The sequence below is a fragment of the Lacinutrix undariae genome, from assembly GCF_052934785.1.
In genome coordinates this window covers 765,172-822,842 of record NZ_CM128809.1, presented here as the reverse complement: position 1 = coordinate 822,842, position 57,671 = coordinate 765,172, and the positions used below count along the sequence as shown (strand labels likewise).

Sequence of the window (57,671 nt, the reverse complement as noted above, 5' to 3'; positions counted from 1 at the left end):
CTCAATCTGAAGAATATACAAAACGGAAAAGTATCAATTTTATAGGTGTTAAAAAACAACGTACAGGTGAAGCAAAACCTAAAGTTTATGATGTTGAGAATTTAACATTCAATTATTCATATAACAAAGTTGAATACAGAGATTACGAAATTGAGAGTTCATTAGATCAAAATATAAAAGCAGGTGTTAACTATGCGTATAGTTTTCAGCCATTAATTATTGAGCCTTTTAAAAATAACGATTCACTGTTTACCGGAAAATATTGGAAAATATTAAAAGATTTTAATCTTAATTTATTACCAACTAATTTTTCTGTAAATACAAATATTGTAAGACAATTCAATAAACAAAAATTTAGAGAAGTAGGATTAACTTCTGCAGATATTGGTGTTGAAGAGTTATTCCGAAGAAATTATACTTTCGATTTTCAATATGCAATTAACTATAATATTACAAAAGCGTTAAGTTTCAATTTTAATGCGGCAAACAATAATATTGTAAGAAACTATTTTGTTGATGATGTGCTTAATGGTGAGCAAGATGCATCATTAGATGTTTGGGACGGATTCTTTGATCTAGGAGATCCTAATATTCAGAATCAACAATTTCAATTAAACTATGAAATACCATTATATAAAATTCCAACATTAAGTTTTATGAGAGCATCATATTCTTATACTGGAGATTTTCAATGGACAAAAGGTTCTGATTTAAATACTAATTTTGAATATACCGATCCAACAACAGGTGCGGTTTCAACTTACGATTTAGGAAACTCCATACAAAATGCAAACACGCATAATTTAAACACAACGTTTAATATGGAGACGTTATATAAGCATTTAGGTTTAGTAAAAAAGAAGGCTCAAAAATCAAGAATATCTTCTCGTAAAAGAGGTATTCCGGGACGATCTTTAAATGCAAATGCTACTCCAGAACCTGTTGAGAAATCTAAAAAAGGTGTCGGTTCAAAATTATTAAACGGTGCTATTGATTTGGTGACGAGTGTAAAACGTGTGCAGATTAATTATTCTGAAAACAACGGATCTTACTTACCAGGATATTTAAGAACTCCAGGTTTTATTGGAACATTAAAACCAACACTAGGCTATACTTTTGGTAGCCAAAGTGATATTAGAAGCCAAGTAGCAAGTAATGGATGGTTAACCGTTTTTCCAGAATTTAATCAACAATATACCGAGACTACAAACCGTATTTTAGATATTTCGGCAAATGTAGAATTGATTAAAGATTTAAAAATAGATCTTACTGGAGGACGTGTATATGCCGAAAGTATTACAGAAAACTTTAACGCTACCGATCTTAATGGCGACGGGTTTAGTGATACATACAACACATTAATTACTAATGCCTACGGAAACTTTAATATCTCTACCTCATTAATAAAAACAGCATTTAGCCCAAGTAACGAAACCGAATCTAAAGCTTTTGATGATTTTAGAGCCAACCGAAAAGTAATTGCTAATCGTTTGGCACGTAAATTTTACGGGAATTCAACATACGCAGTAGATGCCGAAGGTTACCCATTAGGATTTGGTAAAACAAGTCAGGCAGTATTATTACCATCATTTTTATCGGCTTACCAAGGTGTTAATCCAGAAAAAGTAAAATTAGGTGCGTTTAGAGATATTCCAATCCCTAACTGGCAATTAAAATATACTGGATTTATGAAAATGAAATGGTTTAAAAAACGCTTTAAACGTTTCTCTCTTACACATGGTTACCGCTCTAGCTATACCGTAAATCAATTTATTACTAATTTAGATTATAGTGCAGCAGATCCAACAGTAGGTTATGCATCTCAAGATGACGACGTATTAGATCAGTCTGGAAATTATAAAAATCAAACACTATTTAGTAATATCAATTTAGAAGAACAATTTAGCCCATTATTCCGTATTGATTTCGAAATGAAAAACTCTATTAAAGTATTAATAGAAATGCAAAAAGATAGAGTGTTATCATTAAGTTTTGATAATAATTTACTAACAGAAATTCAAGGAAAAGAATACACATTAGGATTAGGTTACCGTATAAAAGATGTAAAAATCAATGCAAAAATGGCAGGTCCAAAACAAATTATAAAAAGTGATCTTAATATGAAAGCAGATATTTCGGTAAGAAATAATAAAACTATTATTAGATATCTAGATATTGAAAACAATCAAGTAACATCAGGGCAAACTGTATGGGCACTTAAGTATAATGCAGATTATGCTTTTAGTAAAAACTTAACAGGAATTTTTTACTTTGATTATAATTTTTCAGAATACGCTATTTCAACCTCATTTCCACAAACAACAATACGTTCAGGAATTACATTAAGATATAATTTTGGAAACTAAATAGGAAGTCTTTAATTTCTGAAGAAAAAAAATAAAAAAACAACTAAAATTGAGCATTTAAAAAATTACATTTGCTCAAACAAAAAATAACACAATGAATATACCAGCAGAATTAAAGTACACAAAAGACCACGAATGGGTAAAAATTGAAGGCGATACAGTAACTATCGGTATTACAGATTTTGCACAAAGTGAATTAGGAGATATCGTTTATGTTGAAGTTGAAACTTTAGATGAAACTTTAGATGCCGAAGAAATTTTTGGAACCGTTGAAGCTGTAAAAACAGTATCAGATTTATTTTTACCAGTATCTGGTGAAATTATTGCTTTTAACGATACTCTAGAAGATGCTCCAGAAAATGTAAATACCGATCCTTACGGTGATGGTTGGATGATTAAAGTAAAAGTTTCAGATGCCTCTCAATTAGATGAGTTAATGTCTGCAGACGATTATAAAGCATTAATAGGTGCCTAATAAACAATTAGCTCTAGTAGCATTGCTAAGCTTTGTAGCGGCTTTAACCGTGCTTAGTCTTATTTCTATTACGAGTATGCCAGAGATAGGAACTAATAATGATGATAAAATTTATCATGCAACAGCCTATTTTATATTTACCATTTTAACCTATAATTATTTTTATAGCATTAAGATAAAGTATAAAATGCTTTTGTCATTTTGCATTCCTGTTATTTATGGCATTATAATTGAGTTTTTACAAAGCGTAGTATCAAGTACAAGAATTTCAGATTTTTATGATGCTGTAGCTAACTTTATAGGAGTAGTAATTGCGCTAATCCTTATTAAGTTTATTGTAAACCTAAAGTTAAATAAAAATAATCACTTGCATTTTTAATAATTAATTGGTTATTTTAGCAATCCTTAAAACATTTTAAGCACTATGGAACCGAAAAAAAATCCTAAAGCAGACGTCAGCAGAAATAGTTCAATCTATTTTGCAGTAGGTCTTGCCTTAATGTTATTAATAACAAACCTAACAATCAACTTTAAAACTTACGACAAAGAAGCTATTGATATAGGAGAAGTAAGTATGGATGAATTTCAAGATGAAGAAATTCCTATTACTCAACAAGAGTTGTTACCACCGCCACCACCGCCACCACCAGCTGCTCCCGAAGTAATCGAGATTGTTGAAGATGAGGTTGAGGTTGAAGAAACAGTTATTGAATCTACAGAAACAAGTCAAGAAGAAGAAATTGTTGAAGTAGAAGATGTACAAGTTGAAGAAGTTGAAGAAGATATTGAAGTCCCTTTTTCAGTAATTGAAAACGTACCAGTTTTCCCTGGATGTGAAAACAAAAAAGGAAACAATGCTAAAAAAGCATGTATGTCTGAAAAAATTAGCCGATTTGTAAATAAGAAATTTAATACAGATTTAGCTAGTGAATTAGGATTATCAGGAAGACAACGTATTAACGTTATATTTAAGATTGACAAGAGCGGAAACATAACAAACATTATGGCTAGAGCTCCTCACCCAGGATTAGAAAAAGAAGCTAAACGTGTTATTGGATTACTTCCAAAAATGCAACCAGGAAAACAAAGAGGGAAATCTGTAACAGTTCCATATTCGTTACCAATCTTATTCCAAGTACAAGACTAAAAACAACAGTTTTTACATATAATTAAAAAACCCGTCTAAATTAATAGGCGGGTTTTTTGTTTTTGGTATGCTTATTGCAATTTTATCATAATATTAACATTTTAAATTTAAATATTATGAAAGAAACGAACAAAACACACACAGTTGCTGGTCAGAGCAATGGTGAAGTTTCAAAATCGCAAAAGCATGATGCAAATTTACAAAAAAACTCCACCTTGTTCTTTCAAGTGGGACTTATTCTTTGTTTACTTGGTACCTACGCGCTTTTAGAGATGAATTTTGAAAAAAAAATTCCCATTCAAGAAACTGCAATATTAATGGATGATGGTCCTACAGAGTTTGTAGTAGAAAAATTTCAAATCTACGATGCCCAAGCTCCTAAGAAGACAGAGCAACAACAAAAACTTCCGGTACTAACAGAAGATCCTATTATTGTTGATAATGATACTCCAGAGCATAAAATTACAGATGTTATTGACGTTGCACCAGAAGTTACCAGTGATCCCGTAGATGCAGATGATATAATTGTTGACGTGATTGATGTTGTGATTGCTCCAGTGCCTTTTTACAAAATTGAAAAAGCACCTGTATATCCAGGTTGTGAAGACGAAAAAACGAATGCCGATCGCAAAAAATGTATGTCTGAAAAGATTACACGTTTGGTGAGTAAAAAATTCTCTACAGATATTGCTTCAGATTTAGGATTATCAGGATACCAACGTATTTATGTTGAATTTAAAATCAATAAAATAGGTGAGGTAACAGATATTAAAGCAAGAGCACCACATACAGGATTAGAAGAAGAAGCAAAACGTGTAGTGAACAGAATACCAAAAATGTCTCCAGGGATGCAAAGAGGTAATGCAGTTGATGTAATTTATGCACTTCCAATTGTATTTGAAGTAAGAAATTAATCACTAATAATTAAATTTTTTAAATACTTAAAACCGCTATCTTTAATTGATAGCGGTTTTTTAATATTCCAATTTTGAAAAAAACAGTATCTTTCCACCTTAAAAGTTAGCTAGCATTTATATGAAGAAATTCGCCTTTATCTTTTTGGTTTTAATTCAATCTTATGGATTTTCTCAACAGATAGAAACATATCAAAAATCACCAGTTTTTCCTGAATGTGATTCAGAATCTATTGCAGACTTAAAGCTGTGTTTCAATAATAAGTTGAATCAATATATTTTTAATAATTTTAAAGTGCCACAAAAAGTAACCAATGATAATTATCAAGGTGAAATGAAGTTATTATTTGAAGTTGATAAAGAAGGTGTTGTAGATATCTTATACATAGATGCCGTTTATACGGAATTAAAAACTGAAGCAGAACGTCTCTTTGATAGTTTACCAAAATTACAGCCTGGTACCTATAATGGGCGACCTACTTTTTTTCAATATTCAATAGCGATAAAAATTCCTTTAGAAGACCCAGCTGTACTTAAAGCAAAAGCTGAAGAAACTATGGTTGATGTAAAAGCAACCACAAATTTAAATGCTACAATCTCTAAAGAATATGATAGTATCAATTCTCATATCGTAAAATATCAAGATTTAGAATATAAAAGTCAGTTAAATATTCCTTTTACACATACCTCTTATGCACGTTTTGATGCTGAAATGAATGCCTTAGGAACTAATAGTCATACGGCATCTAAACCATTTATGTATAATGATGTTGCACCATATTATGATTTTGAAGCTGAAAAAAAAGAACTTCTTAAAGATTCAGAAGGTTGGTGGGCAAGAAAATTATGGAACGAACATTTAGTGCAAATTCAAGGTGAAGATTATTGGTTTACTGCAGATCCTGTTTTCGATTTACAAGTAGGAAAAGATACTGAAGCCGAATTTAGTACTACATACAATAACACAAGAGGCGTTTATATTCAAGGAGGCTTGGGGGATAAATTTAGTTTCTCGGCTTCTGTATTTGAAAGTCAAGGGCGTTTTGCGCAATATTTTAATGATTATGCCGAAAGTTTAAAAGCCTTTGGTCCTGATCCAGCAATTGTTCCTGGTCGAGGAATAGGTAAAGAATTTAAAGAGAATGGTTATGATTATCCTGTAGCCGAAGCTTATTTATCATATTCACCTGCTAAATTTATTAATGTACAGTTTGGTCATGGAAAGAATTTTATAGGTGATGGTTACCGTTCATTATTGCAAAGTGATGTAGCAAGTCCGTATCCATTTTTAAAATTAAATACCAAATTCTGGAAAATTAAATACACCAATACCTGGATGTGGTTAAAAGATGTACGCCCCGAAGTTACAGAAGATGGCGCATTCTTAACCAAATATATGGCAAATCATTATTTAAGTTGGAATGTTTCAAAGCGTCTTAATATAGGATTATTTGAATCTGTGGTTTGGACAGATAGTAATGATCGTGGTTTTGATGTAAATTATCTTAATCCAATTATTTTCTATAGAGCTATTGAATTTGAAACCGGCCAAGATGCAGGAAATGCGATTGTTGGTGCTTCAGCAAAATATAAATGGAATAATAAAGTAAATTTTTACGGGCAATTTATCTTAGATGAGTTTTCATTAAATGATATAAGAGGAGGTAATAAAAGTTGGAAAAATAAATTTGGTTATCAAATAGGAGCCAAGTATTTTAATGCTTTTAAGGTTGATAATTTATTACTTCAAGCCGAATATAATCGTGTGAGACCTTATACGTATTCTCATAATACAGTAGCACTTAATTACGGACATAATAATCAGCCCATGGCACACCTTTGGGGAGCTAATTTTAGTGAGTTAATACTTATTGGTCGTTATAATTACAAACGCTGGTTTGCTGATGGAAAATTAATTTTTGGAGTGCGAGGATTCGATTTTAATAATGAAACAGATAGTTTTAGCTACGGAAGTGATATCTATCGTACTTATAACGATCGTCCATTTGATACAGGAGTAGAAGTTGGCCAAGGAATTAAAACCAAAACTTTTAATGCCGAGTTACAAGCTGGGTATATTGTTAACCCTGCAAGTAACTTAAGACTATTCACCAATATAAGTTTTAGAGATTTTAATCCTAATGCTACTACAGCTTCAGTTGTAAAAAGCAATACAACTTGGGTGAGTTTTGGTGTAAGAACTGATTTGTTTAATTGGTATAATGATTTCTAATTCTTACAAGTCTAAAAATATTTTAAAGACGTTATAATTTTCATATATTTTATTAAAAAGCTAACATCCATCGTAATTAATAGGTTGACAACTTTCTTTTTTATAAGAATATTGAATAAAACAGACAATTTTATTTATTATTTACGAATTACTTTTATTTAGCGTTGGTGGTATTCAATTTTCAAAGTATCTTTGCAATCGCAATTTAAAGCGACAAATAATACAAATTTGAGCACTACAACCCCTTCTAATTTAACCCCAGCAACTATGATTTCTGATTTTAAAGAAATCACAAAGGTGAGACTTTCCGTTAGTGTCGTGTTCTCATCGATCGCGGGATACTTATTAGGAACTGATGTTGTTGAAATTTACACCTTAATACTTTTATCTTTTGGTGGTTATTTTATGGTTGGAGCATCAAATGCATTTAATCAAATTATAGAAAAAGATTTAGATGCGTTAATGGATCGTACTAAAAACCGACCAATTCCAGCAGGAAGAATGAGCGTAAACACCGCTTTTATAATTGCTGTTGTTTTTACAATATTAGGTCTTGCCTCGTTATACATTATTAATCCTCGCACCGCAATGTATGGTGCAATCTCAATATTTTTATATACCTGTGTGTATACACCGTTAAAAACAAAAACACCAATTTCTGTTTTTGTAGGTGCTATTCCTGGTGCAATCCCTTTTATGTTAGGTTGGGTTGCCGCAAGTAACGATTTTGGTATTGAACCAGGAACTTTATTTGCATTACAATTTTTCTGGCAATTCCCTCACTTTTGGGCGATTGGGTGGTTTTTATTTGAAGATTATGAAAAAGGAGGTTTCTTTATGTTACCTACCCGGAAAAAAGATAAAGGTACAGCGGCACAAATTATTATGTATACCGTTTGGACTATATTAGTATCAATAATTCCTGTGTTTGGTTTTACAGGAGATTTACAACTATCTATTGTTGCTGCAATTTTAGTGTTTGTTTTAGGATTAGTAATGTTGCGTTATGCTATTATTCTTTTTAAAGTTAGAACTGCTAAAGCTGCAAAACAATTAATGTTAGCTAGTGTAACTTACATTACATTACTTCAAATTATATACGTTGTAGATAAATTTTTAAGATAAGATGGATTTAACAGAAGGAACATTAGAAGAGAAAACTGGAAGAGCAAAAAAAATGATGTTATGGTTTGGTATCATTTCATTAGTGATGTCTTTTGGAGGACTCACAAGTGCTGTAATAGTTAGTAGTACAAGACCAGATTGGCTAAATGACTTTCAATTACCATCGGCATTTTTAATTAGCACAATTATTATATTAATAAGTAGTGCTACTTATTATCTTGCAAAACGCGCTTTAAAAGTAGATAACCGCCAAGGTGTTACCTTATGGCTATTAGTTACCTTAGGATTGGGTATTGCATTTATTGTAAGTCAATTTTTAGGATTCTCACAAATTATAGATTTAGGATATAATTTTACGGGGCCAACTAGTAATGTGACCATGTCTTTTGTGTATGTTATTGCAGTATTTCATATATTGCACGTCATTGCAGGACTAATCTCGTTGTTAGTTGTAATTTATAATCATTTTAAACAAAAATATAGTGCGACAAAAACGCTTGGTTTTGAACTCTCAGCTACGTTTTGGCACTTTATTGATGTGTTATGGTTATTCCTCTTTTTATTTTTAAATTTCATTAGATAAATAAATTGATTATTTTTGTTCAACATTTTAAAAACTAAACGCTTTATATGAATACTACAGTTGCAAATACTGGTACAGATGGCAAAACTTGGGGTGGAGGTAATGATCCTCTAAAAGCAAGTTATGGTAAAATGATGATGTGGTTTTTCATCGTTTCCGATGCTTTAACATTTTCAGGTTTCCTCGCTGCCTACGGATTTTCGAGATTTAAATTTATTGGGTCTTGGCCTATAGCTGATGAGGTATTTACTCACGTTCCATTTTTACATGGGCAAGAGTTACCTATGATATACGTAGCGTTTATGACGTTTGTATTAATCATGTCTTCAGTTACAATGGTGCTTGCTGTAGATGCAGGTCATCACATGAAAAAATCCAAAGTGACTATTTATATGTTCCTTACCATTATTGGAGGAATTATATTTGTAGGATCTCAAGCTTGGGAATGGAAAACATTTATTCAAGGTGAATTTGGTGCAGTACAAACTAAAGGAGGAAATATTCTTCAATTTGGTGAGTATAAAACTATAGACGGAGAAGAAGTGTTTAAACGCGTTGCTGTTGAAGGATTTGCAATTGCAGATACACATAACGAAAGAATTCCTCATGAAAGTAAAGACGGTTTATGGTTTGTTGACGAAGCAACCTTACCAATTTTTACTGTTAATGAAGTCATTAAAGGACTAGAAGCTAATGAGAATATCTTAATAAGAACTCAAATTCTTAACGAAGAAGGTCATAAAACAGTATTATCTAGAGAAGCATCTCTAACTGAACTTAAAAAGAATGGAAAACTTGTAGTGAAAGGTGCAAACCTTCATGTTAATGAGTATGGATCTTCTTTATTCGCAGATTTCTTTTTCTTTATTACAGGATTCCACGGTTTCCACGTACTTTCGGGTATCATTCTTAATATCATTGTGTTTTTCAATGTTGTTATTGGAACTTACGAAAGAAGAAAAAGCTACGAAATGGTTGAGAAAGTTGGTTTATACTGGCACTTTGTAGATTTAGTTTGGGTATTTGTATTCACATTCTTTTACCTAGTTTAATTAGAATAAATTAAGAACATGGCACACGCAGAACATAAATTAGAAATATTTAGAGGTCTTTGGAAATTTAAATCCAATACCCAAAAAATTTGGGGAGTATTAATCCTTTTATCAGTTATTACAGCTGTAGAAGTTGTTTTAGGGATATACAAGCCAGAATCTTTAATGGGTAAAGTGTTAGGGATGAAATTACTTAACTGGATTTTCATTATACTAACCGTAGTAAAAGCCTATTATATTACTTGGGATTTTATGCACATGAGAGACGAAGTAAAAGGGTTAAGACGCGCCGTTGTATGGGTAGGTATATTTTTAATTTGCTACTTAGTATTTATCTTATTAACAGAAGGTAATTATATTGAAGGTGTTTACTCTAACGGTTTTATTAAAACAGATTTTTAAATAAAAACTTTTTAGTTAAATAGATAAAAAAAGGCGGTTTTTAAACCGCCTTTTTTTAATTTTGCCCCACTATGAAAAAAACTAAACAGTATATCATTTTAGGGGTTTTATTCTTTCTTCCAGTTACGTTTTTGTTGTTTTTAATACCTGCAGATCATAACTACACTCCTTTAGAAATCATCAACTCAAATGTTGATGAAATTATCTATACATCTACCGATGCTTCTAAAGACATTCAACTTAAAGATCACATTACTGTATTAGGCTTTTTAGGAAATACACCTATGGATAATGCCGTAGCAACTTTAAACCTAAAAGAACTTGTTTACGATAAATTTAAAGGCTTTAAAACGTTTCAAATCGTATTAGTTGCACCAAATGGTACTCAAGAAAGTGTAAAAGCTCTTAAAAGCGAAATCAATACCTACGAAGAACTTAAATTTTGGCATTATGTATTTGCTTCTCCAAGTGAAATTTTATCTTTATACAATAGTTTAGATGCTAGTAACTCACTAAATTTAAGTACAGGATCTAAATCTGTGTTTATTATTGACAAAGAATTAAATCAACGTGGTAGAGTAGATGATAGAGAGACTAAAGAGAAAGACGCAGAAAAACCTGTTTATGGTCTTACCGATTATAACTGTATTGAAGTTGCAGTGATCAAAAATAAAATGAACGACGATCTTCGTGTATTATTCACAGAATATAGAGAGAAACGAGAAGGTAAATTTAAATCCTCTCAAAAACGCCGTGAGCAAGAGATAAAAACCCAATCAAATGAGTAAAAAAAATAACTATTCGTACATAGGAATTGCATTTGTAATTTTAATTTTTGGAATATACTTTGTTCCCAAAATTGTAGACCGTATATCTAATGATGATGTTTCTAGAAACGAAAGCAGAAGTGATCAAAAAAATGAAAACTATGTGGCAGATTTAGAGTTTATAAAAAATGCTGAAGGTGAAGCTAAAAAAGTTCCTGACTTTAGTTTTACAGATCAAAATGGTAATATTATTACCAATAAAGATTTTGAAGGAAAAGTATATGTTATCGATTTCTTCTTTACAAGCTGCCCAACTATCTGCCCGCGTATGACTAGTAATCTGGTTGATATTCAAAATACATTTAAGGATAAAGATGATTTTGGGATTGCATCATTCAGTATTAACCCAGAAAATGATTCACCTGAAGTACTCAAAGCTTACGCTGATAAATATGGAGTAAACAACCCAGATTGGCACCTAATGACTGGCGAAAAAGATGCTATTTATAACTTAGCCAACAAAGGGTTTTTTATTTTTACTGCTGAAAATAGCGAAGTGGAAGGTGGTTTTGAACACTCAGGAAACTTTGCGCTTATTGATAAAAATGGATTTATTAGATCACGTGCCGTAGGTGGAAATCCATTAATTTATTACAATGGGATTATTTCTGAAACTGAAAAAGTTGATGATGATGGACAAGCTGAGCAAATATCGATGTTAAAAGCAGATATTACCAAGCTTCTTAAAGAGAACTAATAGTGTATTAAATAAGAAAATATGCCTAATCAAATAAAAGAACAGCAAAAAAAATATAATAAATGGATTGCTGTATTATCTATCGTAATACCAATTGTTGTTGCTGTACTATTTAGTGTGAAAATCCCTAACGTTAAGCCGTTAACATTTTTACCACCTATTTACGCATCTGTAAACGCTTTAACTGCAGTAATATTAATTATAGCATTTATTGCTGTGAAAAATAAAAAGATAGTGCTTCATGAAAAATTAATGACCACAGCAATATTTTGTTCGTTATTGTTTTTAATTATGTATGTTGCGTATCATATGACTAGTGATTCTACAGTTTTTGGAGGTGAGGGTATCATTAAATATGTTTATTATTTTATATTAATTACACATATTATACTATCTATCATCATTATTCCTTTTGTATTAATTACTTATTTAAGAGCATTGACCGATGATATTGATCGTCACAGAAAAATTGCTCGTATTACATTTCCTTTGTGGTTATATGTTACCATAACAGGAGTTATTGTTTATGTTATGATTTCACCTTATTACGCTTAAATATGACACGTAAAATTATAGTTTTTTTAGTTTTAGCCATGTATTCACTTCAAGCAAGTTCTCAATGCGCAATGTGTAGAGCTGTTTTAGAGAGTGAAGAAGGTTTATCTACTGCCAAAGGAATTAACGATGGGATTGTTTATTTAATGGCAATTCCTTACATCTTAGCTGCTGGTTTAGGATGTATCATTTATTTTAAGTATTTTAGAACAGATTCACATAAAAACTAGTGTTTTTTTAGTACAACTGTAACAACTTCTGGTTTTGTGAGTCTTATTAATAACAATATGAAAGAATGTCTTTAACATTTTTTTGGTATAAAGCCCTAAGGGTTTTATGTAATATTGTGAGAAATTAACCAACAAGCCATGATAGAAATTAAAGATTTACATAAATCTTACCACATGGGCAATAATTCGCTACATGTACTAAAAGGTATAAATTTTAGTGTAAAAGAAGGCGAATTAGTCTCTATAATGGGCTCTTCTGGCTCAGGAAAATCTACCTTACTTAATATTTTAGGGATGCTAGATGAAGCAGATACAGGACAGTATTTGCTAGATGATTTTCCTATTAAAAATCTTAACGAAAAAGTAGCTGCAAAATATCGAAACGAATTTTTAGGCTTTATTTTTCAATCCTTTAATCTTATTAACTATAAAACAGCGTTAGATAACGTAGCGCTTCCTTTATATTATCAAGGCGTAAAACGAAAAGAACGTATTGAAAAAGCCGAACATTATTTAGAGAAAGTTGGTTTAGCACAATGGTCGCACCACTTACCAAGTGAAATGTCTGGTGGTCAAAAACAACGTGTTGCCATAGCGAGAGCTTTAGCAAGTGACCCTAAAGTACTATTAGCCGATGAACCTACAGGAGCTTTAGATACCAAAACATCTTATGAAGTTATGGAACTCATACAAGGTATTAATGATGATGGAAAAACCATATTGTTAGTAACGCATGAGCATGATATCGCAAATATGACTAAGCGAATTGTAAACTTAAAAGACGGATTAATTATTGATGATAGTCCGGTGCAACAAGTAAGAGCATCACAATATGTTTGATATAGAGCGTTGGCAAGAAATCTTTGAAACCCTTAGCAAAAATAAACTTCGTACGTTTTTGACAGGACTTTCTGTAGCTTCCGGAATTTTCATTCTCGTTATCCTTTTAGGTTTTAGCAACGGAATTGAAAACGGAGTAACATCACAATTTCAAGGCGATGCAACAAATCGTATTTCTGTTTGGACAGGACAAACGACTAAAGAATACAAAGGGTTGAATCCTGGAAGATATATCCAGCTTAAAAATGGAACATTCAATATGATTTCTGAAAAATATAAAGATAATATTGAATATGAAACACCTACATATTCTATTTGGGGTGGATTAATTACTTATAAAAAAGAATCAGGGAATTATAGATTACGTGGTGTAAAATCCGATAATCAATTTATTGAGAATGCCGATATTGGAAGCGGACGGTTTATTAACGAATCGGATGATGTAGGAGCAAAAAAAGTAGCAGTAATAGGTGATAAAGTACGTCGTGATTTATTTAAAGATGTAGATCCTATTGGTGAAAATATTTCCGTTTACGGAATGACATTTAAGGTTATAGGTGTCTTTTTTGATCCAGGTGGAGAGCGAGAAGAAAGTCAGGTGTATATCCCAATTTCTACTGCGCAACGTGTATTTAATGCTGGAGATAATATTAGAAATATGATGTTTACAGTAAACATGACTGACAATTTTGATGAAGCAGTTGAAAATTCAAACCGAATATCAAAACAAATAGAAGTCGATATTAAAAAAATGCACACAGTAGCACCAGATGATGAAGGTGCGGTACGTGTAAATAATACATTAAAAGAGGCTAAAAAGATTTATTCTTTAATTGATACTATAAAAGCCGTGTTTTGGTTTGTTGGTATAGGTACTATTATCGCCGGTATTGTTGGTGTAGGAAATATCATGCTTATTATTGTAAAAGAACGTACTAAAGAAATTGGTATTCGTAAAGCTTTAGGAGCCTTACCAATGTCTATTGTTAGTATGATTTTACAAGAAGCAGTTTTTGTGACGATGTTCTCAGGGTTATTTGGTCTTATTTTAGGATTAGGCTTGTTAGAACTCGTTGGGCCACATATTGAGAGTGATTTTATAAAACATCCACAGGTAGATTTTAATATTGCTATAACCACGGTGTTTTTATTAGTGTTTGCTGGTGCTTTAGCTGGATTTATTCCAGCATACCGAGCAGCAAAAATAAAACCAATTGTAGCATTAAGAGACGAATAGTATGTTTAACAGAGACCGTTGGGACGAAATATTAGAAGCATTAACCGCTAATAAGTTTAGAACTTTTTTAACCGCATTTGGTGTGTTTTGGGGTATCACAATCTTAGTATTGTTACTCGCTTTAACAAACGGATTAAAAAATGGTGTCATGTCCGATTTTGGAAACTTTGCTACCAACTCTATGTTTATGTGGACGCAAGGAACTTCAAAACCTTATAAAGGCTTACCAAAAGGCCGCTATTTTAATTATAAAATAGATGATGTTGCTGCAATTAAAAGTCAAGTCCCTAATTTAAAATATGTATCACCAAGAAATCAATTAGGAGGTTTTCAAGGTGCAAATAACGTAGTGAGAGGTACAAAAACAGGTGCTTTTGAAATTTACGGTGATTATCCTGAGTTTATAAAACAACAGCCTATGGATATTGTTCAGGGACGTTTTATTAGTTATTCGGATATTAATGCCAAACGAAAAACATGCGTAATTGGTACAGGAGTTGTTAAAACTTTATACGGTAAAGAAGAAGCTGTTTTAGGAACTTATATAAAAGTTAATGGCGTTAATTTTTTGGTAGTTGGTGTTTTTGAAATGAGTAATAGTCAAGGAGACAGTGAGCAAGAAGCGAGTACTGTATATATTCCGTTTACCACATTTAGTCAAGCTTTTAATAAAGGAGATAATGTAGGATGGATGGCTATTACAGCTGTTGATGGAATTAGTATTACCACCTTTAAGCAACAAATTTTCGACTTAATGAAGTCTAGACATAAGGTTGCACCAAATGATGATCGTGCCATTGGACATTGGGATTTATCAGAACAATTTGAACGTATAAACGGTTTGTTTTCCATATTGTCTTTTGTTGGGTATTTTGTTGGCGCTTTAGTATTAATGTCTGGAATTATTGGAATTAGCAACATTATGCTAATTGTAGTTAAAGAACGTACCAAAGAAATTGGAATTAGAAGAGCACTTGGTGCCTCACCATGGACTATAAAAAGTCAAATTTTACAAGAAAGTTTATTATTAACCATTCTTTCGGGTATGGTAGGAATATCGTTTGCAGCATTTGTGATATGGGCCATCAATTATATTTTAGATATAAGCGGACCTGTTGATAATTTTGTAAACCCAAGTGTAAGTATGAGTGTCGTATTTACAGCTTTAATTATATTAGTTGTTTCAGGACTTTTAGCAGGATTAATTCCTGCAAATAGCGCCACTAAAATGAAACCAGTAGACGCTTTAAGAATTGAGTAGAACGTAATTTATATAACCAATGAAAAGAACTAAAACCGTAATCATATTATTAATAATAGTGTTTGTATTTGCAGGCGCATTATATTATTTATGGCAAAAAAATAGCCAAAACCCTATTACGTATACTACAGAGCAAGCAAGTGAGCAAACAATTGTTGTGAAAACAGTTGCCACAGGAAATATTGTTCCGAAAGAAGAAATTTTAATTAAACCTAATATTTCGGGAGTTATTGAAAAAGTGTTTATTGAAGCCGGTGAATATGTAGAATCTGGAGATTTAATTGCGCAAATTAGAGTGATTCCTAATGTATCATCACTTACAAGTTCAAAAAATAGTATTGCTACTAATCAAACAGGATTACAAACAGCAAAAATTAATTTACAAACACAACAATCTAATTACGATCGTCAAAAAGCGTTATTTGAAAAAGGGGTGATTTCTGCCAATGATTTTGAAGCCGTAAAAAACATCTATTTGCAAACCAAACAAAGTGTTGAACAAGCAAAAATTAACGTAAATTCTGCACAGCAAAATTACGATATTATAAAAACAGGAACTACAAGTGGTTTAGGTAATATAGCACAAACTCAAGTGAGAGCTACAGTTTCTGGAATGGTTTTAGACGTACCGGTTAAAGCCGGAAATCAAGTTATTGAAGCTAATAATTTTAATGAAGGTACATCTATTGCATCATTAGCAGATGTAAAATTTATGATTTTTGAAGGTAAAGTTGATGAAAGTGAAGTAGGAAAAATAAAAGAAGGTTTACCATTAGAAATTACCGTTGGTGCTATTGAAGGGACAACTTTTGAAGCCGTTTTAGATTATATTGCTCCTAAAGGTGTTGCCGAAAATGGTGCTATCCAATTTGAAATAAAAGGGTCATTAAAAAACATCGATTCTACTTTTATTAGAGCAGGTTTAAGTGCAAATGCTTCAATTATTTTAGAAAAAGCAGATAAGGTGTTAGCAATAAAAGAAGCTTTGGTGCAATATGACTCTGAAACTAAATTGCCATTTGTAGAAATTGAAACAGGGGAACAACAATTTGAACGTCGTACAATTGAAACAGGTATTAGTGATGGTATTTATGTAGAAATTAAAGAAGGCATCACAGCAACAGATAAAATAAAGGTTTGGAACCAAGTACAAGGTGTGCCAGATTATGCTCAAGATAATTAATTAAAATAAATTGTAACACTTTTACAGTTATATAGACTTATAGTTTAGTTATGAAAAAATCAATCATCATATTAGCCATATTAAGTGCTTTTGCATCGCAAGCACAAAATAAACTTTGGACACTACAAGAGTGTGTTAACCATGCGTTAGAAAATAACATTACGGTTAAACAAAGCGCTTTGGATTTACAGCAATCTGAAATTAATAAAAAAGATGCTTTTGGTAATTTCTTACCAACTTTAAATGCCTCAGCTTCGCACTCATGGAGTATTGGTTTAGGGCAAGATCCTGTAACTTTTAATGCGGTAAACTCTACAACAAAAAATCTTGCTGGAGGAATTAGTTCGGGGGTTGATATTTTTAAAGGACTTCAAAATATTAATCAATTACACCGTTCTAACCTTCAAATTTTAGCATCACAATATCAATTAGATAAAATAAAAGATGATGTTTCATTATTAGTAGCTAACGGATTTCTTCAAATTTTATTTAATAAAGAACAATTAAAAGTCTTATTGGCACAACAAATTGTATCTGAAGAAGAACTAACTAGAACCACGCAATTAGTGGATGCTGGTGCACTTCCGAAGGGAGATTTATTAGAAATTCAAGCAACTATTGCTACACAAGAACAACAAATTGTAAATGCTGAAAATGCGGTATTATTATCAAAAATTCAATTAGCACAAACCTTATTAGTTAAAGATTACGAAACGTTTGATGTTGTTAATGAAGATTATTTATTACCATCTAGCTCAATTTTAAACGAGTCGCCAAATAGTATTATAGCAAAAGCTAAAGAAGAGCGTTACGATATTAAAATAGCACAAACCAATGTAGAAATTGCCGAAGACAACATTAAAATTGCTAAAGGTGTTTTACTACCATCGCTAAGAGGGTCGTATAGTTTTAGTACTAATTATTTTACTTCTGGATTGTTTGATACCGATGATTTTGAATCTCAAGTGTCAGATAATAAAAGCCATAATTTTAGCTTACAATTAAGCATTCCTATTTTTAATGGGTTTTCGGCACGTAATAATGTTGAAAGAAATAAAGTGAGTTCTGAGCGTGCAAAAGTGCAATTAGAACAAGCTAATTTAGATATGGAAACTGCAGTTTACCAAGCGTATAATGATACAAAAGGCGCGAAGAAAGCTTTTGAAGCTGCTCAAACTACATTAGCGGCAAGAAAAGAAGCTTTTAATTATTCAAGAGAGCGTTATAATATTGGTATGTTAAATGCTTTCGATTTTAGTCAGTCTCAAAATAGATTTGAAGCTGCTCAAAGTGACGTTATTCGTACTAAATACGATTATATATTTAAACTAAAAGTATTAGAATTCTATTTTGGAATACCTATTACAGATATCAACTAATCATCATGAACAAAACAGCCAAAATAATTGTAATATCAGCAATAGCCTTAATCTTACTATTAGTTATAGGAAGTAAAATGGGTGTATTCGGTAAAAAAGGAAACTTTAAAACCGTTACTACTCAAAAAGTAACACTTATTGATATTGTTGAAACAGTTTCGGCTACCGGAAAAATTCAACCAGAAATTGAAGTTAAACTATCCAGTGAAGTTTCGGGAGAAATTATTGAATTACCAATTGTTGAAGGACAACAGGTGAAAAAAGGTGATTTGTTAGTGCGTGTAAACCCAGATATTTACCAATCGAGTTTAAACCGTTCACAAGCTTCTCTTCAAAATGTAAGAGCAGGATTAAGTCAGGCAGAAGCATCACTTAAAGAATCTAAAGCTACATATACTAGAAATAAAACCTTATTTGAAAAAGGAATTATATCAAAGGCAGACTGGGATAAAGCCATTTCAAGTTACGAAATAGCACAAGCCAACAAACAATCAGCATATTATAATGTGCAAAGTGCAAGCGCAACGGTAAACGAAGCAAACGATAACTTAAATCGTACAAATATTTACGCGCCAATGAGTGGTACAATTTCTAAATTAGATGTTGAACTTGGTGAACGTGTGGTAGGAACTCAGCAAATGGCGGGTACCGAAATTATGCGTGTAGCTAACTTAAACAACATGGAGGTTGAAGTTGATGTTAACGAAAATGATATTGTTAAAGTGCAAATTGGTGACTCTACAATAGTTGAAGTTGATGCGTATTTAAAAAAGGAATTTAAAGGAGTTGTTACTGAAATTGCAAATTCTGCAGATGGAACATTAACCGCAGATCAAGTGACTAATTTTAGAGTAAAAGTTCGTATTATTGAAGAATCTTATAAGGACTTAGTAGAAGGAAAGCCGGAACATTTTTCACCATTTAGACCAGGAATGACTGCTACTGTTGATATTATTACCAATAAAAGGGCAAAAACTGTTGCCGTGCCAATTAGTGCTATTGTGATTAAAACAGATACAACTACAGCAAAGACAACTGTAGATAAAACAATGCCAGTAATAAAAACTGATTCTGAAGAAAAATTTGAATGTGTTTTTGTAGCCAATAATGGAGCTGCAAAATTACGTGTTGTAAAAACCGGAATTCAAGATAATTCTAACATTGAAATTATATCAGGCTTAAAAGAAGACGATGAGATTATCACAGGACCATATAATGTAGTTTCAAAGCTATTAAAATCTGGTGATAAAATTGAAATTGAAGGCAACAAAACAGATTTGGAGTCTAAAACCGAATAAACTTAAATAAAGTGGCGTTAATACTTAATATAGAAACAACAACAACAAACTGTTCAGTCTCTCTTTCTTATGAAGGAGAGATTTTGGTTTTAAAAGAGGATAATAATGCAAACTATTCGCACGCCGAATGGTTACATGTTTTTATTGAAGACATTATTGCCTCATCAGATTATGAATTAAAAGATATTGATGCCGTAGCAGTAAGTAAAGGTCCAGGGTCTTATACGGGATTACGTATTGGAGTTTCGGCAGCAAAAGGCTTGTGTTTTGCTTTAGATAAGCCGTTAATTTCTATTTCAACCTTAGAAGCTTTAGCGCATCAAGTAAATGCAAGTGAAGGAGTAATTATACCTATGCTAGATGCTAGACGCATGGAGGTATATTCGGCAATTTTTGATAGTTCTTTTAATGAAGTTCGTAAGATAGAAGCTCAAATATTAGATGAGACTTCTTTTGCGTCTTACTTAGCAAAAGGCTTGGTGTATTTTGTAGGAAATGGTGTTGAGAAAACCAAAACATTACTTACAAGTACTAATGCTATTTTTGTAGACGATAAATTACCATCGGCAAGAGAAATGGGGGCTTTAGCAGAAATAAAGTACAAAAAAAACGACATCGAAGATGTCGCTTATTTTGAACCTTATTATTTAAAAGATTTCATTGCATTAAAACCAAAACCTAAGGTTTAAGCTTCTTTATGAATTTCAACTTGATGTGGATAAGGAATTTCAATTCCAGCAGCATCAAGAGCTTCTTTAGTTTGTTCTGTAACATCAAAAAATACAGTCCAGTAATCTGCAGTTTTACACCAAGGTCTTACAGCAAAGTTAATTGAACTATCTGCTAATTCAGATACGTTAACTGTTGGTGCAGGATCTTTAAGTACAAGTGGGTGAGAAGAAATCACATCCATTAATACTTTTTTGGTTTGTTTGATGTCAGAATCATACCCAACTCCAAAGGTTAAATCTACACGACGTGTTCCTTGTGTACTATAGTTTACAATGTTTCCGTTAGATAAAGATCCATTAGGAATAATAATTTCTTTATTAGAAAGTCCTATAAGTTTTGTTGTAAAAATTTCAATTTCTTTTACAACACCTATCTCACCTTGAGCTTCAATTAAATCTCCAATTTTAATTGGCTTAAAAATCATAATTAAAACACCACCAGCAAAATTACCAAGTGATCCTTGTAAAGCTAAACCAACAGCTAAACCAGCAGCACCTAAAATTGCAGCAAAAGATGTTGTAGCAATACCAACTGTACCTAAAACAATAATAATAAGGATGATTTTTAAAGTCCAGTTTAAAAGGTTTAATAAAAACTTTTTTAAACTAACATCAAATTCACGTTTGTCCATTGTTTTACTAAGTCCTTTGAGTAGCATTTTAGCAACCCATGAACCAACAATCCATATTACAATTGCTAATATTATTTTTGGTCCGAAGTCCATTATAATTTCATATCCTTTTTCAATCCATTTGTCTAATTCCATTCTTCGTTTTTTTAAGTTTAAAAATTATTGTTTAGTTGTTATTGTATTGTAAATGATTTGTATAATTTAGTTTTTTCACACAAAAAAGCGCTCTAATTTGTGTGAGAGCGCTTTTTTGTATAAAAAAACTTATATCATATTGATGTAGTTAACAATTTTAGTTAAATCAAGCTCTTTTTTTAGTTTCAATTTTTCAGTTTTCATAAACTTTTCAATTTGTCCTTTTTTCTCTGGAAAAAGTTTTAAGAAATCTTTTTTCTTTCTTGGAACTTCAATTGCGTTTCCATCGTCAAGTTTAATAAAAAACTTATCGTTAAGGTTTTTGTAATGAGCAGGACGATCTTTATCATAACTAGATGTTGCAAAAGTTTGGTCGATAAATTTTTTGTTCTTTTTTAATAGTAAGTTTACTTTAGCATCAGGATTTGTTAAGTGCATAAAGAAACCGTTTTGTAACGTATTATCTTCAATGTAGCTAAAAATCTGGTACGTCTTTTTTTCTTTTAAAAGAGTAATTGTAATGTCTTTTCTTCCGTTTTTGTTTAAAGCATAAAGTTCTCCATTGTCTTTTTGTACTTCAAATTCATCTAATAAAGCGTTGTACTTTACTTTAAATATTTCTGTTTCAGAAATTGAAATTTTCGCCACTACAAATTCATCAGTCGCATAAGGAGTTCCTTCTACATTCGCATTTGTTACTCTTGCTGTTGTTCTTATAAGTCCATTATAACCATCAAAAGTATTATTGTCACCAACTAGTTGGGCGTGTGATAAACTGTAAAAAGAAAGTGCGAGTGCAAATAGTGAAAATTTTAATTTCATAGGTTTTGTTTTTATTTTATAAATGTGAAAGCCGTAAAAGTATAAATACTAATAAGAAAATGACAATGGTTTATGTTAATCTTAACTTATTTTAATACTACAAAAGTAGTGCCAGTTAATATTTTTGTTTTTTTTATTAAAAAAGTAATTATCCGTTGATAGCTTCAACACTACTTACTTTTCCAGGTAACATTTCTTTAAGCATGTTTTCTACACCACTTTTTAATGTGAATGTTGAAGAAGGACATCCGCTACAAGCGCCTTGTAAAACAACTTTCACTTTTTGAGTCTCTTTATTATATGATTCAAAATAAATATTTCCACCATCACTAGCTACAGCAGGTTTTACATATTCTTCAAGAATATTAATAATTTCTTTTGAAACATCGTCTAAAGTTTCAAAATTATCATCCAACTGTTTAGTTGTTTTTTGAAGTGTTTCTTTAGCATTTGCAACAACTATTTCTTTTCCGTTTTCAATATAAGTTCTAATAAATTCGCGAAGCTCTAATGTGATATCATTCCATTCGGCAACATCATATTTTGTAATTGAAACAAAATTTTCATCTAAAAAGATGCTTTTTACAAACGGAAAATGAAATAACTCTGTTGCTAACGGAGATAGTTTTGCATCATCAATTGATGTGAATTCAAACACAGATGTTACCAATTTCTTGTTGGCAACAAATTTTATTACAGAAGGGTTAGGGGTGCTTTCAGCATATACAGTAACCGGTACTTTTTTTATACTTACCGAAGTATCTGCAATAATTACACCATCATTATTAATGTAGTCTTCAATTTGTTTAGCAACTTCATCTTGTACATCTACCCATTCAACAATATTATAGCGCTCAATAGCTATAAAGTTTCCTGAGATATATACTTTTTTTACAAACGGTAAATAAAATAATTGTTGTGCTAGAGGAGAGGTTTTTGCTTCGTCTATATTATTGAATTCAAAGCTTTGGTGTTGAGTTAAAAACGTATCTGCTTCAAATTTTAAAATTAAAGCATTATTGGTTGGTTGTATTTTAATTGTAGTGTGTTCCACAGTAATATTTTTTTTGCAAAAATAAGCAAATCAAAATTGAACTTCAGGATATAAGTTTTTTATATCTCTTAACGTTAAGTTGCTTTTTAATGTTAAATGTGAAATTTTTGTTAAGGATTAAAGGAGTAAATTAGTTAAATTTTATTAAATTTCCGCCTTAATACGAATCTCTGTAGTGATACTTAAGTAGTATAAGTTAATTTAATGTGTTTTTATTAAGAGGCTTAAAAGTTTTTTTAATAAAATTATTTGAATTTTGAGAGTTAATTATTACTTTTTTAGTAACTAACATCAAGTGCTTATGTTTAACTTGAATTACTATTAAGATAATAGAATTTATTAAAATATGAAGAAATTATACGTACTAATAGCTTTTATAATATCCTTTAATTCATTTTCTCAAGATGTATTAATGCAAAATGGTACGTTTAATGCCTGTAGTCCAGATATGTTTTATGATTCGGGAGGGGCAGGAAGTTCATACGCTAGTAATGAAAATTATATTGTTACTATTTGTCCTGATAATACAGATGAGTTTAGTATTATTAATTTTTTAAGTTTTAGTACACAATTAGGATCTGATATTTTAACAATTTATGATGGAGATAGTACTTCAGCTCCTCTTATAGGTTCTTATGATGGGGCAAATTCGCCAGGAAATGTGCAAGCGTCATCAACAAATACAAGTGGTTGTTTAACTTTTCAATTTATATCAGATGGAAGTGGGACAACCTCAGGATGGTCTGCCGAAATTTTTTGTGCAGAACCATGTCAAACTATAACACCTTTAATTACAACAACTCCAGAAGCAAATAGTGCAGGATCTATTCAAATTCTTCCAGGAGACACTGTAGATTTTGTAGGAAGTGCAACGTTTTCTAATGATGGAACAGGAGCAACTTATGATTGGAATTTTGGGAATGGTTCAGTAGGTTCAGGAGCATCAATTTCTCAAATATATAATACACCAGGAACTTACATTGTAACCTTAACTGTTGCCGATACAAATCCTCAAGGATGTTCTGAAGTCATAACTACTAGTGTTTTTGTTTTAGGTGATAACGTTGTGGTAGATCAAGATACTTATACTGTTGAAGAATTAATTATTGATGTTTTAATTGATAGCCCTTGTGCTGAGGTTTCAAATGTAACATTTTCAACCGGAACTAATTATGGTGATGAAAATGGAATAGGCTATTTCTACGGAAATGGAGTGAGTTTTCCTTTTCAAGATGGTTTGTTAATGACTTCAGGAGATGCAAGTTTAGCAGGAGGTCCTAATTCTGGAGGCACACTTAGTGATGGTTCTGGTGCATGGGTTGGAGATACTGATCTTGACAATGCTGTAGGCTTAACAGGAGGAGATACATCTAATAATGCAACTATTATAGAATTTGATTTTGTGCCTTTAGCAGATAATATTAGCTTCAACTTCTTAATGGCTTCCGAGGAATACAACGGAGGCTCGTTTGAGTGTACGTATTCAGATGCTTTTGCCTTTTTACTTACAGATGAATTAGACAATACCACTAATTTAGCAGTATTACCAGGAACAACAACACCTATATTAGTAACTAATATTCACGAAGCTAATACAAGTTGTGGAGCTATAAATGAAGAATACTTTGGAGGTTACACTGCAACAGGTCAACCGCCAATATCTTTTAATGGCCGTACAGGTGTTTTTACAGCGCAATCTGATGTAACTCCTGGAGAAACATATCATATAAAACTAGTAATTGCAGATTCTAGAGATAATTCATATGATTCAGGAGTATTTATTCAGGCAGGAAGTTTTAATATAGGAGGAAGTTTAGGAGACGATTTAACTATTTCTGCGGCTAATACAAGATGTGAAGGAGAAACTATCGTTTTAGATACTCATGCTTCTTCAGCAGTACATACATGGTACAAAGATGGTGTTGTTATCCCAGGAAATACAAGTTCTACATTAGATGTTACAGAAAATGGAGAATATACAGTTAATGTTGTGTTTTCTGCAAGTTGCCAAAATACAGATTCAGTAGTTATTGAGTTTTATCCAGCGCCAACGGTTCAATCTATTGAAGGATTAAGTAGTTGTACACCAGGAACAAGTGCAGTATTTAATTTAACTGAAAATGATGATAATGTGATGGGGACACAAGACAATACCGTGTTTACAGTATCATATTATCAATCACAAGCAGATGCCGATAATAACACAAACCCTATTGCAATACCAGGAGCTTACACAGGAACTGATGGCGAAATTATTTACGTTAGAATTCAAGATATATATAGTGAAGGTTGTTTTGATGTTTCTCAATTTCAATTATCAATAGGAAGTCCTTCAATAAACGATGTACCGAATCTCATCACTTGTGATGACGACAGTAACGATGGTTTTGAAGAATTTGATTTAGAGAGTCAAGACTTAGGGATTTTAGGCGCTCAACCCGCAGCAGATTTCAATGTTAGTTATTATACTAGTTTTGCAGATGCTGATTCAGGAACGGATGCATTACCGAGTCCTTATACAAATACCGCTAACCCACAACCAATTTTTGTACGTGTAGAAAGCGCCGGAGATTCAGCCTGTTATATTGCTTCACCTACTGCAGTTTTTGAGTTAATAGTAAATACAAGAGCTATTGCTAACCCAATAGATGATCAAGTATTATGTGATGATCCTAGTAATGATACTATAGAAGTTTTCGATCTTACCTCACAAGAGTCTACAATTTTAGGCACACAAGATGCTACGCTTTATAATATTACTTATTATATCGCCCAATCCGATGCAGAAAACCCATCAAATGCGATACCTAATCCATCAGCGTATAGTAATATCATCAACCCACAAACTATTCATGTGCGTGTTGAAGATCCTTTATATCCAGAATGTTACGGTTATACCACGTTTGATATTATTGTAAACGAAGCTCCAACGGTTATTGTGCCAACCACATTATTTGTATGTGATGATGATACCGATGGATTTGCAGCATTTATGCTAAGCGATAAAAATACTGAGATTTTAAACGGACAAACCGGACTCACAGTAAGTTATTATCCAACATTAACAGATGCTGAAGACGCAACAAATGCGTTAACCGAACCTTATACAAATACCACAATCACTACAGAAACTGTTTTTGTAAGATTAGAAAACACGACAACCGGTTGTTATAACACGACTACATTAGACTTAGAAGTTAGTGTAAATCCAGTAGCGATAACACCAACGGCATTAGAAGTTTGTGATGATGATAACGACGGATTTTCAACTTTTGATTTAACACTTAAATCTTCAGAGATTTTAGGAGGACAAACAGGAATGACTGTAAGTTTCTACGAGACTCAATCTGATGCAGAAAATGCAGTTAACCCATTAGCCAGTCCTTATGATAATATTAATCCAGGATCACAAACGGTTTTTGGAAGATTAGAAAATGATGCCTCAGGATGTTATGATACGGTGGAGTTAATTTTATTAGTTAACCCATTACCAACAGTGCCAACCATCACCGCTTTTGAATTATGTGATTATGATAATCCAGGTGATGAGGTAGAGCAATTCGATTTAAGTTCAAAAGACATCGAAATTATTAACGGACAAGTTAATATTGGCGTGAGCTACTATGAAACAGAAGCAGATGCTGAAGCAGGAACCAATGCTTTAATTGGTTTATATACCAATACAAGTAACCCGCAAACGATCTATGTACAATTAGAAAACACAAATACAGGATGTATTGAAGTAGGAAGTTTTAACCTAGATGTTAATCCCTTACCAACTTATGTCGTGCCAACACCATTAGAGGTTTGTGATGATAATGTACCAGATGGTATAACCGATATTGATTTAACGTTGAAAAACAATGAGATTAGTGGAAATAACCCAAATTATTCAATGAGTTATTACACCTCTCAAGCCGATGCTGATGCAGCAACAGGAGCTTTAACTATACCGTATACAGGAACAGATGGCGAAATTGTTTTTGTAAGAGTTCAAGATATCAACACTGGATGTTACGCCACAACAACCTTAACTTTAGTTGTAGAGCAAGCTCCAGTAGCAAATGACCCAACAGCATTAGAATATTGTGATCCAGATAGTGATGGATTTGGGGTGTTTACACTTACAGATTCAGACAACGAAATCACAGGCGGTGTTGCTGGTTTAACGGTAAGCTACCACGAAACCATGGCAGATGCAGATAATGATGTCAATCCATTAGCAAGTCCATATAATAATATTGTAGCCAACTCTCAAACGGTTTACGCAAGAGTAGAAAGTGCAACAATAGCAACAGACTGTGCAACGATTGTAACTTTAGAGTTAATTGTAAATCCAACCCCACAATTAGGAGTAGGACCAACAGCCTTAGAAGTTTGTGATGATATTTCAGCAGACGGATTAGCGCAATTTAACTTAAGCTCAAAAGATGCAGAGATTTTAAGTCCTCTTGCAGACCCAACGTTATATACCGTAACTTATTACGAAGTAGAAGCGAATGCAGAATCAGGGACAAATGCAATTTTAACACCAGCAGCTTACACAAACACCACACCATTTAACCAAACGTTATGGGTACGTGTTGATGATGATGTTAATGGGTGTTATAAAGTGACAACTTTAGAGTTAATTGTAAATGCCTTACCAGTCTTAGTACAACCTTCACCATTAGAATTATGTGATTATGTGACTTTAGGCGATGAGCAAGAGGAGTTTACATTAGAAGATGCCAACGATGAGATTTTAAACGGTCAAACGGGAATAGGGCTAAGCTACTACGAAACTCAAGCCGATGCCGATGCCGGAACAGGTGAAATTACAGGACCATATACCAACACGGTTAATCCTCAAACAGTTTATGTAAGAGCAGAAAATAATGTGACAGGATGTTATAACACGATTACTTTAAACTTACGTGTAAATCCTGTACCATCACCAGAAGCTAATCCAGAACCTATAGAAGAATGTGATCCAGATAACGATGGTTTTGCAAGTTTTGATTTAGAAACACGTACCGTAGAAATTATTAATGGCGAATTGGATATCGCTATTACTTATCACGAAACACAAGCTGATGCAGATAATGCTCAAAATGCATTAACAAGTCCGTATGAAAATATCGTAGCAAATACTCAAATCGTTTTCGCTAGAGCGGAAAATACAATCACAGGATGTTATGCTGTTGTAGAATTAACCTTAAATGTATTGCCTTCACCAGTTGTACCAACAGCTATTGAAGACTATGTGATTTGTGACACTGATAGTAATGGAATTTCACAATTTGATTTAACCACAAAAGATGCAGAGATTTTAGGTACACAAGATGCAACATTGTTCACTTTAACCTATCACTTATCACAAGTAAATGCAGAAGACGGAACAAATCCAATTGTAAATACAACAAGCTATACTAATCAAATTAACCCACAAACCTTATATGTAAGATTAGAAAGTGTAGCCAACGGTTGTGTTACTACAGGAGAGCTTGAAATTAGAGTAGAGTTACCACCAGTAGCAATTCAGCCAACACGATTAGCACTTTGTGATGATGCCATTGCAGATGAAGTTACTGTATTTGATTTAACGGTAAAAGACAATGAAATTACAGGAGGCGAAGCAAGTTGGAGTGTAAGTTATTATGAAACACAAGCCGATGCAGACTCAGGAACAAATGCGGTAGATGCAACAGCGTATACTAACACATCTGTAGGCGGAGCAGCAGCAAATCCACAAACACTTTATGCGGTTGTTACCGATACTGATACTGGATGTACAGATATGACCACGTTAACCATACGTGTGTTACCAAATCCTACACCAAGTTTAGATCCATCAGATTTAGAATTATGTGATGATACTAATCCAGGAGATGGCGTTGAAGCTTTTGATTTAACACTAAACGAAGTGTATATTTTAAACGGAGAAACAGGAGTAACACCAAGTTATTATGAAAGTGAAGCTGATGCAGAAGCAGGAGCAAATGCTATTGCAACACCAACGGCTTACGAGAATATTGATAGTCCAACGCAAACAGTTTACGTAAGAGTGACTAATGATATTACTGGATGTTTCACCTTAGTGAATTTTAATATTATTGTACACCCATTACCAGATGCTGTAGCTATTACAGATTATATTTTCTGTGAAGATAATACCGATGGTTTTGCAGGATTTGACTTAACAACAAAAGATGCAGAAGTTTTAAACGGACAAGACGCAACACTGTTTACAGTTACTTATCACGCAACACAATTAGATGCGGATGATTTAATGAACGCTTTAGTAAGTCCTTATACAAATACCACTAATACACAACAAGTATTTGTAGCAATAACCAATACTATTACAGGATGTTCAGTAAGTACAGAAAGCTTTAATTTAGAAGTACAAGAAGCAGCAGAAGCAAATAGCGACGGTATAGCAATTGTATATGAATTGTGTGATGACAATATGGAAACAGATGCTGATGCTACAAATGATACGGTTCAGTTTGATTTAACCACTCAAAACGACTTCTTATTAGACGGGCAAAGTGATGTAGATTATACGGTAAGTTATTATGCTACCGAAGCAGAAGCAGAATTAGGGATAAATCCATTACCAACCTTATACGAAAACGTCATTAACCCACAAGTTATTTACGGACGTGTAGATAATGATACGACACCAGATTCTATCTGTTATGCTGTAGCCGAATTAACATTAGATGTAAATCCGCAACCTGTATTTGATTTAGATGCGAGTTATGTATTATGTGTAAGTTCAAACGGAAGTGAAGTTATTGATACCCCAATTTTAGAAACAGGCTTAACAAGTCCGGAATATACATTTGTATGGTACTTAAATAGTGTTGAAATAGCAGGAGCAACCTCACCAAACTATATTCCAACAGAAGGCGGAACTTATAGTGTAACGGTAACCGATGTAACCACATCAACAGTAACCATGTGTGAACGTACCGATACGACAGAAGTTATAGAAAGTGCACCACCAACAATAGTTGCAGATGTATTAACCGATGCTTTTTCAGAAAATCATATTGTAGAAGCTATCGCAAGTGGCGCAGGAGAATATGAATACAGTTTAGATAACGGACCATGGCAATTAAGTGGTGTTTTTGAAGACGTAAGTTCAGGAGATCATGTAGTTACTGCTCGCGATATGAACGGATGTGGAACTACAGATATCACAGTTACGGTATTAGATTATCCAGTATATTTCACGCCAAATGGTGATGGATATCACGATACATGGAACATAATTGGATTTGCTGACCAACCAAGCGCAAAAATTTATATATTTGACAGATATGGAAAACTGGTAAAACAGATTAGTCCATCGGGAGATGGTTGGGATGGAAATTACAATGGAAACCCAATGCCAACAAGCGATTACTGGTTTGTAGTAGAGTATAACGAGCCAAATACTGGCGCAAGAAAAGAGTTTAAAGCCCATTTTACTTTGAAAAGATAAATTGATATGAATTTAAAAAAGTATTGTTTACTAGCAATTTTAGCATTATTTACAAAAATTGGTGTTGCCCAAGAGGGGTTGCCAATTTATTCAGATTATTTAACAGATAATTATTATCTGATACACCCATCAATGGCCGGAGTTGCCAATTGTGCTAAGGTGAGATTAACTGCAAGACAACAATGGTTTGGTCAAGATGATGCCCCAAATCTTCAAACGTTGAGTATTAATGGTAGAATTGGTGATACACCTTCTGCTATTGGAGCTATCGTTTATAACGATAAAAACGGGTATCACTCTCAAACGGGAGCTTACTTTACTTATGCGCACCATTTAATGTTTTCTCGTAATGAGATTGATTTAAATATGTTGTCATTTGGTTTAAGTGCTGGAATTATTCAGTATAAATTAGATGAAACAGCATTTTTAAGTGAAGGTTTTGATCCTATTATTGCAGGTGTTGAACAAAGTGCTACAAACTTTAATGTAGATTTAGGATTGTCTTACCAATTTATAGATTTTTATGCACATGCAACAATTAAAAATCTTCTTAAAAATGACGGTATCAACTTTAATGAACAAGGTTTAAGTTATAATAATCTTACAACATACTTATTTTCTTTAGGTAATGTTTTTAGTCCTTACGGAAGCGACTGGAGCTACGAACCTTCAGTAATGTTTATGTACAAAGATGCAACAGAAGAAGCATCTTTTGATCTTAATGCGAAAGTATATAAGAAAATGGATTTTGGTAAAGTTTGGGGAGGATTATCTTACAGAAGAAGTTTAGATGGTGCTGAGTTTAATGATGGATCTGGAGTAAGTGACCAAAAACTACAATACTTTACACCATTCTTAGGAGTAGATTATAATAACTTTGTATTTGCTTACACATATTCTTACCAAGCAAATTCAGTAGTGTTTAACAATGGTGGTTTTCACCAATTAACATTAGGATATAACTTTAATTGTAGAAGAGAAAAATACGATTGTAACTGTCCAGCAATTAACTAATATAAAATGTCTCGATATTATATCGAGACATTCTTTTTATACTTCCCATTTTGAAATCTTCAGAATGGGATTTTTTATATAAAAATGGGAATGAGTAAACCTGCTTTTTGAGTTAGAGAACTACTTTATTTAATGTGTAAACAGGTATAAATTGCTTGTTTTTAAATTAGAATTAAAGACTTTCGGTTTTAAATAACCAATTAAAGTATGTAAGTTTATTCTGTTGAAATAAAACCTATGAAATTACTGCTTAAATATCTTATACTTTTCTTTTTATGTTTTCCTCTTAAAGACGGGTTTGCACAATTAAAAATTCAGAATGATAAAGCACTTTTGATAAAAGGAATTGTGAGAGAGAAAGTGTCTTTTACGCCAATTTCAAAAGTAAATGTTGAAGTAAATGGCGGGGAATATACTATTACAGATGCGGATGGTCGTTTTCAACTTAAAGCAAAATCGGGTGATGAATTAGTGGTGAAACACAAAGATTTTGAAACCGTATATTTTACCATTACCAGCGGAGATACTATAATTATTGAAGTTGAAGCTAACGATGATTTGTCATCAAATACTTCTCAAAAGCGTAATATTCCAGAACAATTTAAAAGTCTTACAGATTCGGCGTCCTATTATATAAAACGCGATCCTGAAAAAAGTATGCAATTTGTAACAGATGCGTTATCTAAAAGCCATTCGATAATTGAAAAAGCTAAAGTATATCAATTGTTAGCTGATGTTTATATGGAGCTTAAACAGTATGATTTGGCTGTTACAAACTATCGTACGAGTCTTCAAAATTCAAAAAGTAATGCGGTACTTTTAAAATTAGCAAAAGCTTACGAACTGAATAAAAACTACCAAGAAAGTATAGAAACCTATAATGCGATTGATAAACAAAGACTGAGTAATTCGCAATTAATTAATTTATACGAAGGTTTAGGAAATACGTTTTTTAGTATTAAAGATTATAAAGCCTCGGTTACTGCTTACGAAGACGGTTTAGCTGTAGCTCAAAAACATGTTGTGACATCTAAAATCACCGATTTAAATTCTAAAATAGCTCAATCTTATAATAATAACGGACAAGTAGATTTAGCAAAAGGGTTTTTTAATAACTCATTAAATTTAGCCGAACAAGAAAATAAAGCCCGAGCTGTTGAAGAGAAAAATATGGTGGCCGAATTTAATTATTCGAATAAAAATTATGATGATGAAATTAAAATTAGAAAACAATTAATTGAAGATATTTTAAACATTCAATCAGATTCTATCATTGATAATGCAAGTCCGGTAACCACGCAAAAACAGAATTATAAAATTGGAAATGCGTATTTGCTTCAGAAAAATTATAATAAAGCGATTCCGTATTTTGAAAAAAGTATTGTTGAAGCCGATATAAAAGGTGATTTGGTAGTTAAAAAAGATGCTACTAAAAAGCTGTCAGATTTATATGTAGATGCTGGAGATTTTAACAAAGCTAAAAAAGTATTTGATGATTATACCGCAGTTACCGACGCTTTATATATTAAAAAAGAACAAGAAATTACCCAAGCTGCACGTTTAAGTAGAGGAATTGCCGAAAAGCAATTACGCATAAAAAGCTTGGAGAGTGATCGCGCACTTTCTGAAAGTAAATACGAGTTAACTACCGAGCGTAATAAACGACAAGAACTTATTATTTACTCACTAATTGGAGGTTTGTTATTGCTTTTGGTGACGGCATATTTTATGTTTAAATATATTAAACAACAACGATTGGCTAATAATTTACTAGCTCTAAAATCATTGCGTAGTCAAATGAATCCCCACTTTATTTTTAATGCTTTAAACTCAGTAAATAGTTTTATAGCTACTAATGACGAACGTACAGCAAACAGATATCTTTCTGATTTTTCATATTTAATGCGTGCTGTTTTAGAGAATAGTGAGGAAGATTTTATTCCGCTAGAAAAAGAAATTGAACTTTTACAACTGTATACAAAATTAGAACATTTTAGATTTCAAGATAAATTTGATTACAGTATTACGGTTGCCCCAGAAATTAGTGTTGGAGACTACAAAATTCCGCCTATGTTATTACAACCTTATATTGAAAATGCGGTTTGGCACGGACTCCGTTATAAATTAGAAAAAGGACATTTAAATATTTTAATAGACCAAAAAAGCGCGAATGAAATTAGTATTACAATTACCGATGATGGTATTGGTCGTGAAAAATCTAAAGCTTTAAAAACAGCAAATCAGCAAAAGCAAAATAGCAAAGGCATGGGTAATATTAAAAAACGAGTTGCTATTTTAAATGCTATGTATAAAGATAAAATAGATGTATGTATTGGTGATTTTCAGGATGCAGAAGATGCCGGAACAAAAGTTGTTGTAACCATTAAAAAAGATTAAACGTTTGGCGTTTTTCAGAATAAAAAATATTTAGAAATCATTAAAAATATGAAGCTAAAATCTATCATTGTAGAAGACGAAGAAACTAGTAGAGAAATTTTAAAAAATTATCTCAAAAAATACTGTCCAAATGTTGATGTTTTAGGTGAAGCAGCAAATATCACCGAAGCTAAAAAACTCATTGAAGCTCATGAGTTGGATTTGGTGTTTTTAGATGTTGAAATGCCTTACGGAAATGCCTTTGATCTCTTAGAACAGCTAACAGATATCAATTTTGAAACCATTTTTGTAACCGCTTATAATCATTATGCTATTGAAGCGCTAAATGCACATGCATCTTATTATTTAATGAAACCAATTTCAATTGATGAGCTGATAAAAGCTGTAGATTATGTTTCTGAAATTAAAACCAAAGAAGATGCGTTACAAGATCAAGTATTGGTGCCAAGAACAAATGTGGTTCATGGAAAAATAACGATTCCGCAACAAGATGGATTCGATATTATAAATACTGCTGATATTTTATACTGTAAAGCCGATGATAATTATACCGAGATTTACCTGAATAATAATACCAAAAAGTTAGTGAGTAAAACTTTAAAACATTTTGAAGATGCGCTTACCGAAAGTAACTTTTGTAGAGTTCATAAATCTTACTTGGTAAACGTAAACGAAATTGTAAAATATGTAAAAGGTAAGGGCGGAAGTGTTATTTTAAACCAAGGAAAAGAGATTGTAGTTTCGGCTTCTAAAAAATCGAATTTATTATCATATTTTAAATAAATTTACAAGAACTTAAAACAATATATTATGCCAATTATAAAAACTGTAAACGGAAAATCACCACAAATACCTGAAGATTGTTATGTTGCTGAAAATGCTACTATTGTTGGCGATGTAAGTATGGGAAAAGATTGTAGCGTTTGGTTTAATGCTGTTATTAGAGGTGATGTTCATTATATAAAAATGGGTGATAAGGTAAACATTCAAGATGGTGCGGTTATTCATGCTACCTATCAAAAATCACCAACTACCATAGGAAATAATGTGTCTGTTGGACATAATGCAATTGTACATGGTTGTACTATTCATGATAATGTACTTATCGGAATGGGAAGTATTGTGATGGATGATTGTGTGGTTGAAAGTAACAGTATTGTTGCTGCCGGTGCTGTGGTTACTGCAAATACTCGTGTAGAGTCGGGGAGTATTTATGCTGGTGTACCGGCTAAAAAAGTTAAAGATATTAGTGAAGCATTAATTTCGGGTGAGATTAATAGAATTGCCGATAATTATGTGAAATATTCAGGATGGTTTAAAGAAGATTAAAACTTTAAATAATTCACAGCGTGTTTATGATCTAGTAAATCGCTCATCACTTCAGTTGTTCCGTTAGTGAAAAATTCACTTTTTGGAATAACTGTTTCTGTATTTAATAACTGGTATTGTTTTAAAACGGCTTCTGTTTGTCTTGCCACTGCTTCTCCCGAATCGATTATTTTAACGTGTTTAGGGAGCATATTTTCTAATAAAGGCATCAAATACGGGTAATGCGTACAACCTAGCACGAGGTAGTCTATATTAGCCTCAATCATAGGGTGTAGGTATTCGGTTAGTAATGCTTTCATAGCTTCCGAATTTATTTGACCACTTTCAATTAATTGTACAATACCTTCTCCAATTTGTTCTACTACATCAATTCCGTTACCGTACAAATCTGTAGTTTTATAAAACAACTCACTGGATAAAGTTCCTTTTGTTGCCAGAATACCTATGGCTTTTGTTTGTGTATTTAAGGCTGCGGGTTTAATAGCGGGTTCAATACCTATAATAGGAATTTGGTAAGTGTCTCGTAATATTTTAATAGCATTTGTAGTTGCCGTATTGCAAGCTACAACAATGAGTTTGCAATTTTGATGTAGAAGAAACTCAGTATTTTTAAGGCTTAAATCTATAATTTCAGATTTAGATTTATTACCATATGGCGCATTAAAACTATCGGCAAGATAAATGGTGTTTTCATTTGGTAAGCGTAAATTAATTTCTTTCCAAATTGAAGTGCCTCCAACACCCGAATCGAATATGCCAATAGGTTGTGTACTCATATTACAAAAATAAAAAAGCCACTTATAGTAAGTGGCTTTTTTTAGTATTATTTATTGAAGTTTAGAATTAAAATCCTAACTCTTTTTTTACATCAGCTAAAAGATCTTTACCATCAGCAACAAGTACACCTGAACCTTGAGTAGAATCTAATACATATTGAAATCCTTGAGCAGTTGCTACTTTTTGGATTGCAGTTTTAGCTTTTTCAAAGATAGGCTTGTATAAGTCTTGTTCTTTTTTAGCTAAATCTTGTTGAGCTTGACCTTGGTATTGACGAATACCTTGTTCCATTGTTTGAACTTCTTGAGCTCTTTTTGCATTTTCTTCGTCAGTTTTTGTTTCAACTTCAGATTGGTATTGCTTCATTTTATTTTGAAGCTCAGTCGCCATTGTTTTAATTTCAGTCTCGTAAGTTTTGCTTAATTTTTGAATTTCAGCTTGAGCTGTTTTCATTTCTGGCATTGCATCTACTAATTCAGTAGTGTTTATATGTGCTAATTTTGTTTGTGCAACTGAAAAACTTGTTGCTCCAAATACTAATATAGCTGCAAATAAAAGGGTTTTAAAATGTTTCATTTCTTTAATGTTATGTGTTAAGTTATTAATTAATTTTAGTTCTTCTTTTTTATTCTTCTTCTGTTTCTGCTTCAGGTTCTGTTTTGCTTTGTGCTTTTTTCCTTGCTTCAGCAGCAGATTTTCTAGCTTCTTCGCGCTCTTTTCTAGCTTTTTCTTTGTCGGCTAGTATTTTTTTTCTTTTTTCTTCGAGAGCTTTTTTACGAGATTCTCTATCTTTTAATTTTTGTAATCTTTTTTCTTCGGCAATTTCTGCTGGTGTTTTAGCCGTTGTTACATCTTCTGTTTTTGCATCTTCTGTTTTTGCATCTTTAGCAGTAGCATCTTCAGTTGTTGGTTTTGCATTTTTATTTAATAATGCTTCTCGTCTTGCTTGTGCTGCCGATTTTAAAGAATCTCTTTTGGCTTGTGCTGCCGCTTTACGTTCTTCAGCAGCTTTTTCTCTTGCGGCTTTCTTTTCTTCTAATGCTTTTTGTCTTGCTTCTAACTCATCGTTAATAACAGGAATAACAGCTTCGCTTTCTGCAGCTTTACGCTCGCTTCTGTTTTGTGCTTGTGTACGTTTTGATGCTCTTGTAATACTTCTTATTACGAGTTCGCTAATATCAAAGCGTTCTGCGGAATATAACATGACAACATCTGCAGATTTATCAAATATGAAATCATACTTTTTATTTCCTGCAATTTCTTGTACTGCTGAAAAAATTTGATCTTGTACAGGTTGAACTAATTGTCGCTTCTGAATCATTAAATCTCCATCAGGACCAAAACGTTTTTGTTGGTAGGCTAATATTTCGGCTTCATCAAAACCAATATCTTCCATACGTTCTTCGTACAACTCTTTTGTAAGTAATACACTTTCGCTGTTGAGTTGTTTTTTTTGTTCTTCAATAACTTTTAAGCGTTGTTCAATTTCAGTTTTCCAATCTTGAACTTTTTTATTTAATTGCTTAGTTGCTTCTTGATATTCTGGTACATTTTGCAAAATGTATTCAGTATCTATATAGCCTATTCTTACACCTCGCTGAGCTGTAGAAACAAAACTAGTAAGACTTATAATTGCCAATAAAAAAAGAACTTTATGTTTCATCTGTTATGCTTTTTTGATTTATGGATAGCTTCTATAAACTTTAAAAGAATGACAGTTTTTTTGATTTCTTCCGCCATTCGAATTAATATTCTTCAAATTAACGAAATAAATTCTGAAAAATTTTAACACTCATGCTAAATCCTTCAAAGAGTTATTAGAAAATATCGTGCCAAAGTTAAAATTGTTGTCCAATAATAAAGTGAGTTTCCCATCCATTCTTAACAGTTTCTCCAGGAAGTGCATCAAATCCATGACCTAAATCAATTCCTAATAAACCAAATGCTGGCATAAATATTCTAATACCAAGACCTGCTGCTCTTTTAATATCAAATGGGTTGTAATCTATAAAGTTATCGTAAGATGCTCCTGCTTCTAAGAATCCTAAAGCATAAATTTTTGCTGATCCTTCTAAAACAATTGGGTAACGTAACTCCATTGAGAATTTATTGTAAATCGTTCCACCATCTTGAGTTGATAATCCTTGGTTAGGGTATCCTCTTAATTGTACAACTTCTCTACCATCTAAAGAGTAATTTGCTAAACCATCACCTCCAACAAAGAAACGTTCAAAAGGAATGACACCTCTATCTTGATTGTAAGCTCCTAAGAAACCAAATTCTAAACTAGATTTTACCACTAATTTTCCTACGATTCTTGTATACCATTCTCCTGCAAATTTCACTTTGTAAAACTCTAACCAGTCATAACGTTCTTGGTCAATTTCACTAATTCTATCAGAATCACTTGTTACATCTAAACCATCTCTTTCGTCTTTTAACGCTGCGTAATCTACACCGTTAAATAAAGAGTATGGTAATGAGAATTTAGCTGTTACAGAGAATTTAGATCCTCCCATTGGGAATATAGGATCTGATGTTGTATTATTTCTACTTAATCCTATGGTGTAAGCTAAGTTGTTTGAGTAACCATCTCCAAATGTAAATAACCCTGTGTTATAGTTTTTTAAATCATAATGTTGAAAACTTACAGCTTGAGATAAGTGGAAGTAATCATCTGGTGCAGTTAGTCTTTTTGATAACCCTACCGAAATACCTGTAATATTAAAACGTTTGTCTTTATCAGCATCACCTGTTGAAGCATCATATAAAAATTGTTTTGTATGAGATATAGATGTTGATAATTGTAATGGACGTCTTCCACCTAACCAAGGTTCAGAGAAAGAGAAACTGTATGTTTGGTAAAATCTACTTGCTTGTAGTCTTAACGCTAAACTCTGTCCGTCTCCTGTTGGTACTGGTTTGTAAGCATCTTTTTTGAAAATATCTTTTATTGAAAAGTTATTAAATGATAACCCTAATGTTCCAATAAAACCTGTTCCACCATATCCACCTTGAAGTTCAATTTGGCTAGATCCACTTTCAACTACTTGGTATTCGATATCTACTGTACCGTCTACTGTATTGAAGTTTTTCATGTTTGGCACTAATTGTTGTGCATCAAAATATCCTAATTGACCAAGTTCTCTCATGGTTCTTACAACGTTTTGTTTGCTGTAAAGTTGACCTGGTTTTGTACGTAATTCTCTATAAACTACGTGATCGTTTGTTTTGTCGTTTCCTGTAACTGTTACACTATTAAAGTATGCTGGTTTTCCTTCAGAAATACGGATCTCCATGTCTATTACATTTCCATCGGCACTAACTTCAACAGGGTTTATTGTTGAAAATAAATAACCACTATTTTGATAGGTGTTTGTTAAATCCATAGCATCTGGTCTGCTATCATCTGCAATACGTTTTCTTAGTTCAACACCGTTATATGTTGAACCTTCTTTGATTTTAAGAACACTTGCTAATTGTGCATCAGTATATACGCTATTTCCTACAAATGTGATTTTACCAAATTTGTATTGTTCTCCTTCTTCAAGGTTTATAGCTAAAGATATTGTTTTATCGTCATTAACTATTACAGAATCTGAAACTACACGAGCATCTCTATAACCGTTTTCTTTGTATTTATCAATAAGTGATACTAAATCTTCTTTGTAGTCACTTTTTATGTATTTAGAACGTTTTAAAACGCGTATAAATTTTTTCTGTTTTGTGTTTTTCATGACTTTTCTTAGCGACTTGTCTGCTAATTTTTCGTTGCCATTAAAACGTATTTCTTTAATTTTTACTTTTTCACCTTTATCAATATCAACAGTCATGTTTACTCTGTTCTTTTGAATAGAATCAACAACGTCTGTAGTATTTACAATTACTGAAGTATTGTAATATCCGTCTTTTTGATATTTTGAAGTTAGGTAATTACGTGTTGTAGTGATAAGGTTTTCTGTAACTTTAGCTCCCTTTTTTAATTTGTTATCATTAATTAAAGCTTCTTTTTTAGAGTCTTTAACACCGTTAATTGTGATCTCATTTAATTGAGGAACATCAACAAGTTCAATTTCTAAATAGGCTACATTTCCTTCTGTTTTAACTAAAAAGATATCAATGCTACTAAAAAGGTTTACATCCCATAATTTTTTTATGGCATTACTAATTGTTTCTCCAGGAATGGTAATCTCTTTTCCTTCTCTTAATCCTGAGTACGAAATGATAGTTTGTGAGTTAAAACTTGTGTTTCCAGATACCGTAATACCACCTAAAGTGTATTTGGTTCCTGTACTTGGTGAGTTTTGTTGCGCTATTACTGCACTTGAGCAAATAAAAGTTAGTGCAAATAATAAGGTTTTGATGTAAGTTTTCAAATGTATTTTGTTAGCTAAGTTGTTCACTTGTTTTTCCAAATCGTCGTTCTCTATTCTGATAGTCAATCAGAGCTTCATATAAGTTATTTTTCTTAAAATCTGGCCAAAGGATATCTGTAAAATATAATTCGGCATAAGCGATTTGCCATAATAGGAAATTGCTTATTCTTTGCTCACCACTTGTTCTGATTAATAAATCGACGTCTGGTAAATTATGCGTGTAAAGATGCTTATTAATAATTGATTCGTCAATATTTTCGACAGAAATTATATTATTTTTAACTTTATCACTTATTTGTTTTACAGCACTAATAAGCTCTTCTCTTGCGCCATAGCTTAGGGCTAGAGTAAGTGTCATGCGGCTGTTGTTTTTTGTTTTGTCTATAACTTCAAGTAGCTCTTTGTAGACTTTTTTTGGCAAATCATTAAGATTTCCAATAGCGTTTAGTTGTATGTTGTTGTCTTGAAGTGTTTTGATTTCTTTATTTAAAGATCTCACTAGGAGTTTCATAAGTGTTTGAACTTCTAGTTTTGGTCTGTTCCAATTTTCTGTTGAAAACGCATAAAGTGTTAGGTTTTTTATTCCTAATTCGGCACTAGTTTCAACAGTTTCTCTTACAGATTTTGTTCCGTTTTCATGACCAATAGCTCGTAATAAGCCTTGTTTTTTTGCCCAACGACCATTACCATCCATAATGATAGCAACGTGATTGGGTAGTTTATTTAGATTTATTTGGTCTTTCATAATTTATTAATAATTGCAGTAGCAAGGTCTTCTACCAAAGGTGTAAGTTAAGGTAAATCCTGTAAATACATACCAATCGTTACTATTTGTGTTTCCAAAAGCTAATGAACTTTCGTTATCAAAATCAGGAACACTACCATCTATCTCGTCCGAAAACGTGTAGCGTGCTCCAATTTCTGCTCCTAATATAAGGTGTTCAGCTATTTTTGTTTTAAACCCTAAAGCCATTGGAATTCCAAAAGCCCAACTAGAGGTGTCTTCTTGAGTGATGTTTCCTGTACTATCAAAAAAGAAATTGTTATGTTTTGCAAATGAAAGTCCAGTATATAAATATGGAGTGCTTTTTAATCCTAATTGATGTAAATCGAAATCAAAAAAGGTAAATTCCATTCCTGCTGAAATTTCTAATAAGCCCTTAGTAAAACTATAATCTCTAGAATTTCGTCTTGGATCGTCAGCTTTACTATCTTTTACGTCTAAGTCTGTATAGATGACCGAAAGCCTCCAAGAATGTCTTGGGCTGCGGTTCCATTTAAAGAGGCCACCAATGGCAAGACTGTTTGGTGCAATATATGTTGTTGCTCCAACGTCTCCAATAAAATTGCTCCCACCAGCAAATACACCCACTTCATAGATTTGGGATTGCATTTGTTGTGAAAATATAACACTAAATAAGAGTAGGATTATGTACCTCATAATTTTTTAAAAGTTTGCAAATATAATAAATATGATTAGCCTATAACAATTTGAAATCAATTGTCTTACAGATAAACAGTTTTTATGGGGTTTTATTGCCTAATTGCGTCGGTCTTCTCCCCAAAGTAATTTTTTACGTAAGGTATCAATAAAGCTTTCATGGAGTAGCTCAACCATTTTTATTTTAAAATCTGCCTTCTTAATTTTTATTAATGTTTCGTTATGTAATGTCGCAATTCTTGAGTCTAATGAAATTAAATGAAAATCCTCCCTACCGTTAACTTTAAGTTGTATCTCGGTATCATCTGGAATTACAAATGGTCTTGCATTTAGATTGTGAGGTGCAATAGGGTTAATTACAAAATTATTAGCATCTGGTGTAATAACTGGTCCTCCACAACTTAATGAATATCCGGTTGATCCTGTAGGTGTTGCTATAATTAATCCATCTGCCCAATAAGACGTTAAATACTCATTGTTTAAATGTGTTTCAACAGTAATCATAGATGTGGTATTTTTTCTACTTACTGCAATTTCATTAAGTGCAAAATTGGTTTCTATAAGTTCTGGGTTTTCAGGAGATGTTTGGACACTTAATAGAGTGCGTTCCGAAATTTTATAGTTTCCTTTTAAAATTTCAACCATTGCTTCTTCTATTTCATCTACTTGTATGGTTGCTAAAAAACCTAAACGACCTGTGTTTATTCCTACAATAGGAATTTCTAATTCTCTAACATGGGTTATGGATCTTAAAATAGTTCCGTCACCTCCAATACTTATTAGTAAATCAAAGCTGTCATCTAAATTATCAAATGTTTTACATGATGAATAATTTGTGTTTGTTTTTTCGGTAATAATATCCAAAAACTCATGTTCAATATAAACGTCAGAAGAAGAATTATCCAAAAAATTAAGCAATGTATCAAAGCTAGATTGTGTGTTGTTGTGGTAATATTGACCGTAAATGGCTATTTTCATTAGATGTCTAGGTATTTTTGTAAATATTCAGATCTGTCTTTCAAACTTTTGATATAGTTGTCATCTTCATGTCCTGCTATTATATTATAACTATAACGTCTAAAAGTTTGAATAACATCGTTTAATCCTGAATTTCCAATTTTTATGGTAATTTGTACAAGGTCATTTTCAATTTTAGAAATAAAAGCACCTAAAAATTTAGCATCGTTAGATTCTACAATCTGGCTAATTTCACTAAAAGAATAATCTTGTAAACCTTTCTCAATAATTAATACACCGCCTGGTTCGGCAAAAAAAGGTGTTTCATTAAAAAGCGTAATTATATCATTAAGTTCATAATAACCAACATAGGTATTGTTAGCATCTAAAACAGGCATAATATTACAGGAGTTTTGGGCAAAAGCTTCCAAAACGTCCAACCAATTAGTATCACTGCGTACAAAAAAACCTTCAGTAGCATGATTACAATCTTTAATGTCTACAGCACTTTCAAAACAATGTGCATCGGTTTCAGAAATACATCCTATATACACACCATTATTTTCAATTGGAATATGAGAGTAAGTAAGTTCATTAAAAAGCAGTTTTAAATCGCTTATCTTATCGTTAATACTAAGCGGTTTTATATCGTTAATAATGTATTGTTGTAATTGCATAATGTATAAATAGGTCTGTGCAAATTAATTAAAAATAACTACAAAAAGCGTTAACTACTTTGTATTTTTGCTTACAAAGACTAAAGTTTATGACAAAGTTAAGCGTTAATATTAACAAAATAGCAACCCTAAGAAATTCTAGAGGTGGCGATATGCCAAATGTGGTTAAATTTGCTCAAGATGCACAACGTTTTGGAGCCGAAGGAATAACTATTCATCCGCGTCCAGACGAAAGACATATCACTTATAAAGATGTTTACGATTTAAAACCAGTTGTAAATACAGAATACAATATTGAAGGAAATCCAATTAAGAAATTTATTGATATTGTTTTAGAGGTGAAGCCAACTCAGGTTACTTTAGTGCCAGATGCTGATGATGCAATTACATCAAACGCAGGTTGGGATACTATAAAGTATAAAGATTTTTTAATAGATGTTATTAAAGAATTTAAAAACAACGGGATTAGAACTTCTGTTTTTGTAGATCCTATTTTATCTCAAATTGAAGGCGCAAAAGCAACCGGAGCAGATAGAATAGAATTATATACCGAGGCATTCGCACACCAATACGGTTTAGGTAATGAAGCAGCCATATTACCATATACAGAATGTGCAGTTTTAGCAAATGAATTAGGATTAGGTATTAATGCGGGGCATGATTTATCTTTAGATAATATGAAATTCTTTAAAGATAATATCCCAGGATTATTAGAAGTATCTATTGGACATGCTTTAATTTCTGAAAGCTTATACTTAGGCGCAGAAAACGTAATACAAATGTATTTACAAAGATTAAAATAATATGATTTTACACTCAAATATAATAGGTGAAGGTCAGCCATTTATAATTCTTCATGGATTTTTAGGGATGAGCGATAACTGGAAAACACTTGGAAAGAAATTTAGTGAAAACGGATTTCAGGTGCATTTAATTGATCAGCGTAATCACGGACATAGTTTTCATGATGATGAATTTAATTATGAGGTTTTAGCTGAAGACTTAGCTGCATATTATACGGCACACCATATAAAGGAAGCTGTAGTTTTAGGACATTCAATGGGAGGTAAGGCAGCTATGTTGTTTGCATCAAAATTTCCGGATTTAGTAACAAAGTTGATAGTTGCCGATATTTCACCTCGTTTTTATCCCGTACATCATGATGCGATATTAAACGGATTGAGTGCTTTAAATTTTTCAGAATTAAAAACTCGTGGCGCAGCAGATAAAGTACTTGCTAACTATGTAACTGATTTTGGAACTCGTCAGTTTTTACTTAAAAACTTATACTGGATTGAAAAAGGGCAGTTAGCTCTACGTATTAATCTTGAAGTTTTAAAAGAAAATATTTCCGAAGTAGGAGAAGCACTTCCAATACATGCCAAATTTGAAAAAAGCACCTTGTTTTTAAAAGGAGATCGTTCTGAATATATTTCAGCGCAAGACGAAACCTTAATTAAACAACATTTTCCAATCGCAAAAATTGTAACTATTGCAAACGCTGGTCATTGGTTACATGCCGAAAATCCAACAGACTTTTTTAATGAAGTGATGCAATTTGTATCTTAAAACACGTAACTTTATAAAAACTAAACGTTATGAATTTATTACTTAAATTACTTTTAACAGCCGTTGCTGTTATTATTTTAGCTTATTTTTTACCAGGTATTGAACTTACAGGAAACCAATTCACAACCGCACTTATTGTAGCTGCAGTTTTAGGGGTTTTAAATCTTTTGGTAAAACCAATTCTAGTCATTTTAACCTTACCAATAACGGTAGTGACACTAGGTTTATTTTTGTTAATAATAAATGCCTTAATGGTAATGTTAGCAGGAAATATAATAGATGGTTTTGGTGTAAGTAGCATCTGGACAGCTATATTGTTTAGTATACTTTTATCATTTTTACAGTCTATACTATATTCTGTTTTAAAAGAAGATAAAAAGTAGACCAAACCACAAGACGTTAAAAACTTTGTTGGGTTGTAAAAAATATGTACTTTTGCGACCCAATTTTTATATAATTCAAGAATGAATATTACAAGAGAAAACATTGATGCATTAAATGCTGTTGTAAAAGTAGATATCGCAAAAGATGACTACAACGGTAACGTAGAGAAAATACTTACAGACTACCGTAAGACTGCTAATATCCCTGGATTTAGAAAAGGACATGTGCCAATGTCAATGGTGAAGAAGCAATATGGTAAAGCTGTATTAGTTGATGAAGTAAACAAAATTTTACAAGAATCTTTAAATACATATTTAGCTGAAGAAAAATTAAACGTTTTAGGTAATCCATTACCAAAACCACAAGACGATTTAAATTGGGATGCTGAAGATTTTTCTTTTGAATTTGAATTAGGTTTATCTCCAGAATTTGAAGTAAACTTAAAATCTAAAGAAGCAATTACTCAATATAATATCGTTGCAGACGATAAAATGTTAAACGACCAAGTTGAGCATTTAAGAAAACAATACGGTACATTAGTTCCTCAAGACGCAATGTCTCAAGATGACGAAATTACTGGTGTTTTTGCTAACGAAGAAAAAGCAATTGATAATACAGTAACCCTTACTTTAGATAAAATTAAAGGAAAAACTAACGCTAAGAAATTTGTTGGCGCTAAGGTTGGTGATGTTATTACATTAAAAACAAAAGGATTATTTAATGACGATCATGATTTAATGACGTTCTTAAAAGTATCTCATGATGATGCTCACGGATTAGAAGTTGAAGTAACTTTTACTGTAACAGAAATCAATACAAGAGAAGTTGCTAACTTAGATCAAGAATTATTTGATAAATTATTCGGAAAAGATGCAGTAACATCTGTTGAAGAATTAAAAGAAAAAATCAAAGAAGATTCTGAAAAGCAATTCGCACAACAAGGAGATCAAAAATTATTAAACGACGTTACTGAATATTTAGTTGAAAACACAGCTTTTGATTTACCTTCAGTATTCTTACAAAAATGGATGCAAACAGCAGGTGAACAACCAATGGATGCAGATCAAGCAAAAGAAGAATACGAAAAGTCTGAAAAAAGTATGCGTTACCAATTAATTGAAGGAAAATTAATTGCAGCTCACAGTCTTCAAGTAACTTTTGATGATTTAAAAGCTAATGCAAAAGAAATGATTAAAGTGCAAATGGCACAATTTGGTCAATTAGATCCTGCAGAAAAAGAATTAGATGATATCGCTGCACGTATCTTATCAAACAAAGATGAGGTGAAGCGTTTATCTGAACAGTTGATGAGTACTAAGTTATTAGAACTTTATAAAACAGAAGCTAACTTGAAAGTAAAAGAAATTACTTACGACCAATTCGTAAAAGAATTTTACAGTTAAACATTACAGAATAAATCATTACCTTTAAAGCGTAAAACTGTATGGTTTTACGCTTTTTTTAATCATCAAATAGTTTATAAAATATATGGATTACGCAAAAGAATTTGAAAAATTCGCTATAAAAGATCAAGGTATAAGTAGCACATACTACAATAAGATTGTAAGTAGCATGTATCCTACAAACTTAACACCAAACATTATTGAAGAGCGCCAAATGAATATCGCTATTTTTGATGTGTTTTCTCGTTTAATGATGGACCGTATTATATTTATGGGAACAGCAATTAACGATCAGGTGGCTAATATTATACAAGCACAATTATTATTTTTAGAAAGCACAGACGCTAATAAAGATATTCAAATATATATTAACTCTCCAGGAGGAAGTGTTTATGCAGGTTTAGGAATCTACGATACTATGCAATTAATTAAACCAGACGTAGCAACAATTTGTACAGGTATGGCAGCTTCAATGGGAGCCGTTTTATTATGTGCAGGTGAAAAAGGAAAACGTAGTGGATTAACACATTCTCGTGTTATGATTCACCAACCATTAGGAGGTGCACAAGGACAGGCTAGTGATATTGAAATTACAGCTAGAGAAATTTTAACACTTAAAGAAGAACTTTATAATATTATTAGCACGCATTCAGGTCAAGATTACGACAAAGTATATGCTGATAGTGATAGAGATTACTGGATGAAAGCAGATAAAGCTTTAGAGTACGGTATGATTGATGAAGTGTTAGCTCGCGCTAAATAAAAGAATAAGAGAGAAAAAAAGTTATGGCAAAGGAAGAATTAGAATGTTCATTTTGTGGTAGAAAGAAGCCAGAAACAAGTTTATTAATTGCAGGTTTAGATGCACACATTTGTGATCGTTGTATAGAGCAAGCTCATGGCATCGTCATAGAAGAAGCTAAGCAAGGTGACGACTCAGGTTTATCTTCAGATGTAATGTTGAAAAAACCACAGGAAATTAAAGGGTTTTTAGACGAATATATTATTGGTCAAGACTATACTAAAAAAGTGATGTCTGTTGCAGTATATAATCACTACAAACGTTTATTACAACCTGTAAGTGATGATGATATTGAAATCCAAAAAAGTAATATTGTAATGGTTGGACAAACCGGAACAGGAAAAACTTTAGTGGCCAAAACAATAGCAAAAATGCTAAACGTACCTTTAGCTATTGTAGATGCTACTGTATTAACACAAGCAGGATATGTAGGTGAAGATGTTGAAACTATTTTAACACGTTTATTACAAGCTGCAGATTACGACTTAGAAAAAGCAGAAAAAGGAATCGTTTTTATTGATGAGATTGATAAAATTGCTCGTAAGGGTGATAATCCATCAATTACAAGAGATGTTTCTGGTGAAGGTGTACAACAAGCCTTATTAAAACTTTTAGAAGGAACTGTAGTTAATGTACCGCCAAAAGGAGGACGTAAACATCCAGATCAAAAGTTTATTGAAGTAAATACAGAGCATATCTTATTTATTGCAGGTGGAGCTTTTGATGGTATTGAACGTGTTATCTCTAAGCGACTTAATATGACAGCTATAGGGTACAAAGCTTCAGGAGATGAAGATGTTGTAGATGTAGATAATATGTTACAATATATCATCCCAAGAGACTTAAAAGATTTTGGATTAATTCCAGAAATTATAGGTCGTCTTCCAGTATTAACATATATGGATCCTTTAGATGCCAAAACATTACGTTCAATTTTAACTGAACCTAAAAATGCAATTATCAAACAGTATCAAAAGTTGTTTGAAATGGATGATATTGATTTTTCAATTACAGATGATGCATTAGATTTTATTGTTGGTAAAGCTATAGATTATAAATTAGGAGCAAGAGGTTTGCGTTCACTTTGTGAAGAAATCCTTACAGATGCAATGTTTGAGTTACCTAGCGGAACAGAAAAAACGCTTGAGGTAACTCTTGATTATGCTGAAGAAAAACTGTCTAAAAACACATTAAAAAAGTTAAAAGCAGTGTCTTAATTTTTTAAGTATTTATACATATAAAAAAACCACTCTTTATTAAGAGTGGTTTTTTATTTTAAGACGATGAGTTAATTTATTTAATAATTCAATTTTAATAACTCATCCATATATTCTCTATTATTAGAAAGTCTTGGGACTTTATGTTGGCCACCTAATTTATTATGTTGTTTCAACCAATCATAAAATAAGTTTGGTCTTGCAGCATGTACTTTTGGCATATTCAATGTAATACTATTATAGCGTTTTGCTTCATAATCTGAATTTGAAGCTTTTAAAGCATTATCCAATAATTCACTAAAGTAGTTGAGGTCTTTAGGGGCTTTTTTAAATTCTATTACCCACTCGTGAGCGCCTTTTTCTCGGCCTTCCATAAAAATAGGAGCAGCCGTATAATCTATAATTTCAGCATCTGTTTTTCGGCATACGTTCTTAAGTGCATCTTCTGCATTTTCAATAATCAATTCTTCCCCAAATACATTAATATGATGCTTAGTTCTTCCTGAAACCTTTATACGATACGGATTTATAGAAGTGAATCTTACGGTATCTCCAATTTTATAACGCCATAAACCAGCATTAGTAGTAATAATTACAGCATAATTTTTATGAAGTTCTACTTCGCTTAGTGGAATCACTTTTTGTAGCGGTGTTCCGTAGGTATCCATAGGGATAAACTCATAAAAAATACCGTAATCTAGCATGAGTAAAAGTTCGCTAGAGTTATTTTGATCTTGAATTGCAAAAAATCCTTCCGAAGCATTATAAATTTCATAATACCTGAAATCGGTTTTTGGTAAGATCATTTTATATTGATCTGCATAAGGCACAAAACTAACACCACCATGAAAATAGACTTCTAGATTCGGCCATATTTCAAAAATACTTTGCTTGTTGGTGGTCTCTAAAACATTATTGAGTAACACGAGCATCCAAGACGGTACGCCAGCTAAACTGGTTACATTTTCATTTATAGTTTCATTTACAATCGCTTGCATTTTATGTTCCCAATCGCTCATTAATGAGACTTTACTGCTTGGTGTGCTACTATATTCGGCCCAAAAAGGCATGTTATCAATCAAAATAGCCGATAAATCTCCAAAAGCAGTTCCTTTTTCTTTATAAAGTTCTTTACTGCCTCCAAGGCGTAAACTCTTACCCGTAAAAAGTTGAGAGTTTTCGTTATTGTTTAAATACATACATAGTAAATCTTTACTAGCCGCATAATGGCAATCTTCTAAAGAGGTATTACTTACTGGTATAAATTTACTTTTAGCTCCAGTGGTTCCGCTAGATTTTGCAAACCATTTTATAGGTGTAGGCCAAAAAATATTATGTTCACCATTGCGAGAACGCTCAATTACATTTTGGTAATCTTCGTATGAGGATATCGGAATTCGATTAGCAAATTCGCGATAATTACTAATAGATTTAAAATCATATTGTTTACCTATCTCAGTATCTTTAGCTATGGTAATTAAATCTAATAATAATTCATTTTGAACTTCATTGGGGTATTTTAAAAACAAATCAATTTGATGAAAACGTTTTTTTAAAAACCATGAAGCTATTGAATTTACTAAAGGAATTGGCATATTTGCAGTATCTTTAAAAAGTAATTAAAAATACTACTTTTTTTTATGACCTACCAAGGAGTTTTAACAAAAATGGCAACTGAGTTTGCACAACCTATTCAATATTATTTGATTTTTGAGTCTGATTTTTTGAACATGAATCAATTAATAAACAAAACCATTACTTTGAGTTTTGTAAAGTTTGAATGTTTAAACTGTAAGTTAGATAAGCCAATTTATAGACAAGGATTTTGTAAATCTTGTTTTTTTGATGTGCCTCAAGCTGCAGATTGGATTATTAAACCAGAATTAAGTAAAGCACATTTAGATATTGAAGAACGAGATCTAGATTATGAAAAACGTGTGCAACTACAACCACATATTGTATATTTAGCAAATTCTAGTAATGTAAAAGTTGGGGTTACTCGCAAAACACAAGTGCCAACACGTTGGATAGATCAAGGCGCTCATGAAGCTTTAGAAATTGTTGAGGTACCTAATCGTTACCTTGCCGGTATTACCGAAATAGCATTAAAAGATTATGTAGCCGATAAAACAAATTGGCGTACAATGTTGAAAAATGAGATAAAAGATGAAAGCTTAGTAGAATGGAGATCGCGTTTAAAGCAATATATTCCTGCAGAAGCGCAACCTTATTTTATAGATAATAATGAAGAAACAGCTATTGAGTTTCCTGTATTGCAATATCCTGAAAAACCTAAAAGTCTTAATTTGCTAAAATCGCAAAGCTATACAGGGGTTTTAAAAGGAATTAAAGGACAATATTTGATTTTTGAAGATCAAACTGTTTTTAATATTAGAAGTAATGAAGGTTTAGTTGTCAATCTAACAATTGAATAATAAAAACCTTAAAAAACGAGTATATAAAAAAGCCTTTCTAAATTACTAAAGAAGGGCTTTTTTATATCATAAAAGAAGATGATACTAAATATCTTCTTGATCTCTTAATCCTTGAATGTAAGAAGCTTTTTGAACTTGTCTTCTTTTCTTTACTGAAGGTTTAGTGAAAAATTGGTTCTCTCTTAAGTTTTGCATAACTTTTACGTTTCTGTGCTTACGCTTGTAACGTTTAAGAGCGCGTTCAATGTTTTCACCTTCTTTAATTACAATTTTAATCATGTCTAGTTTTTAACAATTTATAGCGTTTTAGGTCTATCCTAAATACGTTTTTAATATTTTGCTTTTCGAAGCAGAGCGTAAACCTCTAATCCCCTTTTCGCGAATTTGTCTTACGCGTTCCCTTGTAAGATCAAAAGTTTTACCAATTTCATCTAATGTCATTGGCGGTTGATCACTTAATCCAAAATTTAAACGGATTACGTCACTTTCTTTAGCCGAAAGTGTACTTAATGCACGTTCAATTTCTAAACTTAACGATTCTTTCATTAGTTGTCTATCTGGATTTGGAGACTCACTAGAAGACACTACATCATATAAACTAGATGTTTCACCTTCTTTTAGTGGAGCGTCCATTGAAAGATGTCGTCCTGAGTTCTTCATAGACTGCTTTACATCACTCACCGTTAGATCTAATTCTTGAGCTATTTCCTCGGCGCTTGGAGGGCGTTCGTGGGTTTGTTCAAGAAAAGAATACGCTTTATTGATTTTGTTAATCGAACCAATTTTGTTCAAAGGTAATCTAACTATTCGAGATTGTTCAGCTAAAGCTTGTAAAATTGCTTGACGAATCCACCAAACTGCATAAGAAATGAATTTGAAACCTCTAGTTTCATCAAATCTCTTGGCTGCTTTTACTAAACCAGCGTTACCTTCGTTAATTAAATCGGGTAATGTTAACCCTTGATTTTGATATTGCTTAGCAACCGAAACTACAAAACGTAAGTTGGCTGTTGTAAGTTTATCTAAAGCAACCTGGTCTCCTTCTCGTATACGTTGTGCTAATTCAACTTCTTCTTCAGCCGTAATTAAAGGAAGCTTACTAATGTCTTGTAAATACTTGTCTAACGATTTTGATTCACGGTTAGTAACTTGCTTGGTTATTTTTAATTGCCTCATAGGGTTGTTTTATGAAATTAGGTTAATCCTAGCTATCAATATAGAATTTAAATTTGAAAAAACAAACAAAATAGACTTTATTTTTTAAAATGCTATGTTTTCTCCTTATTATTAATATAATACAACTGTTAGTTAACAGTGTCTTTTTCCTTGTTTTTGCTTAAAAGTCCGCCTAAAATATTTTTTACAACATCTTTAGTTTCTTCTTTAGTTGTAGTGGTTTCTTTTTCTGTTGCAGAAGTTGTTGTACTATCTGTTGCAGAGGTTGTGTTTTTTGAGTCGCCTAAGAGTCCGCTTAATAAATCTTTAACCTGATCGGTTCCTTTATTAATAAGTTTTTGTTTTTCAATCTCAACCAATTGCTTTGTTAAATTGGTAACGCCACTCGTTAAATCTGTTGATACTTTTGGGTTGGTATAGTTTCCGGTAATATTTGCTGTTACTGGAACCGTAAGATTTTTAACGTCGCTATCATCAATTTCAGCAATAAGTTTGTTTACATCACTTCCTAAATATTTTGCTGGTACATTAAAAACAGCATTATAAGATAAGGCTTGATCAAAACTATGGCTTCCAGAAACTTCAATATCTATATCTTCATATTTTACATGAAATGGTTTTACTGTTACTTTTCCGTCCTTAAAAGTTAAATTTGCTTTTAGATCTTTTAAATTAAGCTTTGTGAAATCTATAAAATCTAAAGCGCCATCTAATTTGCTTAATAATTGTCCTTCTTGAGGATTCATTTCTGTAGTTAGTAATTCTGCAAAAGCATCACCAGACATGGTGTTTAATACAGGAGAAAATTCGCTGTCTAAAGCACCAGATAAAGTTAATGTACTATTTAATTTTCCTTGTAAAGCTTTGGCTACTGGAGCTAAAGTTTGTAATAATTCCAAATCTTTAAATGATTGTGCAATATCAAAACTGTTAATTCCAAGATTCATATTAAACGTTGGCGTATCGGTTTGTGTAGATACGGTTCCGTTAAGTGATAAAATTCCGTCAAATATGTTTGTAGTCATATTACTTAAGGTTGCTTTTTGGTCTTTAATTAATAAACTTCCTTTTACGTTTTTTAAATTAAGATTGTCATAAACTACATTTTTTGCATTCGCATTTATGGTGCAATCTAAAAATGCAGGAATTTTTAATGCTGGTGTTGTAGTTGTTGATTTGTTTTCTGTTGAAGTTTCCGCTGGCGCTTCATTAGTATCACTAACCATAAAATCATTGATTACAAAATTATTAGAATTAAGGTTGAAATTCCCTTGTAACGTGGCGTCATTTAATAGAAAACCTAATAGGTTTTTGATAGTTCCGTTAGCTTCAATATCACTTTGTCCTGTTTGAGCCGTAAAATTATTGAGTGAAATGGTTCCAGGTTTAAAAGACATATCGGCTTTTGAAATTTGTAAAGGGTTAAGCATATCTTCCGAAGAAAATTTAAAACCACTCAAACTTACAGTTCCATTATTTTTTATGCGTTGAAAAGCATTAGTCTCAATCGCATTCATATCAAATGATGTATTAAGTTTTGCTTTTAATATTCCTGTTAATTCGTCATCTAATTCTACCGGATACGCTTTAGTGATGTTTGCTAAATTTAAAATTCCATCAATACTCGCGTTTACCAACATGTTTTTAGTCATGTTTTTTATTGTTGCCGAAGATTTAAATATATCTTCATCAATTTTAAAATCTAAAGTGTTTATGGCAACATAAGTGTCGTCAATATTTCCTGTAGTATTTTTTATAGTGGTATTAATATTTATGTTTTCTACCGCTTTTGGAAGATCAGGATATTTAAAAGATGCGTTTTCAGATACAATATTAATATCTAAAGTAGGAATTGTAGTTTCAGAATACAATCCTTTTACAATCCCCGAAAATTTAAAACCGCCAGTTGTTTTTACATCTGCAATATCTTTTGAATAACTCTCAGGTATAATTGCTAAGAAATCTTTAAAGGTAGAACCAGGATTCTCAAATGTAATGTCAATATCTTGCCCGTTTTCCAATAATTGCACAAACCCTTTAAACTTCAAAGGGAGTTTGTTAATAAGTGCTTTGTTATCTTTAAATGTATATTTTTGAGCATTTAAATCCATACCAATTATTGCATCTAACTCAATATGGTGATTGTTTAAATAATTGGTACCGTCACTATTTGCGCTGATGTTAAGTGTTGTGTTGGTGTCTAATTCCGAAGCATCGGCAGAAAAAATCCCTTTTCCTGTATGATTAATTTCGGTAAGATGCATGTTTATTTTAGAACTTTCATCAATATAAGTAAGTGCGCTATTGCTAATACTGTAATTTTCAATATCAAAAGCAAAACTACTACTTTCTGTTACTGTGCTTTTAGTTGGTGTAGTTTTAGTATCACTTTCTTTAGTGATATCATAATTAACAGCTCCTAAAGCGTTTGTTTTAAGTGTAATTAATGCTTCGTCTACCGAAATAGAATTTATTATAATTGGTGCTTCACCTGAAGTTTTAAATAACTCCATAACCGACATTGTAAATGCAATATCTTTTACGCTAGCAAAGGTTTCATCCTTAAAAGGGGCAAAATTAGTAATTAGTAAATCATTAACTTCTACATGTGCTTTTGGAAAACTTTTTATTAAACTTAAACTCACGTCGCTAAATTCTACTTTAGCATTTAGGTTATCGTTTATGGTGTCTTTTACCATGGTTTTTATTTGTGACTGAAACGCATACGGAATTGCCAATAATAATAAGAAAATGATGAGTAATGTAATACCTGCTATTTTTAAAGCTTTTTTCATAAGATGGTTTTTGTATCTATATATACGTATAAAATATGGTGTTGGTCTGCCGATTGCAAAAGTTTAAGATAACTTTACAAATTAACCGCTTTTAGTAAGACGCAGTTATAATGTAAAAGTTATAGTGTTAAGGAAATTTTAACATTTTGTTTAAGTTTGAAATATTTTTAATCAATATTAAGAGATAGATGTTTCAAAAAATAATTATAACAAACCTACTCCTTATTAAGTAAAAGTGATTTTGTTTTCTTTATTTTTGACGTTCATTATGCAACAATCTCACAAAGTTTACATTTCATTAGGTAGTAATAAAGGCGACAGGTTAAAAAACTTGCAAGACGCTGTTGATCTCATTTTTAAACATGTTGGTAATGTTACCGATATCTCGATGGTGTATAATACGCCAGCTGTAGGTTTTGAAGGCGACGATTTTTTAAACGCTTGTATTGCCATTGAAACAGAATTGGATGGTGAGGTTTTAATGCAATCCTTATTAGATACCGAAACCTTTTTAGGAAGACAACGTAGTAATAGTGGTGTTTACGAAGCACGAGTTATTGATATTGATGTGTTGTTTTATAATGAAGAAATCATCAATACCACGATATTACAAGCGCCACATCCTGAGCTTCATAAGCGTAAGTTTGTATTGCAGCCATTACATGATATTGCACCTAAATTTAAACATCCAAAATTTAATGTAACCGTAAGTGAAATGCTTGCCGATTGTGATGATAATAGTGCGCTGGAAGTTATAAAAATGTGGTTGAAAAATCCGTTGAAAAAATATCAGTTTACTAATTACAATTATATCGCTTTAGAAGGAAATATTGGCGCCGGAAAAACAAGTTTGGCAACCATGATTTCAAACGATTTTAATGCGAAACTTATTTTAGAGCGTTTTGCAGATAATGCGTTTCTTCCAAAATTTTACGAAGAACCACAACGTTATGCTTTTACTTTAGAAATGTCTTTTCTTGCTGATCGTTACCAACAAATTAGTGATGATTTATCGCAGTTAGATTTGTTTAAAGATTTTATGGTGAGCGATTATGATATTTATAAATCGTTGATTTTCTCAAAAATCACTCTTCCCGAAGATGAATTTATCCTGTACAGAAGATTATTCTATTTAATGTATAAAGACATCGCAAAACCGCAACTTTATGTGTATTTGTATCAAAACACAGAACGTTTACAGCAAAATATTAAAAAACGCGGTAGAGATTATGAGCAAAATATAGAAGACGATTATCTCGAAAAAATAAACGCTGGATATCTTGAGTTTTTAAAAAATCAAACCGAGTTAAATGTGAAAATCATTGATATCTCTAATAAAGATTTTGTAAACAATAGAGCTGATTATCTTTGGGTTTTAGAGCAAATTTGTGATGAAACAACAGATTAAAGTTTTTACAGGTATTTAATCTTTTGTCAGGTCTAGCGGAGTCGAGACCTTAATTATCCATTCATTTTAGCAAAAATATCCCAAACTACCACACCGCAACTTACTGAAATATTTAACGAATGCTTCGTTCCAAATTGAGGAATTTCTAAAACTAAATCACTTGTGCTTACCACATCTTGTGCAACACCTTTTACCTCGTTTCCAAAAACTAAAGCGTAAGTAGTATCTGGTTCGGGTTTAAAATCATTCAGCATAATAGCGTGTTCAGCTTGTTCAATAGCGGCAACTTTTACATTGTTCTCTTGTAGTTTTTTAATAACATCCATAGTGTTTTCGGCATGTTCCCAAGCTACAGTTTCTGTACTTCCTAAAGCTGTTTTATGAATGTCTCTATGTGGAGGCGTAGCCGTAATTCCGCAGAGATAAATTTTTTCAATTAAAAACGCATCACTCGTTCTAAATACCGATCCTATATTATTTAAACTTCTAATATTATCCAAAACAATAATAATAGGTGTTTTCTTGGTGTCTTTAAATTCATCAACACTTAGGCGGTCGAGTTCGCTATTTTTTAGTTTTCGCATGTTTAAATTTCTTAGTAATTGTAAATAACTTATCTTAAATCTGTTTTATAAAACATCAAATAATAAGTACTTTAGCAATCTTTGTTTTAGGGGTTGTTCAATACAATTTTAATAAAGCAAATCATTAAAAACCGACATTAAAAGTTATTAGTGTCACTTCGAGTGTCTTGAATGAATTTTAAAACATATCGAAAACCATTTAAAAGACAAAAATACTACTAAAAATACAGAACCATTGGCTAAGAAAGTAAAAAAAGAAACCCCTTTAATGAAGCAAT

51 protein-coding genes (2 of these 51 only partly in view) are annotated in these 57,671 nt (G+C 32.1%); 35 read left to right on the top strand and 16 right to left on the bottom strand.

Annotation, left to right across the window (positions count from 1 at the left end; all coding sequences use genetic code 11):
• From sov to tsaB, 21 genes are all read left to right on the top strand, one after another.
• Positions 1–2,366: the end of a T9SS outer membrane translocon Sov/SprA gene (gene sov, locus ACU4C5_RS03750; protein ID WP_446845717.1), read on the top strand. The gene continues 4,900 nt to the left of window position 1, outside the view; only the last 2,366 of its 7,266 coding nucleotides appear in the window; its start codon lies beyond the left edge, outside the window; its stop codon occupies positions 2,364–2,366.
• A gap of 94 nt (positions 2,367–2,460) precedes the next feature.
• On the top strand, positions 2,461–2,841 hold the full coding sequence (gene gcvH / locus ACU4C5_RS03745) for a glycine cleavage system protein GcvH (RefSeq protein WP_446845716.1): 381 nt from the start codon (positions 2,461–2,463) through the stop codon (positions 2,839–2,841).
• On the top strand, positions 2,834–3,220 hold the full coding sequence (locus ACU4C5_RS03740; RefSeq protein WP_446845715.1) for a VanZ family protein: 387 nt from the start codon (positions 2,834–2,836) through the stop codon (positions 3,218–3,220). Before gcvH ends, ACU4C5_RS03740 begins: the two co-directional genes overlap by 8 nt.
• A 45-nt stretch (positions 3,221–3,265) precedes the next feature.
• Positions 3,266–3,988 carry an energy transducer TonB gene (locus tag ACU4C5_RS03735; RefSeq protein WP_446845714.1) on the top strand — a complete coding sequence of 241 codons (723 nt, stop codon included), beginning with the start codon at positions 3,266–3,268 and terminating at the stop codon, positions 3,986–3,988.
• A gap of 116 nt (positions 3,989–4,104) precedes the next feature.
• The gene (locus tag ACU4C5_RS03730) at positions 4,105–4,902 is read left to right on the top strand and encodes an energy transducer TonB (RefSeq protein WP_446845713.1); all 798 of its coding nucleotides are present in this window, start codon (positions 4,105–4,107) and stop codon (positions 4,900–4,902) included.
• A 121-nt stretch (positions 4,903–5,023) separates the two neighbouring features.
• A complete protein-coding gene (remB, locus tag ACU4C5_RS03725) occupies positions 5,024–7,135 on the top strand; it encodes a gliding motility outer membrane protein RemB (RefSeq protein WP_446845712.1) in 2,112 nt (703 codons plus the stop codon).
• A gap of 267 nt (positions 7,136–7,402) precedes the next feature.
• On the top strand, positions 7,403–8,260 hold the full coding sequence (gene cyoE / locus ACU4C5_RS03720; protein ID WP_446846421.1) for a heme o synthase: 858 nt from the start codon (positions 7,403–7,405) through the stop codon (positions 8,258–8,260).
• Between the two features lies 1 nt (position 8,261).
• Positions 8,262–8,843, top strand: a complete 582-nt coding sequence (locus ACU4C5_RS03715) for a cytochrome c oxidase subunit 3 (RefSeq protein WP_446845711.1) — start codon at positions 8,262–8,264, stop codon at positions 8,841–8,843.
• 47 nt (positions 8,844–8,890) lie between these two features.
• Positions 8,891–9,895, top strand: a complete 1,005-nt coding sequence (locus tag ACU4C5_RS03710) for a cytochrome c oxidase subunit 3 (protein WP_446845710.1) — start codon at positions 8,891–8,893, stop codon at positions 9,893–9,895.
• Between the two features lie 18 nt (positions 9,896–9,913).
• Entirely contained in the window at positions 9,914–10,297 is a 384-nt protein-coding gene (locus tag ACU4C5_RS03705; protein ID WP_446845709.1) for a cytochrome C oxidase subunit IV family protein, read from the top strand.
• A gap of 71 nt (positions 10,298–10,368) precedes the next feature.
• Positions 10,369–11,085 (top strand): hypothetical protein, encoded by a 717-nt coding sequence (locus tag ACU4C5_RS03700; protein ID WP_446845708.1) that lies wholly within the window; start codon positions 10,369–10,371, stop codon positions 11,083–11,085.
• Positions 11,078–11,821 carry an SCO family protein gene (locus ACU4C5_RS03695; protein ID WP_446845707.1) on the top strand — a complete coding sequence of 248 codons (744 nt, stop codon included), beginning with the start codon at positions 11,078–11,080 and terminating at the stop codon, positions 11,819–11,821. Before ACU4C5_RS03700 ends, ACU4C5_RS03695 begins: the two co-directional genes overlap by 8 nt.
• 21 nt (positions 11,822–11,842) lie before the next feature.
• Complete coding sequence (locus ACU4C5_RS03690; protein ID WP_446845705.1) at positions 11,843–12,376, top strand: DUF420 domain-containing protein; 534 nt, start codon at positions 11,843–11,845, stop codon at positions 12,374–12,376.
• Between the two features lie 2 nt (positions 12,377–12,378).
• Positions 12,379–12,606: a CAMCR motif-containing small membrane protein gene (locus tag ACU4C5_RS03685; protein ID WP_446845704.1), complete on the top strand. Its 228-nt coding sequence runs from the start codon at positions 12,379–12,381 to the stop codon at positions 12,604–12,606.
• A 138-nt stretch (positions 12,607–12,744) separates the two neighbouring features.
• Positions 12,745–13,446: an ABC transporter ATP-binding protein gene (locus ACU4C5_RS03680; protein WP_446845703.1), complete on the top strand. Its 702-nt coding sequence runs from the start codon at positions 12,745–12,747 to the stop codon at positions 13,444–13,446.
• Positions 13,439–14,683: an ABC transporter permease gene (locus tag ACU4C5_RS03675; RefSeq protein WP_446845702.1), complete on the top strand. Its 1,245-nt coding sequence runs from the start codon at positions 13,439–13,441 to the stop codon at positions 14,681–14,683. Before ACU4C5_RS03680 ends, ACU4C5_RS03675 begins: the two co-directional genes overlap by 8 nt.
• Before the next feature lies 1 nt (position 14,684).
• Positions 14,685–15,944, top strand: coding sequence for an ABC transporter permease (locus ACU4C5_RS03670; protein WP_446845701.1), 1,260 nt, complete (start codon positions 14,685–14,687; stop codon positions 15,942–15,944).
• A gap of 19 nt (positions 15,945–15,963) precedes the next feature.
• Positions 15,964–17,127: an efflux RND transporter periplasmic adaptor subunit gene (locus ACU4C5_RS03665; RefSeq protein ID WP_446845700.1), complete on the top strand. Its 1,164-nt coding sequence runs from the start codon at positions 15,964–15,966 to the stop codon at positions 17,125–17,127.
• Between the two features lie 50 nt (positions 17,128–17,177).
• Positions 17,178–18,506, top strand: coding sequence for a TolC family protein (locus tag ACU4C5_RS03660; RefSeq protein WP_446845699.1), 1,329 nt, complete (start codon positions 17,178–17,180; stop codon positions 18,504–18,506).
• Positions 18,507–18,511: 5 nt separating this feature from the next.
• Positions 18,512–19,804: an efflux RND transporter periplasmic adaptor subunit gene (locus tag ACU4C5_RS03655; protein ID WP_446845698.1), complete on the top strand. Its 1,293-nt coding sequence runs from the start codon at positions 18,512–18,514 to the stop codon at positions 19,802–19,804.
• A gap of 11 nt (positions 19,805–19,815) precedes the next feature.
• Positions 19,816–20,493: a tRNA (adenosine(37)-N6)-threonylcarbamoyltransferase complex dimerization subunit type 1 TsaB gene (gene tsaB, locus ACU4C5_RS03650; RefSeq protein ID WP_446845697.1), complete on the top strand. Its 678-nt coding sequence runs from the start codon at positions 19,816–19,818 to the stop codon at positions 20,491–20,493.
• Here the strand turns inward: tsaB and ACU4C5_RS03645 are convergent.
• From ACU4C5_RS03645 to ACU4C5_RS03635, 3 genes are all read right to left on the bottom strand, one after another.
• The gene (locus tag ACU4C5_RS03645; protein ID WP_446845696.1) at positions 20,490–21,302 is read right to left on the bottom strand and encodes a mechanosensitive ion channel family protein; all 813 of its coding nucleotides are present in this window, start codon (positions 21,300–21,302) and stop codon (positions 20,490–20,492) included. The two genes, tsaB and ACU4C5_RS03645, sit on opposite strands and share 4 nt — an antisense overlap.
• Before the next feature lie 129 nt (positions 21,303–21,431).
• Positions 21,432–22,124 (bottom strand): hypothetical protein, encoded by a 693-nt coding sequence (locus ACU4C5_RS03640; RefSeq protein WP_446845695.1) that lies wholly within the window; start codon positions 22,122–22,124, stop codon positions 21,432–21,434.
• A gap of 148 nt (positions 22,125–22,272) precedes the next feature.
• On the bottom strand, positions 22,273–23,178 hold the full coding sequence (locus tag ACU4C5_RS03635; RefSeq protein ID WP_446845693.1) for a NifU family protein: 906 nt from the start codon (positions 23,176–23,178) through the stop codon (positions 22,273–22,275).
• A 346-nt stretch (positions 23,179–23,524) separates the two neighbouring features.
• Here ACU4C5_RS03635 and ACU4C5_RS03630 point away from each other — a divergent pair, with 346 nt between their 5' ends.
• The 5 genes from ACU4C5_RS03630 (at position 23,525) to ACU4C5_RS03610 (ending at position 35,392) form a co-directional block, all read left to right on the top strand.
• On the top strand, positions 23,525–30,652 hold the full coding sequence (locus ACU4C5_RS03630; protein WP_446845692.1) for an FIDD domain-containing protein: 7,128 nt from the start codon (positions 23,525–23,527) through the stop codon (positions 30,650–30,652).
• A gap of 6 nt (positions 30,653–30,658) precedes the next feature.
• Positions 30,659–31,666 carry a PorP/SprF family type IX secretion system membrane protein gene (locus tag ACU4C5_RS03625; RefSeq protein WP_446845691.1) on the top strand — a complete coding sequence of 336 codons (1,008 nt, stop codon included), beginning with the start codon at positions 30,659–30,661 and terminating at the stop codon, positions 31,664–31,666.
• Between the two features lie 237 nt (positions 31,667–31,903).
• Positions 31,904–34,063 carry a histidine kinase gene (locus ACU4C5_RS03620; protein WP_446845690.1) on the top strand — a complete coding sequence of 720 codons (2,160 nt, stop codon included), beginning with the start codon at positions 31,904–31,906 and terminating at the stop codon, positions 34,061–34,063.
• A 48-nt stretch (positions 34,064–34,111) separates the two neighbouring features.
• Positions 34,112–34,846, top strand: coding sequence for a LytR/AlgR family response regulator transcription factor (locus ACU4C5_RS03615; RefSeq protein WP_446845689.1), 735 nt, complete (start codon positions 34,112–34,114; stop codon positions 34,844–34,846).
• 27 nt (positions 34,847–34,873) lie between these two features.
• Positions 34,874–35,392, top strand: coding sequence for a gamma carbonic anhydrase family protein (locus tag ACU4C5_RS03610; RefSeq protein ID WP_446845688.1), 519 nt, complete (start codon positions 34,874–34,876; stop codon positions 35,390–35,392).
• On the opposite strand, the gene murI is transcribed toward ACU4C5_RS03610, so the two are convergent.
• From murI to ACU4C5_RS03570, 8 genes are all read right to left on the bottom strand, one after another.
• Positions 35,389–36,168, bottom strand: a complete 780-nt coding sequence (gene murI / locus ACU4C5_RS03605; protein ID WP_446845687.1) for a glutamate racemase — start codon at positions 36,166–36,168, stop codon at positions 35,389–35,391. The two genes, ACU4C5_RS03610 and murI, sit on opposite strands and share 4 nt — an antisense overlap.
• 67 nt (positions 36,169–36,235) lie before the next feature.
• On the bottom strand, positions 36,236–36,745 hold the full coding sequence (locus ACU4C5_RS03600) for an OmpH/Skp family outer membrane protein (RefSeq protein WP_446845686.1): 510 nt from the start codon (positions 36,743–36,745) through the stop codon (positions 36,236–36,238).
• A gap of 49 nt (positions 36,746–36,794) precedes the next feature.
• On the bottom strand, positions 36,795–37,832 hold the full coding sequence (locus ACU4C5_RS03595; RefSeq protein ID WP_446845684.1) for an OmpH/Skp family outer membrane protein: 1,038 nt from the start codon (positions 37,830–37,832) through the stop codon (positions 36,795–36,797).
• Positions 37,833–38,007: 175 nt separating this feature from the next.
• On the bottom strand, positions 38,008–40,584 hold the full coding sequence (gene bamA, locus ACU4C5_RS03590) for an outer membrane protein assembly factor BamA (RefSeq protein ID WP_446846419.1): 2,577 nt from the start codon (positions 40,582–40,584) through the stop codon (positions 38,008–38,010).
• Positions 40,556–41,290: an undecaprenyl pyrophosphate synthase gene (gene uppS, locus ACU4C5_RS03585; RefSeq protein WP_446845683.1), complete on the bottom strand. Its 735-nt coding sequence runs from the start codon at positions 41,288–41,290 to the stop codon at positions 40,556–40,558. Before uppS ends, bamA begins: the two co-directional genes overlap by 29 nt.
• Positions 41,291–41,296: 6 nt before the next feature.
• The gene (gene porG / locus ACU4C5_RS03580) at positions 41,297–41,986 is read right to left on the bottom strand and encodes a type IX secretion system protein PorG (protein ID WP_446845682.1); all 690 of its coding nucleotides are present in this window, start codon (positions 41,984–41,986) and stop codon (positions 41,297–41,299) included.
• A 99-nt stretch (positions 41,987–42,085) separates the two neighbouring features.
• Positions 42,086–42,964, bottom strand: a complete 879-nt coding sequence (locus tag ACU4C5_RS03575) for an NAD kinase (protein WP_446845680.1) — start codon at positions 42,962–42,964, stop codon at positions 42,086–42,088.
• Complete coding sequence (locus ACU4C5_RS03570; RefSeq protein WP_446845678.1) at positions 42,964–43,620, bottom strand: CBS domain-containing protein; 657 nt, start codon at positions 43,618–43,620, stop codon at positions 42,964–42,966. Before ACU4C5_RS03570 ends, ACU4C5_RS03575 begins: the two co-directional genes overlap by 1 nt.
• An 89-nt stretch (positions 43,621–43,709) precedes the next feature.
• Between ACU4C5_RS03570 and ACU4C5_RS03565 the strand changes: the two genes are divergently transcribed.
• The 6 genes from ACU4C5_RS03565 to clpX all read left to right on the top strand — a co-directional run bounded on the left by ACU4C5_RS03565 (position 43,710) and on the right by clpX (position 48,995).
• Complete coding sequence (locus tag ACU4C5_RS03565; RefSeq protein ID WP_446845677.1) at positions 43,710–44,423, top strand: pyridoxine 5'-phosphate synthase; 714 nt, start codon at positions 43,710–43,712, stop codon at positions 44,421–44,423.
• A gap of 1 nt (position 44,424) precedes the next feature.
• Positions 44,425–45,189, top strand: a complete 765-nt coding sequence (locus ACU4C5_RS03560) for an alpha/beta fold hydrolase (RefSeq protein ID WP_446845676.1) — start codon at positions 44,425–44,427, stop codon at positions 45,187–45,189.
• A 29-nt stretch (positions 45,190–45,218) separates the two neighbouring features.
• The gene (locus ACU4C5_RS03555) at positions 45,219–45,572 is read left to right on the top strand and encodes a phage holin family protein (protein WP_446845675.1); all 354 of its coding nucleotides are present in this window, start codon (positions 45,219–45,221) and stop codon (positions 45,570–45,572) included.
• Between the two features lie 81 nt (positions 45,573–45,653).
• Complete coding sequence (gene tig, locus ACU4C5_RS03550) at positions 45,654–46,976, top strand: trigger factor (protein WP_446845674.1); 1,323 nt, start codon at positions 45,654–45,656, stop codon at positions 46,974–46,976.
• 85 nt (positions 46,977–47,061) lie between these two features.
• The gene (gene clpP / locus ACU4C5_RS03545) at positions 47,062–47,739 is read left to right on the top strand and encodes an ATP-dependent Clp endopeptidase proteolytic subunit ClpP (RefSeq protein ID WP_446845673.1); all 678 of its coding nucleotides are present in this window, start codon (positions 47,062–47,064) and stop codon (positions 47,737–47,739) included.
• A gap of 23 nt (positions 47,740–47,762) precedes the next feature.
• Positions 47,763–48,995: an ATP-dependent Clp protease ATP-binding subunit ClpX gene (clpX, locus tag ACU4C5_RS03540; protein ID WP_446845672.1), complete on the top strand. Its 1,233-nt coding sequence runs from the start codon at positions 47,763–47,765 to the stop codon at positions 48,993–48,995.
• Between the two features lie 80 nt (positions 48,996–49,075).
• Here clpX and ACU4C5_RS03535 read toward each other — a convergent pair whose 3' ends face one another.
• Positions 49,076–50,590, bottom strand: coding sequence for a GH3 auxin-responsive promoter family protein (locus ACU4C5_RS03535; protein ID WP_446845671.1), 1,515 nt, complete (start codon positions 50,588–50,590; stop codon positions 49,076–49,078).
• A gap of 45 nt (positions 50,591–50,635) precedes the next feature.
• On the opposite strand from ACU4C5_RS03535, the gene ACU4C5_RS03530 reads away from it, so the two are divergent.
• Entirely contained in the window at positions 50,636–51,430 is a 795-nt protein-coding gene (locus ACU4C5_RS03530) for a DUF2797 domain-containing protein (RefSeq protein ID WP_446845670.1), read from the top strand.
• Positions 51,431–51,514: 84 nt separating this feature from the next.
• On the opposite strand, the gene rpsU is transcribed toward ACU4C5_RS03530, so the two are convergent.
• The 3 genes from rpsU to ACU4C5_RS03515 form a co-directional block, all read right to left on the bottom strand.
• Positions 51,515–51,709 (bottom strand): 30S ribosomal protein S21, encoded by a 195-nt coding sequence (gene rpsU, locus ACU4C5_RS03525; RefSeq protein WP_446845668.1) that lies wholly within the window; start codon positions 51,707–51,709, stop codon positions 51,515–51,517.
• Between the two features lie 33 nt (positions 51,710–51,742).
• Positions 51,743–52,606 carry a sigma-70 family RNA polymerase sigma factor gene (locus tag ACU4C5_RS03520; protein ID WP_446845667.1) on the bottom strand — a complete coding sequence of 288 codons (864 nt, stop codon included), beginning with the start codon at positions 52,604–52,606 and terminating at the stop codon, positions 51,743–51,745.
• A gap of 128 nt (positions 52,607–52,734) precedes the next feature.
• Entirely contained in the window at positions 52,735–55,401 is a 2,667-nt protein-coding gene (locus ACU4C5_RS03515) for an AsmA family protein (protein WP_446845666.1), read from the bottom strand.
• A 268-nt stretch (positions 55,402–55,669) separates the two neighbouring features.
• On the opposite strand from ACU4C5_RS03515, the gene folK reads away from it, so the two are divergent.
• A complete protein-coding gene (gene folK, locus ACU4C5_RS03510; RefSeq protein ID WP_446845665.1) occupies positions 55,670–56,809 on the top strand; it encodes a 2-amino-4-hydroxy-6-hydroxymethyldihydropteridine diphosphokinase in 1,140 nt (379 codons plus the stop codon).
• A gap of 53 nt (positions 56,810–56,862) precedes the next feature.
• Here folK and ACU4C5_RS03505 read toward each other — a convergent pair whose 3' ends face one another.
• Entirely contained in the window at positions 56,863–57,393 is a 531-nt protein-coding gene (locus tag ACU4C5_RS03505; protein ID WP_446845664.1) for an RNA methyltransferase, read from the bottom strand.
• A 235-nt stretch (positions 57,394–57,628) separates the two neighbouring features.
• Between ACU4C5_RS03505 and mutS the strand changes: the two genes are divergently transcribed.
• A protein-coding gene (mutS, locus tag ACU4C5_RS03500) for a DNA mismatch repair protein MutS (protein ID WP_446845662.1) crosses the window boundary here: on the top strand, positions 57,629–57,671 show its beginning. Its footprint extends 2,567 nt past the window's final position; 43 of the gene's 2,610 nt are visible here — the first part of the coding sequence; its start codon is at positions 57,629–57,631; its stop codon lies beyond the right edge, outside the window.

What these genes read in the sequence shown, in the direction of transcription:
- ACU4C5_RS03615 (WP_446845689.1), top strand. Translation starts at nt 34,112, where the DNA reads ATGAAGCTAAAATCTATCATTGTAGAAGACGAAGAAACTAGTAGAGAA.
- ACU4C5_RS03560 (WP_446845676.1), top strand. Translation starts at nt 44,425, where the DNA reads ATGATTTTACACTCAAATATAATAGGTGAAGGTCAGCCATTTATAATT.
- ACU4C5_RS03630 (WP_446845692.1), top strand. Translation starts at nt 23,525, where the DNA reads ATGAAGAAATTATACGTACTAATAGCTTTTATAATATCCTTTAATTCA.
- ACU4C5_RS03530 (WP_446845670.1), top strand. Translation starts at nt 50,636, where the DNA reads ATGACCTACCAAGGAGTTTTAACAAAAATGGCAACTGAGTTTGCACAA.
- ACU4C5_RS03645 (WP_446845696.1), bottom strand. Translation starts at nt 21,302, where the DNA reads ATGGAATTAGACAAATGGATTGAAAAAGGATATGAAATTATAATGGAC.
- ACU4C5_RS03640 (WP_446845695.1), bottom strand. Translation starts at nt 22,124, where the DNA reads ATGAAATTAAAATTTTCACTATTTGCACTCGCACTTTCTTTTTACAGT.
- ACU4C5_RS03620 (WP_446845690.1), top strand. Translation starts at nt 31,904, where the DNA reads ATGAAATTACTGCTTAAATATCTTATACTTTTCTTTTTATGTTTTCCT.
- uppS (WP_446845683.1), bottom strand. Translation starts at nt 41,290, where the DNA reads ATGAAAGACCAAATAAATCTAAATAAACTACCCAATCACGTTGCTATC.
- clpP (WP_446845673.1), top strand. Translation starts at nt 47,062, where the DNA reads ATGGATTACGCAAAAGAATTTGAAAAATTCGCTATAAAAGATCAAGGT.
- ACU4C5_RS03505 (WP_446845664.1), bottom strand. Translation starts at nt 57,393, where the DNA reads ATGCGAAAACTAAAAAATAGCGAACTCGACCGCCTAAGTGTTGATGAA.
- ACU4C5_RS03700 (WP_446845708.1), top strand. Translation starts at nt 10,369, where the DNA reads ATGAAAAAAACTAAACAGTATATCATTTTAGGGGTTTTATTCTTTCTT.
- ACU4C5_RS03710 (WP_446845710.1), top strand. Translation starts at nt 8,891, where the DNA reads ATGAATACTACAGTTGCAAATACTGGTACAGATGGCAAAACTTGGGGT.
- clpX (WP_446845672.1), top strand. Translation starts at nt 47,763, where the DNA reads ATGGCAAAGGAAGAATTAGAATGTTCATTTTGTGGTAGAAAGAAGCCA.
- rpsU (WP_446845668.1), bottom strand. Translation starts at nt 51,709, where the DNA reads ATGATTAAAATTGTAATTAAAGAAGGTGAAAACATTGAACGCGCTCTT.
- murI (WP_446845687.1), bottom strand. Translation starts at nt 36,168, where the DNA reads ATGAGTACACAACCTATTGGCATATTCGATTCGGGTGTTGGAGGCACT.
- ACU4C5_RS03660 (WP_446845699.1), top strand. Translation starts at nt 17,178, where the DNA reads ATGAAAAAATCAATCATCATATTAGCCATATTAAGTGCTTTTGCATCG.
- ACU4C5_RS03680 (WP_446845703.1), top strand. Translation starts at nt 12,745, where the DNA reads ATGATAGAAATTAAAGATTTACATAAATCTTACCACATGGGCAATAAT.
- ACU4C5_RS03655 (WP_446845698.1), top strand. Translation starts at nt 18,512, where the DNA reads ATGAACAAAACAGCCAAAATAATTGTAATATCAGCAATAGCCTTAATC.
- ACU4C5_RS03600 (WP_446845686.1), bottom strand. Translation starts at nt 36,745, where the DNA reads ATGAAACATTTTAAAACCCTTTTATTTGCAGCTATATTAGTATTTGGA.
- ACU4C5_RS03565 (WP_446845677.1), top strand. Translation starts at nt 43,710, where the DNA reads ATGACAAAGTTAAGCGTTAATATTAACAAAATAGCAACCCTAAGAAAT.
- ACU4C5_RS03575 (WP_446845680.1), bottom strand. Translation starts at nt 42,964, where the DNA reads ATGAAAATAGCCATTTACGGTCAATATTACCACAACAACACACAATCT.
- ACU4C5_RS03675 (WP_446845702.1), top strand. Translation starts at nt 13,439, where the DNA reads ATGTTTGATATAGAGCGTTGGCAAGAAATCTTTGAAACCCTTAGCAAA.
- ACU4C5_RS03570 (WP_446845678.1), bottom strand. Translation starts at nt 43,620, where the DNA reads ATGCAATTACAACAATACATTATTAACGATATAAAACCGCTTAGTATT.
- ACU4C5_RS03595 (WP_446845684.1), bottom strand. Translation starts at nt 37,832, where the DNA reads ATGAAACATAAAGTTCTTTTTTTATTGGCAATTATAAGTCTTACTAGT.
- ACU4C5_RS03715 (WP_446845711.1), top strand. Translation starts at nt 8,262, where the DNA reads ATGGATTTAACAGAAGGAACATTAGAAGAGAAAACTGGAAGAGCAAAA.
- ACU4C5_RS03685 (WP_446845704.1), top strand. Translation starts at nt 12,379, where the DNA reads ATGACACGTAAAATTATAGTTTTTTTAGTTTTAGCCATGTATTCACTT.
- ACU4C5_RS03735 (WP_446845714.1), top strand. Translation starts at nt 3,266, where the DNA reads ATGGAACCGAAAAAAAATCCTAAAGCAGACGTCAGCAGAAATAGTTCA.
- ACU4C5_RS03670 (WP_446845701.1), top strand. Translation starts at nt 14,685, where the DNA reads ATGTTTAACAGAGACCGTTGGGACGAAATATTAGAAGCATTAACCGCT.
- ACU4C5_RS03665 (WP_446845700.1), top strand. Translation starts at nt 15,964, where the DNA reads ATGAAAAGAACTAAAACCGTAATCATATTATTAATAATAGTGTTTGTA.
- ACU4C5_RS03515 (WP_446845666.1), bottom strand. Translation starts at nt 55,401, where the DNA reads ATGAAAAAAGCTTTAAAAATAGCAGGTATTACATTACTCATCATTTTC.
- remB (WP_446845712.1), top strand. Translation starts at nt 5,024, where the DNA reads ATGAAGAAATTCGCCTTTATCTTTTTGGTTTTAATTCAATCTTATGGA.
- ACU4C5_RS03535 (WP_446845671.1), bottom strand. Translation starts at nt 50,590, where the DNA reads ATGCCAATTCCTTTAGTAAATTCAATAGCTTCATGGTTTTTAAAAAAA.
- cyoE (WP_446846421.1), top strand. Translation starts at nt 7,403, where the DNA reads ATGATTTCTGATTTTAAAGAAATCACAAAGGTGAGACTTTCCGTTAGT.
- ACU4C5_RS03625 (WP_446845691.1), top strand. Translation starts at nt 30,659, where the DNA reads ATGAATTTAAAAAAGTATTGTTTACTAGCAATTTTAGCATTATTTACA.
- porG (WP_446845682.1), bottom strand. Translation starts at nt 41,986, where the DNA reads ATGAGGTACATAATCCTACTCTTATTTAGTGTTATATTTTCACAACAA.
- ACU4C5_RS03695 (WP_446845707.1), top strand. Translation starts at nt 11,078, where the DNA reads ATGAGTAAAAAAAATAACTATTCGTACATAGGAATTGCATTTGTAATT.
- tig (WP_446845674.1), top strand. Translation starts at nt 45,654, where the DNA reads ATGAATATTACAAGAGAAAACATTGATGCATTAAATGCTGTTGTAAAA.
- ACU4C5_RS03610 (WP_446845688.1), top strand. Translation starts at nt 34,874, where the DNA reads ATGCCAATTATAAAAACTGTAAACGGAAAATCACCACAAATACCTGAA.
- ACU4C5_RS03520 (WP_446845667.1), bottom strand. Translation starts at nt 52,606, where the DNA reads ATGAGGCAATTAAAAATAACCAAGCAAGTTACTAACCGTGAATCAAAA.
- ACU4C5_RS03690 (WP_446845705.1), top strand. Translation starts at nt 11,843, where the DNA reads ATGCCTAATCAAATAAAAGAACAGCAAAAAAAATATAATAAATGGATT.
- ACU4C5_RS03555 (WP_446845675.1), top strand. Translation starts at nt 45,219, where the DNA reads ATGAATTTATTACTTAAATTACTTTTAACAGCCGTTGCTGTTATTATT.
- folK (WP_446845665.1), top strand. Translation starts at nt 55,670, where the DNA reads ATGCAACAATCTCACAAAGTTTACATTTCATTAGGTAGTAATAAAGGC.
- gcvH (WP_446845716.1), top strand. Translation starts at nt 2,461, where the DNA reads ATGAATATACCAGCAGAATTAAAGTACACAAAAGACCACGAATGGGTA.
- ACU4C5_RS03730 (WP_446845713.1), top strand. Translation starts at nt 4,105, where the DNA reads ATGAAAGAAACGAACAAAACACACACAGTTGCTGGTCAGAGCAATGGT.
- ACU4C5_RS03705 (WP_446845709.1), top strand. Translation starts at nt 9,914, where the DNA reads ATGGCACACGCAGAACATAAATTAGAAATATTTAGAGGTCTTTGGAAA.